This window comes from Streptomyces sp. NPDC007905, from assembly GCF_042959345.1.
Lineage (GTDB): Bacteria > Actinomycetota > Actinomycetes > Streptomycetales > Streptomycetaceae > Streptomyces.
In genome coordinates this window covers 1-55,859 of the sequence record NZ_JBIBKS010000022.1, presented here as the reverse complement: position 1 = coordinate 55,859, position 55,859 = coordinate 1, and the positions used below count along the sequence as shown (strand labels likewise).

At 68.8% G+C, this 55,859-nt stretch carries 53 protein-coding genes and 9 pseudogenes (1 of these 62 running past the window's edge); 26 read left to right on the top strand and 36 right to left on the bottom strand.

Annotated features, from left to right (window positions below):
• A protein-coding gene (locus ACFZDC_RS32185) for an FAD-dependent monooxygenase (protein WP_391329311.1) crosses the window boundary here: on the top strand, window positions 1-914 show its 3' portion. 208 nt of this gene lie to the left of the window's left edge; 914 of the gene's 1,122 nt are visible here — the last part of the coding sequence; its start codon lies off the left edge, out of view; the stop codon is at window positions 912-914.
• A gap of 666 nt (window positions 915-1,580) precedes the next feature.
• Window positions 1,581-2,402 carry a MerR family transcriptional regulator gene (locus ACFZDC_RS32180; RefSeq protein WP_391329310.1) on the top strand — a complete coding sequence of 274 codons (822 nt, stop codon included), beginning with the start codon at window positions 1,581-1,583 and terminating at the stop codon, window positions 2,400-2,402.
• On the opposite strand, the gene ACFZDC_RS32175 is transcribed toward ACFZDC_RS32180, so the two are convergent.
• The 9 genes and pseudogenes from ACFZDC_RS32175 to ACFZDC_RS32135 all read right to left on the bottom strand — a co-directional run bounded on the left by ACFZDC_RS32175 (window position 2,303) and on the right by ACFZDC_RS32135 (window position 13,052).
• Complete coding sequence (locus ACFZDC_RS32175) at window positions 2,303-2,878, bottom strand: transposase (RefSeq protein WP_391329309.1); 576 nt, start codon at window positions 2,876-2,878, stop codon at window positions 2,303-2,305. The two genes, ACFZDC_RS32180 and ACFZDC_RS32175, sit on opposite strands and share 100 nt — an antisense overlap.
• Window positions 2,879-2,966: 88 nt before the next feature.
• Complete coding sequence (locus tag ACFZDC_RS32170) at window positions 2,967-3,305, bottom strand: transposase (RefSeq protein WP_391329308.1); 339 nt, start codon at window positions 3,303-3,305, stop codon at window positions 2,967-2,969.
• Window positions 3,306-3,578: 273 nt separating this feature from the next.
• Window positions 3,579-4,931 (bottom strand): DUF5933 domain-containing protein, encoded by a 1,353-nt coding sequence (locus ACFZDC_RS32165; protein ID WP_391329307.1) that lies wholly within the window; start codon window positions 4,929-4,931, stop codon window positions 3,579-3,581.
• Window positions 4,932-5,208: 277 nt separating this feature from the next.
• Window positions 5,209-5,778, bottom strand: a pseudogene (locus tag ACFZDC_RS32160) (CNNM domain-containing protein); the annotation flags it as partial.
• 301 nt (window positions 5,779-6,079) lie between these two features.
• Window positions 6,080-8,827 carry an alkaline phosphatase family protein gene (locus tag ACFZDC_RS32155; protein ID WP_391329306.1) on the bottom strand — a complete coding sequence of 916 codons (2,748 nt, stop codon included), beginning with the start codon at window positions 8,825-8,827 and terminating at the stop codon, window positions 6,080-6,082.
• A 4-nt stretch (window positions 8,828-8,831) separates the two neighbouring features.
• Window positions 8,832-10,187 (bottom strand): ABC transporter permease, encoded by a 1,356-nt coding sequence (locus ACFZDC_RS32150; protein WP_391329305.1) that lies wholly within the window; start codon window positions 10,185-10,187, stop codon window positions 8,832-8,834.
• On the bottom strand, window positions 10,184-11,125 hold the full coding sequence (locus ACFZDC_RS32145) for an ATP-binding cassette domain-containing protein (protein WP_391329304.1): 942 nt from the start codon (window positions 11,123-11,125) through the stop codon (window positions 10,184-10,186). Before ACFZDC_RS32145 ends, ACFZDC_RS32150 begins: the two co-directional genes overlap by 4 nt.
• An 836-nt stretch (window positions 11,126-11,961) precedes the next feature.
• Window positions 11,962-12,384: a hypothetical protein gene (locus ACFZDC_RS32140; RefSeq protein ID WP_391329303.1), complete on the bottom strand. Its 423-nt coding sequence runs from the start codon at window positions 12,382-12,384 to the stop codon at window positions 11,962-11,964.
• A gap of 218 nt (window positions 12,385-12,602) precedes the next feature.
• Entirely contained in the window at window positions 12,603-13,052 is a 450-nt protein-coding gene (locus ACFZDC_RS32135; protein WP_391329302.1) for a TetR/AcrR family transcriptional regulator, read from the bottom strand.
• Window positions 13,053-13,456: 404 nt separating this feature from the next.
• Between ACFZDC_RS32135 and ACFZDC_RS32130 the strand changes: the two genes are divergently transcribed.
• Window positions 13,457-14,581 carry an FAD-dependent monooxygenase gene (locus ACFZDC_RS32130; protein ID WP_391329301.1) on the top strand — a complete coding sequence of 375 codons (1,125 nt, stop codon included), beginning with the start codon at window positions 13,457-13,459 and terminating at the stop codon, window positions 14,579-14,581.
• 62 nt (window positions 14,582-14,643) lie between these two features.
• Here the strand turns inward: ACFZDC_RS32130 and ACFZDC_RS32125 are convergent, their stop codons facing one another.
• Entirely contained in the window at window positions 14,644-14,928 is a 285-nt protein-coding gene (locus ACFZDC_RS32125) for a hypothetical protein (protein ID WP_391329300.1), read from the bottom strand.
• Window positions 14,929-15,102: 174 nt separating this feature from the next.
• On the opposite strand from ACFZDC_RS32125, the pseudogene ACFZDC_RS32120 reads away from it, so the two are divergent.
• Together ACFZDC_RS32120 and ACFZDC_RS32115 are read left to right on the top strand one after the other, a co-directional pair.
• Window positions 15,103-15,356, top strand: a pseudogene (locus ACFZDC_RS32120) (hypothetical protein); the annotation flags it as partial.
• Between the two features lie 178 nt (window positions 15,357-15,534).
• On the top strand, window positions 15,535-16,098 hold the full coding sequence (locus ACFZDC_RS32115; RefSeq protein WP_391329299.1) for a serine/arginine repetitive matrix protein 2: 564 nt from the start codon (window positions 15,535-15,537) through the stop codon (window positions 16,096-16,098).
• Between the two features lie 1,106 nt (window positions 16,099-17,204).
• Here ACFZDC_RS32115 and ACFZDC_RS32110 read toward each other — a convergent pair.
• The gene (locus tag ACFZDC_RS32110; RefSeq protein ID WP_391329298.1) at window positions 17,205-17,687 is read right to left on the bottom strand and encodes a hypothetical protein; all 483 of its coding nucleotides are present in this window, start codon (window positions 17,685-17,687) and stop codon (window positions 17,205-17,207) included.
• Window positions 17,688-17,980: 293 nt separating this feature from the next.
• Here ACFZDC_RS32110 and ACFZDC_RS32105 point away from each other — a divergent pair.
• From ACFZDC_RS32105 to ACFZDC_RS32095, 3 genes and pseudogenes are all read left to right on the top strand, one after another.
• Window positions 17,981-18,139, top strand: a pseudogene (locus ACFZDC_RS32105) (site-specific integrase); the annotation flags it as partial.
• Window positions 18,140-18,731: 592 nt separating this feature from the next.
• On the top strand, window positions 18,732-18,989 hold the full coding sequence (locus ACFZDC_RS32100) for a TetR family transcriptional regulator (protein WP_391329297.1): 258 nt from the start codon (window positions 18,732-18,734) through the stop codon (window positions 18,987-18,989).
• Window positions 18,990-19,086: 97 nt separating this feature from the next.
• Complete coding sequence (locus ACFZDC_RS32095; RefSeq protein WP_391329394.1) at window positions 19,087-19,449, top strand: transposase; 363 nt, start codon at window positions 19,087-19,089, stop codon at window positions 19,447-19,449.
• Here ACFZDC_RS32095 and ACFZDC_RS32090 read toward each other — a convergent pair.
• From ACFZDC_RS32090 to ACFZDC_RS32080, 3 genes are all read right to left on the bottom strand, one after another.
• The gene (locus ACFZDC_RS32090; protein ID WP_391329296.1) at window positions 19,381-19,623 is read right to left on the bottom strand and encodes a DUF5302 family protein; all 243 of its coding nucleotides are present in this window, start codon (window positions 19,621-19,623) and stop codon (window positions 19,381-19,383) included. The two genes, ACFZDC_RS32095 and ACFZDC_RS32090, sit on opposite strands and share 69 nt — an antisense overlap.
• 908 nt (window positions 19,624-20,531) lie before the next feature.
• The gene (locus tag ACFZDC_RS32085) at window positions 20,532-21,299 is read right to left on the bottom strand and encodes an alpha/beta hydrolase (protein WP_391329295.1); all 768 of its coding nucleotides are present in this window, start codon (window positions 21,297-21,299) and stop codon (window positions 20,532-20,534) included.
• Between the two features lie 270 nt (window positions 21,300-21,569).
• A complete protein-coding gene (locus tag ACFZDC_RS32080) occupies window positions 21,570-22,760 on the bottom strand; it encodes a SpoIIE family protein phosphatase (RefSeq protein WP_391329294.1) in 1,191 nt (396 codons plus the stop codon).
• A 283-nt stretch (window positions 22,761-23,043) separates the two neighbouring features.
• On the opposite strand from ACFZDC_RS32080, the pseudogene ACFZDC_RS32075 reads away from it, so the two are divergent.
• Together ACFZDC_RS32075 and ACFZDC_RS32070 are read left to right on the top strand one after the other, a co-directional pair.
• A pseudogene (locus tag ACFZDC_RS32075) lies at window positions 23,044-23,405 on the top strand (transposase); the annotation flags it as partial.
• A gap of 1 nt (window position 23,406) precedes the next feature.
• On the top strand, window positions 23,407-23,643 hold the full coding sequence (locus ACFZDC_RS32070) for a hypothetical protein (RefSeq protein ID WP_391329402.1): 237 nt from the start codon (window positions 23,407-23,409) through the stop codon (window positions 23,641-23,643).
• Window positions 23,644-23,942: 299 nt separating this feature from the next.
• Here ACFZDC_RS32070 and ACFZDC_RS32065 read toward each other — a convergent pair whose 3' ends face one another.
• Complete coding sequence (locus ACFZDC_RS32065; RefSeq protein WP_391329293.1) at window positions 23,943-24,542, bottom strand: transglycosylase SLT domain-containing protein; 600 nt, start codon at window positions 24,540-24,542, stop codon at window positions 23,943-23,945.
• Window positions 24,543-25,155: 613 nt separating this feature from the next.
• Here ACFZDC_RS32065 and ACFZDC_RS32060 point away from each other — a divergent pair.
• A pseudogene (locus ACFZDC_RS32060) lies at window positions 25,156-25,829 on the top strand (IS30 family transposase); the annotation flags it as partial.
• A 117-nt stretch (window positions 25,830-25,946) separates the two neighbouring features.
• Here ACFZDC_RS32060 and ACFZDC_RS32055 read toward each other — a convergent pair.
• Window positions 25,947-26,117, bottom strand: coding sequence for a hydrophobic protein (locus ACFZDC_RS32055; protein WP_391329292.1), 171 nt, complete (start codon window positions 26,115-26,117; stop codon window positions 25,947-25,949).
• A 1,808-nt stretch (window positions 26,118-27,925) separates the two neighbouring features.
• Window positions 27,926-28,435 (bottom strand): transglycosylase SLT domain-containing protein, encoded by a 510-nt coding sequence (locus tag ACFZDC_RS32050; RefSeq protein ID WP_391329291.1) that lies wholly within the window; start codon window positions 28,433-28,435, stop codon window positions 27,926-27,928.
• A gap of 511 nt (window positions 28,436-28,946) precedes the next feature.
• Between ACFZDC_RS32050 and ACFZDC_RS32045 the strand changes: the two genes are divergently transcribed.
• Window positions 28,947-29,138, top strand: coding sequence for a hypothetical protein (locus tag ACFZDC_RS32045; RefSeq protein WP_391329290.1), 192 nt, complete (start codon window positions 28,947-28,949; stop codon window positions 29,136-29,138).
• Window positions 29,139-29,461: 323 nt separating this feature from the next.
• On the opposite strand, the gene ACFZDC_RS32040 is transcribed toward ACFZDC_RS32045, so the two are convergent.
• From ACFZDC_RS32040 to ACFZDC_RS32015, 6 genes are all read right to left on the bottom strand, one after another.
• Window positions 29,462-30,265 (bottom strand): restriction endonuclease, encoded by an 804-nt coding sequence (locus ACFZDC_RS32040; RefSeq protein WP_391329393.1) that lies wholly within the window; start codon window positions 30,263-30,265, stop codon window positions 29,462-29,464.
• A 178-nt stretch (window positions 30,266-30,443) separates the two neighbouring features.
• Window positions 30,444-30,905, bottom strand: coding sequence for a hypothetical protein (locus ACFZDC_RS32035; RefSeq protein ID WP_391329289.1), 462 nt, complete (start codon window positions 30,903-30,905; stop codon window positions 30,444-30,446).
• 452 nt (window positions 30,906-31,357) lie between these two features.
• Complete coding sequence (locus tag ACFZDC_RS32030; RefSeq protein WP_391329288.1) at window positions 31,358-31,738, bottom strand: hypothetical protein; 381 nt, start codon at window positions 31,736-31,738, stop codon at window positions 31,358-31,360.
• Between the two features lie 168 nt (window positions 31,739-31,906).
• On the bottom strand, window positions 31,907-32,209 hold the full coding sequence (locus ACFZDC_RS32025; protein ID WP_391329287.1) for a hypothetical protein: 303 nt from the start codon (window positions 32,207-32,209) through the stop codon (window positions 31,907-31,909).
• An 881-nt stretch (window positions 32,210-33,090) separates the two neighbouring features.
• Entirely contained in the window at window positions 33,091-33,501 is a 411-nt protein-coding gene (locus tag ACFZDC_RS32020; protein ID WP_391329286.1) for an ATP-binding protein, read from the bottom strand.
• A 233-nt stretch (window positions 33,502-33,734) separates the two neighbouring features.
• The gene (locus tag ACFZDC_RS32015) at window positions 33,735-34,208 is read right to left on the bottom strand and encodes an ATP-binding protein (protein WP_391329285.1); all 474 of its coding nucleotides are present in this window, start codon (window positions 34,206-34,208) and stop codon (window positions 33,735-33,737) included.
• 142 nt (window positions 34,209-34,350) lie between these two features.
• Between ACFZDC_RS32015 and ACFZDC_RS32010 the strand changes: the two genes are divergently transcribed.
• Window positions 34,351-34,746 carry an anti-sigma factor antagonist gene (locus ACFZDC_RS32010; protein WP_391329284.1) on the top strand — a complete coding sequence of 132 codons (396 nt, stop codon included), beginning with the start codon at window positions 34,351-34,353 and terminating at the stop codon, window positions 34,744-34,746.
• A 363-nt stretch (window positions 34,747-35,109) separates the two neighbouring features.
• Here ACFZDC_RS32010 and ACFZDC_RS32005 read toward each other — a convergent pair whose 3' ends face one another.
• Window positions 35,110-36,669, bottom strand: coding sequence for a SpoIIE family protein phosphatase (locus ACFZDC_RS32005; RefSeq protein WP_391329283.1), 1,560 nt, complete (start codon window positions 36,667-36,669; stop codon window positions 35,110-35,112).
• Complete coding sequence (locus tag ACFZDC_RS32000; protein WP_391329282.1) at window positions 36,666-37,220, bottom strand: methanogen output domain 1-containing protein; 555 nt, start codon at window positions 37,218-37,220, stop codon at window positions 36,666-36,668. Before ACFZDC_RS32000 ends, ACFZDC_RS32005 begins: the two co-directional genes overlap by 4 nt.
• A gap of 210 nt (window positions 37,221-37,430) precedes the next feature.
• Between ACFZDC_RS32000 and ACFZDC_RS31995 the strand changes: the two genes are divergently transcribed.
• From ACFZDC_RS31995 to ACFZDC_RS31980, 4 genes and pseudogenes are all read left to right on the top strand, one after another.
• On the top strand, window positions 37,431-37,559 hold the full coding sequence (locus ACFZDC_RS31995) for a hypothetical protein (RefSeq protein ID WP_391329281.1): 129 nt from the start codon (window positions 37,431-37,433) through the stop codon (window positions 37,557-37,559).
• A gap of 260 nt (window positions 37,560-37,819) precedes the next feature.
• Window positions 37,820-38,708, top strand: a pseudogene (locus ACFZDC_RS31990) (GNAT family N-acetyltransferase).
• A 409-nt stretch (window positions 38,709-39,117) separates the two neighbouring features.
• Window positions 39,118-39,582 (top strand): hypothetical protein, encoded by a 465-nt coding sequence (locus ACFZDC_RS31985; RefSeq protein ID WP_391329280.1) that lies wholly within the window; start codon window positions 39,118-39,120, stop codon window positions 39,580-39,582.
• Window positions 39,583-39,592: 10 nt separating this feature from the next.
• Window positions 39,593-41,236, top strand: coding sequence for a DnaJ C-terminal domain-containing protein (locus tag ACFZDC_RS31980; RefSeq protein ID WP_391329279.1), 1,644 nt, complete (start codon window positions 39,593-39,595; stop codon window positions 41,234-41,236).
• A gap of 351 nt (window positions 41,237-41,587) precedes the next feature.
• On the opposite strand, the pseudogene ACFZDC_RS31975 reads toward ACFZDC_RS31980, so the two are convergent.
• Together ACFZDC_RS31975 and ACFZDC_RS31970 are read right to left on the bottom strand one after the other, a co-directional pair.
• Window positions 41,588-41,943 (bottom strand): annotated as a pseudogene (locus ACFZDC_RS31975) (DoxX family protein); the annotation flags it as partial.
• Between the two features lie 79 nt (window positions 41,944-42,022).
• The gene (locus ACFZDC_RS31970) at window positions 42,023-42,775 is read right to left on the bottom strand and encodes a helix-turn-helix domain-containing protein (protein WP_391329278.1); all 753 of its coding nucleotides are present in this window, start codon (window positions 42,773-42,775) and stop codon (window positions 42,023-42,025) included.
• A gap of 121 nt (window positions 42,776-42,896) precedes the next feature.
• Here ACFZDC_RS31970 and ACFZDC_RS31965 point away from each other — a divergent pair, with 121 nt between their 5' ends.
• From ACFZDC_RS31965 to ACFZDC_RS31950, 4 genes are all read left to right on the top strand, one after another.
• Window positions 42,897-43,445: a DUF2231 domain-containing protein gene (locus tag ACFZDC_RS31965; protein WP_391329277.1), complete on the top strand. Its 549-nt coding sequence runs from the start codon at window positions 42,897-42,899 to the stop codon at window positions 43,443-43,445.
• 74 nt (window positions 43,446-43,519) lie between these two features.
• Complete coding sequence (locus tag ACFZDC_RS31960; protein WP_391329276.1) at window positions 43,520-43,978, top strand: hypothetical protein; 459 nt, start codon at window positions 43,520-43,522, stop codon at window positions 43,976-43,978.
• A 2-nt stretch (window positions 43,979-43,980) separates the two neighbouring features.
• Window positions 43,981-44,637, top strand: coding sequence for a GTP cyclohydrolase I FolE (gene folE, locus ACFZDC_RS31955; RefSeq protein ID WP_391329275.1), 657 nt, complete (start codon window positions 43,981-43,983; stop codon window positions 44,635-44,637).
• A gap of 46 nt (window positions 44,638-44,683) precedes the next feature.
• Entirely contained in the window at window positions 44,684-45,040 is a 357-nt protein-coding gene (locus ACFZDC_RS31950; RefSeq protein ID WP_391329274.1) for an ArsC/Spx/MgsR family protein, read from the top strand.
• A gap of 28 nt (window positions 45,041-45,068) precedes the next feature.
• Here the strand turns inward: ACFZDC_RS31950 and ACFZDC_RS31945 are convergent.
• Window positions 45,069-45,176 (bottom strand): annotated as a pseudogene (locus ACFZDC_RS31945) (epimerase); the annotation flags it as partial.
• A 660-nt stretch (window positions 45,177-45,836) separates the two neighbouring features.
• On the opposite strand from ACFZDC_RS31945, the gene ACFZDC_RS31940 reads away from it, so the two are divergent.
• Together ACFZDC_RS31940 and ACFZDC_RS31935 are read left to right on the top strand one after the other, a co-directional pair.
• Window positions 45,837-46,742, top strand: a complete 906-nt coding sequence (locus ACFZDC_RS31940) for an NmrA family NAD(P)-binding protein (RefSeq protein ID WP_391329273.1) — start codon at window positions 45,837-45,839, stop codon at window positions 46,740-46,742.
• A gap of 201 nt (window positions 46,743-46,943) precedes the next feature.
• Window positions 46,944-47,060 (top strand): annotated as a pseudogene (locus tag ACFZDC_RS31935) (glyoxalase); the annotation flags it as partial.
• A 216-nt stretch (window positions 47,061-47,276) separates the two neighbouring features.
• Here the strand turns inward: ACFZDC_RS31935 and ACFZDC_RS31930 are convergent.
• The 4 genes from ACFZDC_RS31930 to ACFZDC_RS31915 form a co-directional block, all read right to left on the bottom strand.
• Window positions 47,277-48,422, bottom strand: coding sequence for a hypothetical protein (locus ACFZDC_RS31930; protein ID WP_391329272.1), 1,146 nt, complete (start codon window positions 48,420-48,422; stop codon window positions 47,277-47,279).
• A 116-nt stretch (window positions 48,423-48,538) separates the two neighbouring features.
• On the bottom strand, window positions 48,539-48,922 hold the full coding sequence (locus tag ACFZDC_RS31925; RefSeq protein ID WP_391329271.1) for a hypothetical protein: 384 nt from the start codon (window positions 48,920-48,922) through the stop codon (window positions 48,539-48,541).
• Window positions 48,919-49,041, bottom strand: coding sequence for a hypothetical protein (locus ACFZDC_RS31920; RefSeq protein WP_391329270.1), 123 nt, complete (start codon window positions 49,039-49,041; stop codon window positions 48,919-48,921). Before ACFZDC_RS31920 ends, ACFZDC_RS31925 begins: the two co-directional genes overlap by 4 nt.
• Window positions 49,042-49,056: 15 nt before the next feature.
• A complete protein-coding gene (locus tag ACFZDC_RS31915) occupies window positions 49,057-49,962 on the bottom strand; it encodes a LysR substrate-binding domain-containing protein (protein WP_391329269.1) in 906 nt (301 codons plus the stop codon).
• 180 nt (window positions 49,963-50,142) lie between these two features.
• Between ACFZDC_RS31915 and ACFZDC_RS31910 the strand changes: the two genes are divergently transcribed.
• From ACFZDC_RS31910 to ACFZDC_RS31900, 3 genes are all read left to right on the top strand, one after another.
• The gene (locus tag ACFZDC_RS31910) at window positions 50,143-50,757 is read left to right on the top strand and encodes a DUF6817 domain-containing protein (RefSeq protein ID WP_391329268.1); all 615 of its coding nucleotides are present in this window, start codon (window positions 50,143-50,145) and stop codon (window positions 50,755-50,757) included.
• A 586-nt stretch (window positions 50,758-51,343) separates the two neighbouring features.
• Complete coding sequence (locus ACFZDC_RS31905; protein WP_391329267.1) at window positions 51,344-51,607, top strand: hypothetical protein; 264 nt, start codon at window positions 51,344-51,346, stop codon at window positions 51,605-51,607.
• Between the two features lie 133 nt (window positions 51,608-51,740).
• On the top strand, window positions 51,741-51,881 hold the full coding sequence (locus tag ACFZDC_RS31900) for a hypothetical protein (RefSeq protein WP_391329266.1): 141 nt from the start codon (window positions 51,741-51,743) through the stop codon (window positions 51,879-51,881).
• A 191-nt stretch (window positions 51,882-52,072) separates the two neighbouring features.
• Here the strand turns inward: ACFZDC_RS31900 and ACFZDC_RS31895 are convergent, their stop codons facing one another.
• The 4 genes from ACFZDC_RS31895 to ACFZDC_RS31880 form a co-directional block, all read right to left on the bottom strand.
• Window positions 52,073-53,041 (bottom strand): alpha/beta fold hydrolase, encoded by a 969-nt coding sequence (locus ACFZDC_RS31895; RefSeq protein WP_391329265.1) that lies wholly within the window; start codon window positions 53,039-53,041, stop codon window positions 52,073-52,075.
• Between the two features lie 259 nt (window positions 53,042-53,300).
• Entirely contained in the window at window positions 53,301-53,774 is a 474-nt protein-coding gene (locus ACFZDC_RS31890) for a hypothetical protein (protein WP_391329264.1), read from the bottom strand.
• Between the two features lie 82 nt (window positions 53,775-53,856).
• Window positions 53,857-54,051, bottom strand: coding sequence for a hypothetical protein (locus ACFZDC_RS31885; protein ID WP_391329263.1), 195 nt, complete (start codon window positions 54,049-54,051; stop codon window positions 53,857-53,859).
• Between the two features lie 161 nt (window positions 54,052-54,212).
• Window positions 54,213-54,788 (bottom strand): DUF3455 domain-containing protein, encoded by a 576-nt coding sequence (locus tag ACFZDC_RS31880; RefSeq protein WP_391329262.1) that lies wholly within the window; start codon window positions 54,786-54,788, stop codon window positions 54,213-54,215.
• Window positions 54,789-55,859: the final 1,071 nt, after the last annotated feature.

Sequence of the window (55,859 nt, the reverse complement as noted above, 5' to 3'; positions counted from 1 at the left end):
GCGAAGGCCAGGACATGCGTCTGCTCGAGCCGGATGGCACCCTGCTGCTCCAGGAGGACACGCCCGAGGACGCCCCGCTCGAGCGACCCGAGGTGGACCGCGCCGATCTGCGCAACCTGCTGCTGGACTCTCTCCCCGAACACGCGGTGCACTGGGGGCTCGCGTTCGAATACGCCGAGCACGGCCTGCTGCACTTCGCCGACGGCAGCAGCGCTACGTATGACCTGCTGGTCGGCGCTGACGGCGCGAACTCCCGGGTCCGCGCACTGCTCACCGACGCCCGTCCAGCGCACACCGGCCAGAACGTCGTCGAACTCGGTATCCCTGACATCGACCGCACATACCCCGGCCTCGCGACGATGGTGGGGCGCGGCAACTACTGGGTGCTCGGCAACGGACAATCCCTGGCTGCGCAGCGCAACGGCGACGGCCGCGTACGCATCTACCTCAGCTTCTACAACACCGCCGAGGACTGGTTCGCCACCAGTGGGATCCCGTTCGACGACCCAGCCGCCGCCCGGACGCGACTGATCGACCTGTTCACCGGCTGGGATTCGCGGTTCACCGCGCTGATCGCTGCCTGCGACGACACGATCCTGCCACGGCCGATCAGCACTCTCCCGGTCGGCCTGACCTGGCCGTCGACGCCAGGCGTCACGCTGCTCGGCGATGCCGCGCACCTGATGCCGCCGGTGGGGCAGGGCGCCAACATGGCGCTGCTCGACGGCGCACTGCTCGGCCTCGCGCTGGCCGCGCACCCGGGCGACTTTTCGGCCGCCGTCAAAGAATACGAACGCGAAATGTTCGAACGCACCAGCGCCGCCGGCCGGCAGTCCGCACACGTCCAGGAAATCCTGACGTCGCCGGACGCCAGTCGGAAAATGCTCGCTTTTTTCCAACCCGACGAAAGCTGAGACCCTTCAAGGTCTGTAGGTTCTCACCTCCCGTGACCTACGTGTCGTGCTGTGACCTGGGACTTCTCGTTTCATCGCACTTCGCGGCAGGACTGGTGAGAGGGTTTCGCAGGATAGCGGGGAGATGGACGGCGAGTTCGGTTGCTCGGACGGCGGCATGGTGGCTTCCTCCTCCGCGGCGACGAGGGGGGATGTTACGGACGCGGGCCCAGCGGGCCATGTTCGTGCGGCTCATGCCTTGTTCGCGGGCCAGGTCAGGCGGGGGCCGTCGGCGGACGACGCGCTGCTCGAAGAGCCAGGCCCGTTCGATGGTCACGCGGGGCTGGCGGCCTTGGAAGCCAGCGATCGGGATGTCGTATTCGCGGGCAAGATCAGTCATCAATCCGCGGGAGAGGCCGGTCATGTCGGCGATCCTCTGCCCCGGGCAGTTCCGACGCCCGCGTCTGTTCCCCGAACATGGAAGCCCTCACTCGTGCGCACGGCGTACGGACCAGCCGCGCGAGTGCCGTCAGGAGTGGCGAATTTAGAGGATGTCTCATGTGGCGATGTCTCTCACGGGCTGCCCGTTTGACTGCGCCGATGACGCCCCCGCGTTCTTGCTGTTCCTCGGCCGCCGAGTAGCTTCTTGACCCTCACACCGTGTCAGGCGGTCAGCTCGGAGACATCATGTTCACCATCGGAGATTTCGCTCGGCACGGCCGCGTCTCAATCCGCATGCTGCGTCACTACGACGCGACCGGACTGCTGTACCCGGCCCACGTCGATCCCGCCAGCGGCTACCGCTACTACACCGCAGCCCAGCTCGCCCGCCTCAACCGGATCATCGCGCTCAAGGACCTCGGCTTCACCCTCCAGCAGGTCCGGGACATCGTGGACGAGAAGGTCGGCGCCGAGGAGCTGCGCGGCATGCTGCGGCTGCGGCGGGCCGAGCTGGAGACCGCAATGGCTGCCGCGGGAGCCCGGATGGTCCAGGTCGAGGCGAGGCTCCGAGCGATCGAGAGTGAGGGGCACATGCCCACGAACGACGTCGTCATCAAGAACGTCCCTGCCGCCCGGGTCGCGGAGCTGACCGCGACCGCCGCGAGTTTCGAGCCCGAGGACATCGGCCCGGTCATCGGGCCGCTCTACGACGAGCTGTGCCGTCGCCTGGAGGTGGCAGGTATCGCCCCCACGGGCCCCGGTGTCGCCTATTACGAGGACGCCCCGGAGGGCGGCGGCAGGATCAGCGTCCACGCCGCCATCCAGGTGTCTGCCCCTCTTCAGGACGGCGCCTTCCGTATCCTCGACCTGCCGTCCCTCGACCAGGCGGCGACCATCGTGCACCGCGGCTCGATGGACACCGTGCTCCCCACCGCCCAGACTCTGGCCCGCTGGATCGACGCCAACGGCTACCAGTCGACCGGATACCCCCGTGAGATCAACCTGGAGTGTCCCGAGAACCGCGACGGCTGGGTGACGGAACTACAGGCACCGGTGACCCGAGCCTGATCAATCGCACCCGATCCTGACCGGTGATCAGGTTTGGGCAGCGGGAGACCGCAACGGTGTCCCGCTGCTCGACCTCGTCTTGAGAGCTTTTTGTAGCAGGTCAGTGCGGCGGCGAGGCCGGGGAAGGCGAGGAAGTGGCTGCCCTTGCGTTCATAACGGACGGTGAGGTGACGATGGCCGAACAGCCAGGAGATGGACCTCTCGATCTTCCAGCGGTGTCTTCCGAGCCGCTCGGAGGCCTCGATGCCCGGAGGGGCGATCCGGGCGGTGATGCCGCGTTTCCGCAGCCAGGCGAGGGCGTCGGCGGAGTGGTACGCCTTGTCGGCACGGAGCTTGCCAGGCGCAGGCGGCGCGGTCCGCGCCGGGACCGCATGGCCGGCATCCCCTTCACGAGAGGCTTGAGGGCCAGGCTGTCGTGGGTGTTCGCCCCCGACACACCGACGACCAGGGGGGATGCCCTGGGCCTCGGACAGCACGTGCAGCTTACTGCCGGACTTGCCGCGGTCGACCGGGTTCGGCCCGGTCAGCGCCCCCCTTTTGCCCGTACCGCGGCGGCATCGACGATCACTGAGGTCCAGTCCAACTCACCGCGGGCACCGATTCGTCCAGCACCGCCCGGTGCAGCCGCCGCCACATACCCCCCTTCGTCCAGGCGGCGAACCGGCGATGTGCGGTGGCCGGCGATACGCCGAACGTCGGCGGCAGGCGCCGCCAGGCACACCCGCTGGTCAGCACATACACCACCGCCGTGAACACCGCCCGCTCATCCAGCGGTGCGGTCCCGCCGCCCTGCGGACGCGAGGCGAACGACGGCAGCGACGGCGTGACCAGAACGCACAAACCGTCAGGGACCAGCCGCTGCGACAGGTCAGCACCCGCAAAGGGCAATAATGCCCAGCTCACATCTTCACCACATGAAACGAGCTCTCAACGCCCCGCTTTGCACAACCTGCAGAGGCAGAGGGACAGGAGGAGGGACGGCTGGCGGTCAGGTGCCGCCGCATGCCGCGCCTTCTCTGCTGCCGCCAGGAAAGCGAGGGGCAGCGGGCCGGTGGCTCCCAGCCTGTGGGCGTCCATGGCGGCGCTCATGAGGACCCGGTCGTGCACACCGGCTCGTCCGGAGGTTTCTCATAGCGGCCGACGAGATCACTCAGCCGCAGCCCGCTGCGACCCGGTTCAGACTGGTTCGAGTTGCGGTTCCGGTTGCCGCGTGGGTGCGGCCGTAGGTTCCCACAGTTTGGTGGTCCGGACGTAACCGTAGACCACTGAGGTCATCGCCAGAATGAGAAGTGGCCCGAACACCCACGGATGTGTGGCCATCTCCATCGGCAGATAGCGGTACAAGACCAAGAGCGCCGCAAAGACCGTCGCGCCGTAGATGACCAGCTGGATTCCCGGCCGGTCCCAGCCACGCTCGAGCGAGCGCAGCGCTGCCTCAATGGTGAGCGCGAACACCACGCCGGCGACGAGATCCGCGCCGTAGTGGTAGCCGAATCCCAGCGTTGCGCCGAGCGTGGCAATCAGCCAGAACGTGCCCGCGAACCGCAGAATTCGAGGGGCCCTGCGGGAATGAATGAAGATCGCGGTAGCCCACGCCGTGTGCAGGCTGGGCATGCAGTTGCGGGGGGTGATCTCGTCGTAAGACATCGTGTGCGGGGTGTTGATCGGCGATGGCGTGTGGGGCCACAGGTTGGCCACCGCCCAGTCCACGCCGCCGGTGCCGGAGGCGCCCGGGCCGTAGGCGAAGACCGGCCCGACCACCGGGAAGAGCATATAGATGGCCGGACCGAGGAGGCCGATCACCAGAAACGTGCGCACCAGATGGTGGCGCGGGAAGCGGCGCTCGACTGCCACGTTGCGCAGCTGGTACAGCGCGACGACGACCGCGGCCACCGCGAGCTGGGCGTAGACCAAGTGGAGAAGATGGGTGCCGATCGGGTCGGTGGCCTTGATGATCCGGCCCGCCAGCCATGACGGGTTGCCCAGCGCGTGATCGGCGGTTGCCACGTACTGGTCGAGCACCGTCGGCCGGGTCTTGGCGGTGATGAGCAGCCAGGTATCGCCGGTCTTGCGGCCGGCCACCAGCAGCAGGCCGAGCCCGACGCCCTTCAGCAGCAGGAGGCGTTCATCGCCGGTGCGGCGCGTCACGGCGATGACCGCGTAGCCCAACATCACCCACAGTGCGCCGTTGCCGAACAAATGGCCGTCGGTCATCTTGGCGTCGACCGCGTACCGCACCAGCACGAATGCGACGTCGATGCCGATGGCGACACTGGCCGCGATGAGCCGTTGCCGCCAGGTGAGCACCACCATCATCAACGCCAGCCCGCCGTACAGCGGTCCCGGCTTCGGGGCCAATATCAGCCCGTTCACCTGGTCGGTGATCGGCCCCGGTTGACCGTAGCGGCGTGCGGCGATCTCCAGGGTGATGAGGAATCCAAGAGCCGCCACACCCACTGCGGCCCACAGCAGGGCTCGCCGTTGACGCCACGCGGCGAACGCGGATCTGCCGTTTTTTCGCGGAAACACCCGCGACACTCTAGATATCAATCGTCTGGCCGATTTGCTCGATGTAGGTGAAATAGACGAAAAGCGATGACGGTAGCCATCGCGCGTTCGAACATGCTAACGGAGCGGCGCGGTGCTTCCGCTGGTCAAGCGGTGGCGTCACCGGTCGTTCAGTGGGCTCCGAGGCGTCTGCCAACGCCGCCTTGCAGCATGACGTGTCGTTGGCAGACCGCCTGCACCCGGAAAACGGCGCGCGGCCTCGCGGTCTGCCGCTGCGTTCTGCCCTCGATGGCGTGGTGGTGTCCTGTTGGGTCAGTTCCGGCACGGGTCGGGAAGAGCGCGGGCGCTGACCGTCCTGCCCTGTTGCGGGTGATCAGCGCGTCGCGGGTGTGGACGGAGCCGATGACGGCGGTGCCGTCGCGCACGAGCAGGCGGTCGCGGTCGTGCTCGGCGGCCGTGGCCAGGATGGTGTCCGCGTCCGCCGCAACGCCCACGGAGGTGATCAGCGCTGTGGGCACCTGAAGGTCACCGACCGGGTTCTGCGGCTCGGTCAGGGAGCTGGTGATCAGCTCCGAATCCTCCTCGCTGATCAGGCCCAGCCGCTCGGACTCGGCCACCAGATGGGTGAGCTGCTCCCGGTTGTAGACGGCGGTCAGCTCGTCGCGCGGACTGACCCTGCGCACAGCCGCACCAGAGCGTTGCTCAGCCGGTTCAGCAGCCAGAGCAACGGGCGCACCGCCCTGACCAGTCCGCGGAAGGGCGGTGCCAGCAGCATGGCGGAGCGCTCGGGATGGGCGATGGCCCAGGGTTTGGGAGCCGTCTCGCCGACCACCATATGCAGGAACACCACGACAACCATGGCCACGGCATCCGGGGGTGGGGCGGGACGAAAGACGCAGCTTCAGTAAGGGCGAGAGGAGCAGGCCGTGCCGTCGTCCGCCGGCCGTTCTGCGGAGTGGACCAACCTCAGTGAGGGGCGGGAGCGGGTACTCACGCTGCCCTCCGCTGCTGGTTGCGAGCAATCGACCAGTTCAGCCCGCTACGGATGGTGGCCATGCAGGACCGCGGGGACAGACCGGCCTGCTCCCCCGCCGACTGACCATGACGCAGCAGGGCCCCTGGCCGGCGGTGATGCCGGCCAGGGGCCCCTGAGAGGCGGTCGGCCTTCGTCAGCCGTCGGACTCCGACGACGGGATGTAGGCGCCCGGCACGTCGTTCGGCGCGTAGATCTTGCTCTCGCCGGGGTACGGCTTGGCCCAGTTGTGCGTCTGGTACCAGGTGAGGTGGTTCAACTGCGCGGGGTTCGCGTAGTCGGGCACGGCGTGGGGCCCGGTCAGCCGCTGCTCGGACTTCCAGGTCTCCCACTTCGCCGCGAGCTGCCGCTTGTCCGCCGGCACCTTCGACGACGGCACGGCCGCCGCCTTGGGGTCCGGCGGGGCGGGGGTGTCCACACCGCAGGAAGGCGGGGTCTTCAGACCGTCGGTCAGCGAGGTGCGGTTGGGCAGCGCCGTGAACGGCGTGTAGTCCGGCTTCCGGGTGAACGCCCCGGCCATCGGGCTGGCCGCGCTGTCCTTCTGGTTCATCGGGTGGACCCCGAGGATCTGCTCGATGGTGCGGATCATCGTGATCTGCGAGTAGTAGTGGCTGTCGACGGTGCCGTGCTGGGCCCAGGGGCTGATGACCTGGATCGGGGCACGGTGGCCGTCGATGTGGTCGAGGCCGGCCTGGGAGTCGTCCTCGACGACGAAGATCGCCGAGTCCTTCCAGTACTTGCTGTGCGAGATCTCGTCGACCATCCTGCCGACCGCGAGGTCGTTGTCCGCGACCTGGGCCGCCGGGCTCGCCGGACCACCGGTGTGGTCGTTGGAGAGCCAGAACATGTTCAGGTTCGCCGGACCGTTCTTCTCGAAGTCCTTCTTCCAGATCTGGTACTTGTAGATGTCCGGGACGCTTGTGTCGAACATCGGGAAGCCCGGCACCGACACGTCGTTGAGCGACGGGATCGCCGAGCCCGTCTGTATCGGGTAGGCGGTGTTCTGCCCGGTCGCGTCCATGTTCTTGGCGTCGCAGTACAGGTTCTGCCAGGACGCGTCGGCGGGCTTGCTCTCGATCGACTGGAACTCGCCGAAGTCCCGCACGGTCTTGTCCACCGCCTGCGCACCGGTCCAGAGGAAGCCGGACTTCTGGTGGCCGAGAGCGTCGTCCTCGGTGTCGTAACTGCGCGCGTACTCACCGGCCGAGGACTCGGTGTACTCCGGGTCGTCGGCCTGCATCAGCCAGTTGTGGCCCTCTGCGGAGTTCGTGCCGATGTCGTAGGTGTTGTCGTACAGCCCGAACTGGTTGGCCAGTGCGTGCTGGTTCGGCGTCACGTTCTCGCCGAACTGTGTCACCGAGGAATCGCCATTGCCCTTAGGGATGTCACCGAAGACCTGGTCGTAGGTCCGGTTCTCCTTGACGATCAGGAAGACGTGCTTGATCGTCGAGGGGTCGCCGAGCCGCTGCGGGACCGGGACCGGCTTGGCGTAGTTCTTGCCCTTGGCCAGCTTGACCGAGCCGGGGGTCCAGCCGTTCTGCTTGAAGACCTTGACCGTCTGCGACCTGATGACGCTGTCGTCCGGCAGCGTGAAGCGCTGCACGCTCGACGTGGTGTCGTGGGTGCCGTGCCCGGCGCTGTTGGTGGGCCGGCGGGCGTCGATACCACGGGTGTTGGAGACCAGCACCTGCTTGCCGACGGTGGTGATCTCCGCGGGGAAGTAGTCCGTCGGGAGCAGGCCGACGTAACTGACCGGCTCCTGCGGGCTCTTGTACCGGTAGACGGCGACCGCGTTGGCTCGGCCGAGCGTCACCAGCAGGCGGCCGTCGTCGGTGAGCGTCACCGCGTTGGGCTCGTAGCCCACCGACGCCTCCGGCCACGGCCGGGTGTCGATGGTCTGTACGACCTTGTCCTTGCCGGTGTCAATGACCGACACGTTGTTGGTGGCGGTGTTGGTGACGAACAGCGCCTTGCCCTTGGCGTACAGGGCCGTCGGGTGCAGACCGACCTCGATGCTCGACGGGGCGGCCTCCGGGTTGGCCAGGTCGATGACGCTGACCGTGCCGGTCGTCGTGGCACCGGTCTTCGGGTTGGCCGGAACCTGGGTGCCGTACGAGTTCATGGTGGTGTCGCCCGGCTTCGCCGGACGCCCGCCCTCGTTGCTGACGTAGAGCTTGTCGCCGACCTGGACCATGTCGCGCGGGGCGTTGCCCACGGCCCAGCTCTGCTTGACGGCGCCGGTCGCCGCGTCGATGGCGACCACCCGGTTCTGGCCGTTGACCGCGGAGTACACGGTGGAGCCGTCGGACGAGAAGACCGCCTCGCCGACCAGCGCGTGCTTGGACCCGTCCGCCGAGATCTTGATCGACGTGGGGTTGGTGACAGAGCCGTCCGGGTTCACCGTGAACCGGGTGTAGCCGTCGGTCTGACCCAGCCAGAGCTGCTTGCCGTCGGGCGAGTACGTGGGGCCTTCCTGTCCCACGCTGTTGCTGCTGATGCGCGGGACCGACGACGCGGCGGTGCCGACGACCTGCTGCACCTTCCAGTTCTGCACGTCGACGATGGCCAGCGCACTCCCGCCGTCGGCGACGGAGGCCGCGAGGTGGGTGCCGTCGGGGCTGACGGAGGACGACATGATCTTGCCGTTGTTGATGACGAGACGGTCACCGTACGGGGCGATGTACTGGTCACTGGAGATGACCTGGCCCTTGTCGGTGGTCTGACCGACCTGATCGGTGCCGAACTGGTGTGTCTGGGCGTAACCGACGCCGGCGGTGACGGCCAGGACGACCGCGGTCGCGGCTGCCGTGAGGGTGCTCCGACGACCGACTCGTCTACCGAGAAGGCCCGTCTCTACAGTGCGGCGGTTGCGAGTTACCTGCATGGAGTCATTCCTTCGAGGTGCGGAGAAGTTCGACGTTGCCGTCGAACTGCCAAAGTGGGTTCGGTGCGTCGCCGGTCGGAGTCCGCACCAGGAAGTAGCCGTTCACTTCCTTCGGTCCATCGCCGTCGGCCATGAACCGCCCGTCTGGGGTGACGTCGAGTTGGTAGATGGCCGTGCCTGCGGCCTCGACGCCGGGGAGGTGCCAGGAGACGACGCAGCGCCAGTCGTTGCCCGGCCCTTCGGCGGCGACCCTGATGCTGCCCTTGTTGCACGTCGCCGTGGCCTTCACCTGGGCTTCGGTGACGTCGGGGCGATTGAGCTGCTTCGTCTGCATGCGATAGAGGTGGGCGAACGCCGTGGCGAGCGAGCGCTGCACCTTGTCCTGTTCGATCCCGGAGCCCGTGGCCCCGGTCGTCGCGGCGACGACCGTGACGCTCACGGCGACCAGCCCGGCCAGCGGCAGGACTCCGGCGGTGACCGCGCGCCGCCCCGAGCCGTCGTAGGTGGCGTTGGTGAAGTCGCGCCGCACGAACAGCAGGTAGGCCAGCACCGTCGCGATCACCGCCCACACCAGGCTGACCACGATGCCGATCAGGAGCGGGCCGAGCTGTGCGGGGCTGGTGAACAGGCCGTTCCAGGCGATGAAGGCGTAGCTGGGCAGGGCGAGTCGTACGGCGGCGGGAAGCGGCATCATCTGGGCGAGTTGCATCGCGAGCGCGACGCCCGCGGGCACCAGCAGGCCCATCGGAGAGCGCCCCAGGGCGACGGACCCGAGCAGTCCGGTCGCGGCGAGCGCCAGAGTCGGGGCGAGTACGCAGGCCCAGGCGAGCAGGACCTTCCCTGCCGCGTCCCCAGGCGTCAGCAGATGGCCGTCGAGGCCGGCCAGAGGTTGGTTGCCGACTGCCAGGAGACCCCCGACCACACTGGAACAGGCCAACCCTGCCACGAGCATTAGGAGGACGCTGAGACTGGCCAGTGCCTTCGCCGCGAAGATCCGTCTGGGCGACCGGACCACCACGAGCAGGTGGCGCCAGGTGCCGAGCCGGTCCTCGGAGGCGAACACGTCACCGGCGACCACCGAGGTCAGCAGCGGAAGTGCCCAGGTGCCCGCGAAACCGAGCATCACCAGCGGTCCGGCCCAGCCGGTGGCGTGCATCCAGCGGCCGAAGAGCGTGTCGACGGGCAGCGTGCTCTGCCGGCTCACCACGGCGACGAAGAGCCCCGGCGCGATCCAGCAGGCGAGGACCAGTAGGCGGATCCGCCATTGGGAGACCAGCTTGAACATCTCGAAGCGGTAGCCGCGCGGAACCGAGACGGGGCGGGCGGTGGCAACGTTGCCGTCGGCGATGGTCGCGGTCATCGGCCCGCTTCCTGCGGCTCGGTGAGGGCGAGGAACGCGGCTTCGAGCGGCGACACCACGGGGGCGAGTTCGCGCAACGCGATGCCCGCGCGGACGAGTTGCACCACGAGTTCGTCCAGGGCGGGCACCAGGGCGCGCACGATCAGCGCCTCCGCGTCGTGCCGTGCCCCGGTGTCTTCGACGATCCGGATCCCGGCCGCGTCGGCAGCCAGCCGCCGGGCGGCCTGCGGGTCGGAGGTGAGCAGCCGGTAGTCGAGTTCACGGTTCTCGGCGGCCAGCTTGCTCAACGGGCCGGAGAAGACGACCCGTCCGTTGGCGATGATGGTGACTTCGGAGCACAGCGCCTGGAGGTCGTCCATGCGGTGGCTGGAGAGCACGACGCTGGTTCCTTCCGCAGCGAGCCGGTTGAGGACACCGTGCACGTGTTTCTTGCCGGCCGGGTCGAGACCGTTGGAGGGCTCGTCCAGTACGAGCAGCCGGGGCTTGGTGAGCAGGGCCGCGGCGAGCCCGAGCCGCTGACGCATACCGAGGGAGAAGCCGCGGGCCTGGTCGTCGGCGACATCGGTGAGCCCGACCTGGTCGAGCACGTCGTCGACCCCCGCTGTCCTCGCGTCGTGTCCGCGGAGAGCGGCCAGCGCGGTGAGGTTCTGCCGGGCGGTGAGCGAAGGGTAGAGACCGGGCCCGTCCACGAAGCCTGCGACACCGTCGGGAGCGGAGAGCGCCCGCTGGACCGGCGTACCCAGGATCTCGAGGCGGCCGCCGTCGGCGACGGCCAGGCCCAGCAGGAGACCGAGCAACGTCGTCTTGCCGGCTCCGTTCGGTCCGGCCAAGCCGTGGATCTGTCCCTGCGCCACATCCAGATCGACGCCGTGGAGCGCGACGACGTCGCCGAAACACTTGGTGATCCCGCGAGCCCGGACTGCGAGGAGTGTGTCCATGAGTCCCTTCTTCCGAAGCCTTCAGGGACCTTAGGGACGGCACACAACGCGGGCACAGGCGGCCGGTTGAACGCTCATGGAACGGATCGTCAAGGCGTTGTAAGCCCAGGGGTGAACAAAACGGCCAGCACCGAGCCAGACTTGGGCATCCGTGACCGTCATACACGCGGACCAGCGGGCGAAGGCACGCTCCACCCGGCTGTCCGCTCGCGAGCGTTCGAATGCGTCGTAGTTGACCCGGTCGGCGATCGGTGCGTCGCCACCGGCTTCGGGGCCAAGGCGTAGCTTGCTGGCCGCTTCCCCCACACGGCCGCCGTTCGGTACCCGGTGCCCCGCCACCCCGCTGCCCACCCATGGCCGACATGGAACCGGGGTCGACACCCGGCTGGTCCGTGCCGGTCAGTACCAGGGACGTACGTGGAGGCAACGGTGCCTGCCGGGGCGCGGCGTGCGGAATCCGCGTGCTGTCGCGCGGGGCGTAGCCGGAGACGGTGGTGGCGCCGACGTCGGTGACCCCGTACCGGGACTCGGTCCGGGTCCTCGGCCTGAACTCCTGAGTCACGGACGGAGGCCGGTAGCGCAGAGGGAATCGTGCCACGGCCTGCGTGACAGGGATTTTCCGCGCGTTGTCGAGGCGATCGCTCTGGGCATTGCTGAAACGCGGCCAACCCCACCAGCAACGCCCTCTACCAGCGCATCGGATACCGCCGGGTCACCGACTTCGCCGCGTACGCCTTCGCGTCTCCGCAGGCGGAAGCCAGTTGGGAACTCGCCGGGCGACAGCCGACTCCACGCCATAAGAGGACTTCGCCACCGCTGGGCCTCGGTCGCACACCTCAGGAACTGCCGGCCGGCGCCCACGGTTTGTCCGGAGGCGGCGGGCCGTCCAGGGCGCTGCGCAGCTTCTCCTTCAGACTTTTCGGCGGGGCCTCCTTCTCCTCTTTGGAGTGCATGAGCCGCGCCGTGGTCACCCGTATATGGCACTCGCGGTGCCGCTGCCTGACGAGCACCACCCACGCACCGTCGCGGGTGAGGAGCGCATGTCTCGCCGGCTCGTCTCCCGGCCGGGCATGCCGGGCGAGAACTTGTGGCATGTAGTGCAGAGCCGCGTCCTCGGCCGCCGCGAGGGCCTGCGCCTCCTCCCCCTCGATGTGGTGAGTGCCCACCAGCGTCCAGCGGTGCAGTTTCAGTTCCACGCCGTCAACGCGCTCCGTCGCCCGAGTGTCCTCCTCGATGAGGACGTACCACTCAGCAGTCATGGCCGCTGCCTATCTGTCTTCCGGGGCCTGGTTGGGCCAACGAGCTGTCACACGAGCGTCAGCGGGGGTCTCAGCGCCGGCACTCTTCGATCCACACAGAATCGTGCTTCTTGTGGAGCCCCGGGAATCCTGCCATGTAGATCATCAACAGCGCAGGCCGAGGCCCCGGCCCGCCCCTCCCCAGCGGCGTGAGGCCGGCCGGCGCGAACCGCCGGTGCTCAGGCCCGGGCGAGCGTGCTCCAGCCGTTGTCCAGGAGATGGAAGGCGCGGGTGATGGCCTGGCCGGGGTCTTCGTGGGTGTGAACCGCGCGGGTGGCTTCAAGCGCCAAGTGGGCCAGGGCTGTGCAGGCGGGGTCGTTCACGGCGAGGCCGCTTTCCTCTGCGATGACCTTGGCGAGTGCGGATGTGTGGCGCAGCCACATGGCCTGGCGGCAGCCGCGCAGGGCGGGGGTGCTGTTCACCAGGTTGGTGAAGGCCGTGAAGCGGGCCTCGCTGTCCGGGGCGGCCAGACGGGTACCCAAAGCGTGTTCGCGCGGGGCGGCGGGGAAGGACTGGCCCTCGGGCCGTTCGCGGACAGCGGCGAGCAGGCCATCTTCCTGGTCGGCGTCCTCGTCGAAGACGAGGGCCTCCTTGACCGGGAAGTGCTTGAAGAGCGTGGTGGTGGACACGTCCGCGGCGTCCGCGATCTCGCGGATGCCGCGTCGTCGTATCCCCGCTCCAGGAACAGGCGCAGGGCCGCGTCGGCGACGGCCTGGCGGTTGGCGGCCTCTTGTGCTCGCGACGCCATACCGGTGCGGGGCGGGGTCTGTCGCGGTGTCGGGGATATCGGGAGTTGTCACCTTGGTTGCCCAGCTTCAAAAGTTGAGCTGTTGCACTTATTAACTCGGTGTGCTTTTGTGGAGAAGTGGCCGTGAGGCACCACCCGGCCCGCGTTCCTCTTCGCTCTCGAAAGTCGGTCCGCCCACCACAGCGCTCTACGACAAAGCCCGTGCGACCACAGCGAACTGACCCACACACACCCCATCAGCACGACAGTCGCAGCACTGCGACGCAGCCCGAACGGAGCACCGCCATGAACCACACCCCCGCATCCCGCATCGCCATCATCGGCGCCGGCCCCGGCGGTCTGACCTGCGCCCGCATCCTCCAGCAGCACGGCATCACCGCAACCATCCACGACCGTGACGCCGGCCCCGACGTCCGCAACCAGGGCGGAACCCTCGACTTGCACGCCGACAACGGCCAGATCGCCCTGCGCGAAGCCGGCCTGCTGGACGAGTTCTTCCAACTGGCCCGCCCTGAAGGGCAGGAGATGCGTCAGATGGACCCGGCCGGCACGATCCTCTTCCACCACGTCCCCGAGGAGGGCGAGCGCTTCAAACCGGAAATCGACCGCGGCCAACTGCGCGCCCTGCTGCTCAACTCCCTCAAGCCCGGCACCGTGCGCTGGGGCCACACTCTGCAGACGATCAGCGGTCCCTCCGAAGGCCCACGGCAGTTGCACTTCACCGACGGCACCACCACCGAAGCCGACCTCGTCATCGGCGCCGACGGCGCCTGGTCCAAGGTGCGCCGCGCCCTTTCCCCGGCCGTTCCCCAGTACAGCGGCGTGAGCTTCCTGGAAGCCTGGTTCGACGACGTCGACAGCCGGCACCCCGACATCGCCGACCTGGTCGGCCAGGGCGGCGCCGCGGCAGCCGACGGCGACCGCGGCCTGTTCGCCCAGCGCAACAGCGGCGACCACATCCGCGTCTACGTCATCCAGCGCGTCCCGGCCGACTGGATCGCCGCCAGTGGCCTGAGCCCCGAGGACACCGACGGCATCCGCGCCCTCCTCCTGGAGCGCTACGGCCACTGGTCGCCCCGCATGCGGAAGCTGATCGCCGACAACGACGGCCTCTACGTAGACCGCCCGATCTTCGCTCTACCTGTCCCGCACACCTGGGAGCACAACCCCACGATGACCCTGCTCGGCGACGCCGCACACCTCATGCCCCCGCTTGGCGTCGGCGTCAACCTCGCCATGCTCGACGCCTGCGAACTCGCCCTCGCCATCGCGCAGCACGGCACCGTCCTGGATGCCATTCACGCCTATGAGAAGACCTTGCTGCCGCGCTCGACAGAGATGGCCCGGCTCCTCGACTGTGCCGCCGAAGAGCTACTGTCCACCGAGCTGCCCGACTTCGCCAACCACTGACGGCCTCGCGGCTGGACAGGCCGGTGGGGAGTGATACCGAGTGCTCGCTGATCGGGGTCGCGTCAGTGTCCCGGCGGCGGTGTGCAGGGACTCGTGCAAGCCGCGGGGAGCCAGGCCGTAGCGCCCTCCGGCAGGCCGGACGCGGAGCGGTAACGCAGCCGCAACCGCACCCAGCCGTCGACCTCGCGCATTTTGATCCCCCGGTCGAGGTAGAGGAGTTGCCCGATCGGCGCGAAACCGAGGCCGGGACCTGAGCGTGCGGAACCGCCGTCGCGGTTCATGCACCGCGCGAGGTAGCTGACAGCGGCTGGCGGGGCCGTGGGCTTCTCTTCGGGCGGCGCGCTCACACCCTCACCTTCGTCACCTTAGGCACGATCGAGGCGACGAACTGACCTATGAGCTCAGCAGCCCGGTCCACTCCTCCTTCGCTGAGCGCCCGGACCAGCGGCGACCCGATCACTACACCGTCTACGTCGCACTGGGCAACAACGGCTTTAGCTAGCAATGGACTTGAGACGCCGATGCCGGTCAGCACTGAAGTAGCAGGTGCGGCTGGACGAATCGCGTCGACGAAGATGGCCAGCGCGGGAAGGCCGATCCCGGCCGCAGCCTGGAGACTGGAGGACGGCCCGGCGCGGGATGCCCCGCGCGATGAACTGGTCAGCGCGTGGCTGCCGATGGCCCACCGGATCGCTGGCCGGTTCCGCGACCGCGGGGAGTCCGTGGAGGACCTGCGCAAGGTGGCGGCCTCGGGCTCGTGAAGGCCATGGACCGGCCTCCATGGTGTGCCAGGTGCTGTTCACGATGAGCCGCTACGTGCGATTGCCGTACCATGCGACGTTGTGGCAATACAGACACCCTGGGGAGCACCGTACGGCGGTCCGCCGCCTCCACCGCGGAACATCCCCGCAAAGGACTTGCGGCCTCGGCGCATCTGGTACGCGGTAGCAGCCTTGCTGGGGCTCGTACTGGCCGGTGTCGGTATCACCATCATCGTGGTGACGGTGAAGAACACAGTGGACTCGATAGACACCGCCCGGAGCTTCTCCAGCGGCGAATCCCAGACGTTCAGCTTCGTCCAAGGGAAAACCAAGGCGATCTACGTATCCCCGTCCGGGAAGGGCCACGTCGACTGCCGGATCCCAGGGATGCGACCGGGGTCGATGACCCAGCCGGACAGCACCTTCCAGATCACCCTCGGATCTCGCACCTGGGAGCGCGTCTTCGAGGTGAGGCCCGACAACAGCGGAAATTACACTCTTACGTGCACATCGGAGCTGCCTGCCGAGTTCGCGCTGGGCGACAAGCCTCAGGTAGGGAACATGATCGGCGGTATCGCTGCGGCGATCGGGTGCTTCATCGCCGCGTTCGCCGGAGCCGCGACCATCGTCGTCGTCACCGCTGTGCGTCGTAGCCGCCACCGTCGACGGCTCGTCACGACGTGGGCCCCTCCGCCGCAGTGGGGCCCACCGCCCTCTGGTCCCGCCACAGGGCCCCCGCCCGGCCCGGTGTCCTAGTCCTCAGCGGCTGACGAAACCCCCTGCTCGTACAGCGGGGGGTTCCTCCGTGCCCGGAACACGATCGCGCAACGGCGCTCGTCCGCGGCGAGGTTCGCTTCATTTCCATGGCGCGGCCAGCTCCAAGGGCGTGTCGGGTGCCGGTATGGACGCTCTGCGGACCGGGGCGGTTCAGGCCTGGCCGTGACGGGCAGCGTCGCCGTCGAGTCCCGCCGCTGCCGTGTGTGCAGCTCGGTAGCTGGCCGTCGAGCCAGCAGCAACACTGAGGGCCGAGGAAAGTGGTGCCGCCGTGCTCCTGTCCATAGCCGGAACCGGCCTGGCTCTCGACGTCCCCACATCACCCTGACGAACCGAAGCCAGTAAACAGTCACGAACCGCCCTCTGAGGACGGAGCCGGTGTCCCAGCAGGTGTTTCGGTGCTTGCACCCTGGATGAGCACGGCACGGCCGCCCGTGGGTCGCACTGCCCGTTTACTGCGGCCCGTTGTGTGCTGTGCCCGAGCCCGCCTCGGGGAACTCGTCACTCACTCGCATGGGTGCCCCAGGCCGCTACCGATAAGGGTGCCGGTAGCGGCCTGGGGCCGAAAAGCCCGCAGCCTTGACCATCGCCACAGGTCAGAAGCAGCGGTGGTGTGACCGGGCCCAGACTGCTACCGGGCTGGTCCGAGGGCGAGGCGAGCGATCCCGGGGGGCGCAGACCGGGCGTAACGCTGCGGACTCCGCTAACGACACTGTCCTGCTCCGCCCGGCGATCGGTTCTGGCAGACGGAAAGCTCTGAGACTCGATCGATTGCCCTGTCAGGGCAATACACCTAGGCCTCCCACCGCCCACAGTCCCCGCCCGATGCCGGTATCAGCGCCAGGGGTGCCCTCCGCCTGAAGGGGGGCAACGACCGCCGCGCAAGTGCTTCGGCAACCCCGATGAGAGCTCGGCGGCCACCTGTCCCAGGTCTCTCGGAGAATCCCGCTGCGCTACAACGGTGCCAGCGGGTGCCACGAAAGCGTTGGGTTCGACGGTTCGGAACCGTCGAACCCAACGCCATCCGATCAGGCGCCCGAGTCAGGCGTGTCGGTGAGTGCCCCGACACAGTGCTCGGCGAAGGCTGGTCACCGGCAGGCGCTGTTGAGCTGCGCAGTGGTGGCCACCACAGCCTGCAGCGCTGCGCTGATGGCGGCAGGGTTCTGCGGAACGGCTGCCAGGGCGGAGGCCAGGACGTTCAGCTGTGCCTGCAGCTGAGCCGCGAGGGAGGCACAGGTCGGAGGCGTGGACGGTGCCGCCGGGAGGCACCCGTGGGCTCGGAGCTCTGCGACCGTGGCCTGGGCCGCGGCGATCGCCGTCTGGACCGCGGAAACGTTGGGCGGCGTGGCGGCCAGAGCGCTGGCGGCGGCCTGGAGCTGCGTGGAGAGCTGCGCGCTCAGATTGGCGCAAGTCGTGGACGTTGGGGGCTTGGGGGTCCTGGCCTCCTGGACGACGGACATGTTGCGGTGCGGGGCCGTGACGGCGATGGCGGCCGGAGCGATAGCCATAGAGAGGGACGTCAGGGCGGCGGCCGACGCGACCGCGGCCCCGAAACGCTTGAGCTGGAACATTCCGCGCCTTTCTTCGAGCATGAACGAGGGGTTCCGGGGAGATCTCCCCTGGGCCAAGCAAGCCCCGTGGCGTGGCCGACGGCAACTCAACATGCCCTGCCAACTCCCGGACGTAGCAGCTGCCCGGGCCCTCGCGCGCCACAAAACCCCTGGTCGGAGGCGAGTGAAGAGAGACAATTCGAATAGAGCTGCCCTTGCTATGGATGAGTGACGACTGTGCTCCGTCAGTGACCTGCGACCGCACGTCAGTTGGTCACGTGCCTGGGCCTGGTCAGAGCCAGGGGCGGCAGCAGGTCGGCGAGGCGCTCGAATTGATGTGAAGCACAGCCGCGGTCGATACCTGGAACGCCCGCAGGGCCGGGGTGCTGCCCTGGCTTGGCTGGTGCCGGGAGCGCGGCCATGACGGGCCCGCTGTTCCCGTCTGGGCGAAGCGGCCGGCGGTGCCGGATTCCGTCCAACAGCCGCTTGTCAGCTGCTGAAGCAGCCGCCCTCGCCGGTCGGCTGCAGGCCCCCAGCCTGCGCCCGGACCACCAGATCATCGACCAGCCGGTCGTCCACGGACTTGGCCGACACCGACTCAGCTGTCCCCGGGCTCGTTCACGTTGCCACTGGCCGTCGATGCATCTTCCATGATCGGGAGTCACACCGAACGATTTTGCAGTCCCACGGACAGCCCTCAGGGCCTGTCCGGGTGATCTTGGTGCGGAGCATGTTGGCTGCGTGCTGATCAGGTGGGAGGACACATGACTGGGAGCAGATTCTGACCTGGCTCGATGACTACGAAGCAGGTCGTGTGGGTCTCGATCGTCCGGCAGCGGCGATCGACGGTTCGGTGGCTGCAGCAGAATCGGATCGCACTCCGCGGCGCGACGTGGGTTATGGGCTCGCCGCGGACTTGGAGATGGAGCATGAGTTGCGGCACGGGCTCTGGACGCTGCCCCCGGGTGCGAGCCAAGGCGGCGCGGATCGGCCGGAACAGCAGTGGCAGAAGACGGCGTGCCGCCGAGCATGTTCTTGAATGGTCGCTCATGTATTTTGTTTGCCATGCCCCGACCTCGAGAGTTCGAGCCCGACACCGTCCTGGCTCAGGCCATGCTGCGGTTCTGGTGGCGGGGCTGTCGAGCCACGTCCATCGAGGATCTGGTAAAGGCGACCGGCGTGAAACCCGGCAGTCTCTACAGCGCGTTCCCGGGCGGCAAGCGCACCCTGTTCCTGAAGTCACTGGAGTGGCACTCCGCGCTGGTCGTTCCCCAGAAGCTGGGCGAACTGGAGGCGCCGGGCGCCTCACTGGCGGAGCTGTGAGGGTACTTCGACGGGCTGGTGCGCGACCTGCTTATGCGGCCCGGAGATCACGCTGTGACACCGTCGGCGGCAGCACTCACGCCGCTACGCGAGGAACCTGCTGAGCCAGGTCCCCAAGTCCGCCCAGCCCTGGGTGGCCACGCTGCTGCGAACGGTCTTCGAACAGCCCGACGCCGAGGCTGTGAAAGCCCGGATGCGGCACGTTCTGGATGCCTTGGAGACGAAGTTCCCCAAGGCCGCCGAGCACCTTGACGCCGCCCAGCACGACCTTTGGCCTTCACCGCAGGGGCGCCGTCCGGGACATCACCCGAGTGATGTCCCGGACGGCGCCCTGTACCTGCCCATTGCTCCCAACCAACCGGCAAGGGCTGCTTTGGCGGGCGTTGTGGACTCAGCCGCCGCTCTTGCGACGGAACGACCGCTGGTTCGCAGCCGGGCCGTGCGCGGCGCGGACCTTTGACGCATCGGTGTTCGCAGCGATGTCGGCGGCGTCCGCCTGCACACCGCGCTTGCGCGCGAGGGCCTCCCGAAACTTGCGCTTCAGGTCGTACTTGCCGTCGTCGTCGGGCGAGAGGACAGGATTCGCGGCGTCAGCCGATTCCGAACCTTCTTGTGATGGAGACTCTGCGGTCATGGTGACCTCCTGGGTTCAGGCAGTGGAGAGCACAGCTTGTCATGCCGGGCACCCCATGAGGCGCCCGCGGTCGGCATCGCCGGCCGCGGGTGCGCGTGACTATCACCCTGGCGGCGAGGCGGGCCGTCCCGGCACCGGCCTCGGGGAACAGCCACCGGCGCACATCCGGCAGGCACGGTGAGGGGCTCCAGCCAAAGCTGGCGCCCTTCACGGACTCCGCTGCCGTGGCTGCGTGTGCAGGCGCGCCTTCAGTCGATGAGCCAGCCGGACCGGGCGGATACCGTATTCGCGCAGGACAGCCGCCTGACGGCCGCCGATGCCATGCAGGGCCGGGGTGGGAGCGTTCCTTCGCCGGCCCATCACCTGGGACAACGCCATCCGGGAGATCGCCGCCCGGCTGGAGACCGTGCGACGACGCCCATGGCGGCGAATCGTGGTGGGCGGCCGCCATGTGATCCGCGCCGTTCGCGGTGGCCTGGCCTGTCGGACGGCTCCGGGGTCACGGCCTTGATACCTCGTCGGCGCAGGTGATTGCGGAACACTTCCCCGCGGGGGCGTCACTTCGGTGTGCCGTGCGGCTACTGCCGGGTGAGCCCGGCCGGGTTGATGTCGACGGGGAACGGGGCCTCGAGGCGGGTCGTTCCGCCCGCTGGCGCGGTGTGCTTTTTCGACGTATTAGCCGTTCTCCAGCTCGCTGATGATGAGCCGCGGGGCGGGGCGAACTCGCGGCGCCAGAAGTACGGGATGGCGGCCTCCGCGGCCTGGCCACTCGCTGCGACCGGACGCCTCGAGGCACTGGGCGGGATTCCGATCCCCACTACGCGGATCCATCAGCTGGATGCGGAGCCTCGATCCGGGGCCGCGGTAGCGGCGCCCAGCCGGCAAGCCGGACGCCGCAACCGCGCACGTCAGGCCGGCGAGGTAATCGGTCGGCCGAGGTGCCGGGCGAAGAACCGGGCCGCGCTGTCGGCCTCGAACCGGGGCAGCTCCTTGTGCTTGCCCGAGTTCACGTGCAACGACTTCTCCTTCGAGGCGAAGGCGTCGAACAGCGCGAGACCCTCCTCGCGGGAGATGTGCTCGTCGTCCCACTGCATGTCGAACTCGATCGGTATGGTGATCTGCTCCGCCTTTTCGGCCAGGACATCGGGCCAGTGCTGACCGAAGACCGCGGCGGTGATCCTGGGCTCTGTCGCTACAAACGGTACGCCGATCGCGGTGCCCATGTTGATGCCCCAGAAGCCGACCGGCCCGTCGGTGCCGATTTCCGGGAGTTCCTGGAGGGCGTCCAGGCTCGCCTGGTACTCGGGTACGGCGAGTTCCGCCAAGTGGTCGTTGTAGCGGACGACGATCGGGCCCTCCGGCTCGCCCGCCGCCCTCGCCCGGAACAGCTCGGCGATTTCCGCCTCGTCGTGTGCCGTGCGCGGCCGGTCGCCGTGACCGGGCGCGTCGATGACGGCGACGTGGAAGCCGCAGCCGGTCACGAGGAGGCGGGCGCGGCCGGACATCGCCGGATGCTTCTTGTGGTTGCCGCCGCCGTGGGCCATCAGGATCAGGGGCGCGCGATCGGCCGCATGGGAGGCCGGCGACCACAGGACGCCGGGGACGTCGCCCACGGTGAAGTCGCATTCGAGCATGCCGTTCGACGACGACTCGGCGGTGAACTGCAGAGAGTGCATAGGTATTGCCCTTCGGGAGTGCATTGTTGGCGAGGCACTCCCGGCGACCCCTACATCAATCGCCGGCCGTGACGGGAGGGGGGAGCACCCACGTCGATACAGCGTTCATGGGTCTCACCTCCTCGGGCGGTATCACGGTCGACTGGAAGCTACCAGCCCGATGATCATCCCTCCAACCCTTTTTCGCGCCACATCATCACGACTCCGGACAGGCCCTGGATCGGCAGCCCCGCTCCGAGGCAGGCGTTCTCAGGAGTGGGCCGCTGCGGCTCACCACTGTGGGTTCCGTCTGGTCTCGGCCGATCGGCGACGATTGCCGTGCCAGTCCACTATGAGGACCGTGGCGTCGTCCTTGAGGTTGCCGTGGCAGGCATCGAGCACCGCGGCGGTCAGGCTGCGGACGGCTTCTCTTGGATGCAGCGCGCCAGTGTCGTGGATAACCGAAACCAGGTCGACGGCTGCGGCACCGCGCTCCTGCATTCCGTCGGTGAGCAGGATCAGGCGGTCTCCGGGACGCAGTTGCAGTTCCTGTGCTCGGTACGAGGTGGGTGCCGCCACGCCGAACGGCAGGTTCACGGCGAGTTTGACCTCCTCGACGGTGCCGTCGCGCAGCCGCAGGGGCCAGGGATGGCCGGCGTTGACCAATTCACAGAGGCCTGTTTCGAGGTCGATGCACAGCAACTGTCCGGTGGCCAGGCCGCGGCTGTGGCTCAGTAGGGCCTGGTGGGCGTGGTGGGCTTGCTTGAGGGCGTCACAGCCGCTGCGGCGTGCCCGCCGCAGCGCGCCGACCAGCAAAGTGGCCAGCAGAGCGGAGTTCGTGTCGTGGCCCATGGCATCGGTGATGGACAGGTGCAGGGTGTCGCGGTCGAGGGTGTAGTCGTAAGTGTCACCCCCGATGTCGTCGGCCGGGATCAGCCCTGCGGCGAGGGTGAACTGGGGCGCCTCGCAGCAGGCGGCTGAGGGAAGCAGTTGGTGCTGGATCTCGGCGGCCAGGCTGGTCTTGGTGGTGCGCCGGCCCAGGTGGTACAGATCGGTGAAGCGGCGGTCCGTAACGATGATGTAGGCCAGCGCGTGTGCCGCATCGCGGACCTGCCGGAGCACGGTGTCGTCGGTGAACGGCAGAGTCACCTCCAGAACACCGATGCAGTCGCCGCGGTTGGTGACCGGCGTGATGACGCGCCGTCCGCCCTGGCCGTCCGGTTCCACATGCTGGCGCTGGCTCTGCAGAACGTTGTCGTAGACGCTGCCCTGCAGGTCGATCGGCTCGTGGTCCGCGACATCGCCCCCGGTCGCGGCGAGCCGTACCAGCCGCTGACCGATGAGGTCGGCGAACAGGAAGGACACACGCTCCGCACCGAGTCGCTTCTGCAGGTCGTGCGCTACCACGTTGACGGACTCACCGGGCGGCGCCTCCTCCGCAGCGGCCAGCAACTGGCTCAGTTCCAGATCTCCGCACTCCACGGCAACCTCCCATCGGCTGCCGCTCTTTTTCCCCGAGCTTCCGCTACATCACCTCAATGTGCCTGTCCTGCCTGGTCGGGACAGCCGACCAGGTCGGTGCGGGGCGGTCCCGGGTACTTCAGGTGGTGCCCGGGCGTCGTCGGCCGGGGGATGCAGGGCAAGCAGCATCCACGCACGACGAGCGGTCCGGGTACGGGCCGATGCCAGTGCGTGCATGATGGTTGTCGACCCTCCTTCGCTATGCCGCCGTCATCCACTTTCACTCCGCCCATCGGGCCTTCCGCGCGGCAAGGACCAGCACATCCCCGTCCCTGGCCGGTCATACTCGGTGATCTGCGCGTTGGAAGCAGGTTGCAGCTCGTGGGCCGTGCTGTTGGACGCGTTGCGTCTGGTGCCGGGCGACGACGCCGCCACGTCACCGCCCGGCAGATGCGTGAGCTGGTCGAGCGGCTGGTGGAGGCCGGGCAGTGGAAGGGCGGCGACCCGGACATCCTCATCGTGGTGGATGCCGGACACGACGTGCCCCGGCTGGCCTTCCCGCTGGGCTACCTGCCAGTGCAGGTGCTGGGCCGGATGCGCTCGGACCGGGTCCTTCGCCGGTCGGCACCGCCCCACGAGCCGGGCACCCTTGGCCTGGAGGCCCGCGGTGCGCTGGCCGGCCGAGCCGGGTGCCGTCGTACGCCAGGGCGAGGATCTGGGGCGCTGGGGTGCGGTCGGTCCGGCTCAGCTGGGCTCGGCTGGTCTCGGCTCGGCTGGGCTCGGCTGGGACAAGCTCACCATCGTGCAGCAGTGGATGTGCGAACACATCATCAGCATCCAAGCCGCCGATCGAGGACGAGAGACCGAAGCCGCGCCGCACACGGGCCGACAAGTGGGCGCCTGAACTACGCCGCCGCCACGGCAGTACTACCAAAGGGAAGGTCACTTCCGCGTACCACGCAAGCACGTCGAGCGGATCGTCGGCGAGGAGCGGGAGCTGCGGCTGGGGGCATGGGTCAGCAACCACTCAGCAGGGCCGCGACACTGTCTCCCGAGCACGTGGCACAGCTCTCCGCATCGCGGCATGCGCTGGATGGGACGTCCCGATGAGCATCGGGCCCGGCAGGATGATGGGGGTCGGCCCCGATGGTTCGACGCTGGTGGGCCCCAGTTACGGGGGCGACCATCGACGACCGCGGCGGCTCAGCCGGCCAAGGCGTCGCGCGGCCCGCCACGGTCCGCCAAGACCTCGGCGGCCCGGCTTCGGTATGCACGGAAACGGCGCAAGTACGACCGCGCCATGGGACCCGGCGGGACGCCCCGGGCGAAGGCGCGCATATTGCGTTCGCCCGCGTTGTAGCCCAGGGCGAGGAGTTCGTCGCGGGTGTAGCGGCGCACGTGCCGCTTGGGGAGGCTCCGGTCCAGGTCCTTCAGATGCAAGGCCGCCACATGGATGGCGAGAGCGGGATCGTCGCGAAGGTCTTGCCACCGCTCCGACAGGCCGTGCGTTCGCCGAACCCGCTCGAACGTCGCACGGTGCATGTTGGCCACTCCGAAGGCCGCCCCGGGCTTCCACCACTGCCACAGCCGCTCCAGCAGCGGATGGTGCGGCTTGTACGCCTCATTGTGCAGCACGGTCATCACGAGCAGGGGTGACACTTTGGCCTTTCCGGCGCTGCGCACCACATACGCGACGTAGTCAGCCGGATCGTAGCCGCCGGGCCGCAGCGGTGGCGTCGGGACGCCACCGCGTTCCAATGGTTGGGACCGTTGTTTCGACGCCGCCGTCGATCGGCTGGCCATCCTCACTCACCTCTCCCCTGTCGGCCACCCCCGCCTGGTTGGCGGGGCATCCACCACCCCGAGGTGCGCGTGCCCGCGCGCACCGGCCTCAATCCAGCGCAAGTGACGCACCGTGCTTCATCCGCCAGCCCAAGGCGCGCCGCCACGTCCTGTCCCCGGCACCGGCAGCTCGTCCGCTGCCACACTCGACCGGTTCACTGTCGTGCATCTCCCACCGGTCCTCTGCAGGAGTCAGAGAGACGGGCTGAGCCGGTGGCGACGTGGGCCGAGTTCACCGGATCGCCGGTCTTCGTCGTCTGTGTGTCACGAGCTGTCGTGCCGGCGAATCTACTCAGCGTCAACAAGGAGGCCGTCGCAGCGTGGAAGCGATGTGGGCGGCGAGAGCGGCGCTCATCTGCGGGGCCGGTACACCGGCCCCGCAGAGATCGGAGGCGCAGGGTTCCACTGCTGATTCTGCCGGGCCGGTGCATTGCTCACGTACCCTCCGGTGCGTCCGATAAGCCCGATCTCTCCCTGCCACCTGAACCCCAGGGTGTCTTCTCGCATGCGTGGGGCCCGGCCGTTCCCTTGAGTTCTGGTGGTCGTCGCAACACCTCAGCTCAAGGGTGCGATGGACTTCGAGATGCACGTGGTCCAAGAGACCGTCTACCAGGCGCTCTACGTCCAGGGCAGAGGCCGGCTGCGGCGCGAGCTCGCCGGCGCTCTGCGCAGCGGGCGGGCCCGTAGTAGGCCCCAGCGCAAGGCCAACTGCCGCCGACCCCGCTTCACCACACCGATGATCGTGACCAGCGACCCTCCCGCCGAAGCCGAGGGCCGGGGCCGTGCCCGGCCACTGGGAGGGCGACCTGACCATCGGCAAGGACGGCAAGTCCGCCATCGGCATCTGGTCGAACGCGCAACCCGCTACGTCAGGCACCTGCACCTGCACCTGCACCTGCACCTGCACGGCGGCTACAGCGCCGAAGCCGTCCTCACCACCCTGGCAGCCACCCTCCAGACCCTGCCCCCCAGCCGATGCAGTCCCTGACCTGGGACCAGGGCACCGAGACGGCCCGGCACGGCGAGTTCACCCCCGCCACCACCATCCCGGTCTACTTCTGCGACCCGGCCAGCCCCTGGCAGGGCGGCTCGAACGAGAGCACCAACGGCTTGCTGCGCCAGTACTTTCCCCATGGCACCGATCTGTCCGTGGACGCCCCCGAGCACCTGGCCGCTGTCGCCGACCAGCTCAACCGCCGTCCACGCAAAACGCTCGGCTGGGAAACCCCAGCCGAGCGCCTGCCATAAACTGCTCGCGGCCTGATCAACACGACCACGTGTTGCGACGATCCCTAGAAACCGCCGTCCGGCCGGGACCCCCGTCATTGCACGCCTGGCATCCCTCTCGTGCCGAGACGCCCTTGTCTACCAGCGATACCAGCGACCCTTGCGGCCACCGCTACCGGCGGGCCGGACCACGAAGCCCAGCAGCCACACGGCGAGCACGATCACCGCGATCCACCACAGCGCCTTCAGCGCGAAGCCCGCACCGAAGAGGATCAGAGCCAGAAGAAGAACCAGAAGCAGGGGAACCATTGTCATCAACCTCCTGGCCATCGAATGCCCTTACTTCACCCCTACAAGCACACAAAATGCGAGTTAATTCCAGGCGACGACGGGCACGCGCGCGCCCTGTGACGTTCCCCCTCCCCCCCCACATCTCACGCCTCGGAGCTACGTCATGGAGGACGCACTGTGTCGCTCTGCCCCCTGGTTTACCAGCACCGCTGAAGGGTCATGCGCACAGCCAACACCCGATATCGGCATTCGAGGAACGTGAGCAGCATGGCCGCCGGCGAGAAGGCCCGCGCCAGCCGAACAGACAATCGGCAAGGCCGCCCAGGCAGCCGGATGCGCCACGGGCAACGAGATCCTGGTCGCCAAGGGTCGCACGGCCGGGGCAGCGGGCAACGCCCGCCAGGCCGAGGAATCGGTCAAGGACACTGGTCTGCCCTGATGGGAAGAAGTCACTGGTGTGGGGGGAGGTACCGTGACCGGGGCCGCCCCCGACGCGTGTCACACCCCCACGCCCCGCCCGCATACGCAAGATCAGCCCGCGCGGGGACACGCCCGGCCCAGCAGCAGGACCGCAATCGTCGGACCGCTGCCCGCGCACGCTCAAGGAGGCAGCCGACCTGCCCCTCACCACCTCGCCCCCCAGCACCTACACGGATCGGCGCGCGTACCAGCGCCTCTTGGAGAGGCGCCCCCCAGCGCCAGGGTGGCCCACCAGTGAAGCCCGTTCACCGGCCGGCGCGTCTGCCGCCGGTTCTCGAGGCGACCGTCGACCGGCAGCGGTTCCGCTCTGGACTGACCGCACGCGCACCGTTGCTCTGGCCCAGCCGGAACGACCTGGAACTGATCGAGGACTGAGCCCGCGCATGCCTCGCTGCCACTCGATCGGCCGAGCACGGCTCACGGTGAAGCAGCGTTGGACCGTCGGGAAGTGCGCCGCCCTATCCCTATCCCTATCCCTATCCCTTGCCGAAGGCGATCAGGGCGCCTTCGGCGCCGGGCACGAAGAGCCGGACCCTGGACGTGGCGATGCCGGGTGTCGCTGTCGCTGCTGCGCATCCAGACCGCGCCGGCGCCCAGCACGACCGGGTCACCGTAGGCGCCTGAGACGCCGGGCACCTCGAAGCGCTGCAGTTCGGCGGCGGTCTTGAGGGTGCGGTAGTGCCAGGCGATGCCTGCGAAGCCGATCGACACCCCGGAGGCGTCGACGACGGTCGGGGCCGGGAGTACTCCGAGGGTGGGCCGTCCACACGTGGCCGCTGGTGTCGGCGCGCAGCGCCAGCGCCGAGCCTCGGCCGTCCTGCAGGTAGAGCAGCCGTCGGCGCAGTCAGCCCCGATCCCGACCTCTGTCCCTCGCTGACCTCGGGACTGTCGCAGTGTCGCCGGGGTAGCCGGGGTGAGCGCTCTACTGGTGACTGCCGCTGCATGTCTTGCACTTCGACGACCGTCACACCGCCGCCATCATCGGATGCCCAGGCCTTCGCCCGGTCGGAGAACGCCTGCAGATTCCTCCCGGTCGTCAACCTCGACCGCATCTTCAACTCGGCGCAGGCCTACCACTGCTGGATCGGCGGCTCATTGCCGCGCTCAGGAGCCCGCCGGCCTTCGCCGGCACCATGCCGTCGAGCGCTTCCTGCCAGCGAGCGGACGTGCTGCGGCCGCCTGGGCGGAGTGAGGAGGTCGGCGTCGGATCGGTCGCCACGCGAACTTTCCGCAAGGGGGCCGGCACCTGGAGAGTGCTCGATCGCGGGCGCGGCCGACAAGGCCCATTGCGGTGGCGTCGGGCGCGCATCGTCCGCGCCCGGCACACCGGGCTACAGGGGGGTGGCTCAGTAGGCGGAGTTGACGTTGTCGATGGAGCCGTAGCGGTGCGCGGCGTAGTTGGCGGCCGCGGTGATGTTCGCGACCGGGTCGGTGACGCTGTGGGCGGTTCCGGCAACGTGGTAGGCGTTGAAGGTGGGGTCGATCACCTGCAGCAGCCCCTTGGACGGGATCCCCTTCTGCGCGTTGACGTCCCAGTTGTTCTGAGCGTTGGGATTGCCGCCGGACTCGCGCATGATGTTGCGCCGCAGGCCTTCGTAGCTGCCGGGGATGCCCTTGTCCTTCATGATGGCCAGGGACTTCTTGATCCAGCCGTCGAGGTTGCCCGCACCGCCGGGGTCGGTGTGGCTGTCGTGCGAGGGAGCCGTGACGCTGTGGGCGGTCTGCGGTGCTTCGGCAGCGTGCGCAGAGGTCGGCATCAGGGTGAGGGCGGCGGCCGCGGCGCCGGTCGTGGCGATGCCGGTCAGAGCGAGGGTGCGCAGGCGGGCAAGGCGGCGGGGTGCGGTGATCGCGGTCATGCGGAAGGGACTCTCCTGTAAAACGTCTTCGAGGCGCCGGCCGAATATCGGTCGCGGCCTGCAGGGCGTCGGGTGAAGCCCCTGTGTTGCACGGCGCAGCGGGCGCGTCCGGCGATCAATGCCCGGCCTGGCCTCGCGGCTTGTAGCAACAACCAACATGGTTAGCGGCCCGCCGACACCGAAGCAAGAATGTGACGTACTACCTAAGCTAGGAGAAACTCTTCTAAATCGGTCATTTAGGGATCGATCTGCCTGGTTTGCCGCAGGTGCCTCCTACGATCCTCGATAGGACGTGATATGGGCCCTATGGGCCGCATCACCCCCTTTTTCCTGAAAAACCGACCCCTCCCACCCCCCAAACCAGGTCAGGCGGAAACCCGGGGGCATCACGGCCCGCCACGACACCGCCACCGACCGCCATAACAGCGCGCCGTCTTCACCACCGGGCTCATCGCCGGCGAACGCGTCCACAACGCGGTCCGCCACGGCACCCCGGCCCCTCCGGCTGCGCTTGATCCACGACCAAGCCCTGGCCTGCGACGTCAGCAACGCCCCCACCAGCACACCCCACGTGTGGCACACCCGCACCATCGACGAGTCCGGACGAGGGCTGCTCATCGCCACGCTCACCAACAGCCGGGGCGTCCGCTACTCCACCGGAGGACAGACCGTCTGGGCACAACAGACCATCTACGCAACGTGAAGATCAGCCGCTGTACCCTGCCGACCGATCAACACAGCGCAGCGGCGGTGCGCCCTTGCTCGCCCACCCCGAACGGCGACAGCGTCTGACTCGCCACCCATGCAGGCCCCCTCACGACACCTGCAGTCATGGCAGGTCGTCGCCCCCTGGCAAGTGCGGGCAGGCGGAGCAGAGAACGCGGAGCGGCCCCGATCAGCCTCTCCGGACGGCGACAACCGCTTCCGAGCGCGTGCGCGGGGGCAGGGGCGGGGCGGGGCGGGGCAGGTTTCCGGGCTTGCCTTCCGTTTTCGCAACGGGCCCCGGACCACGGCCACCTCGCGGGGTCAGCCCTCGCCCGGTAGCTCCCACGGGCGGGGCCCCGTACCGAAGTGCCACGCCCGTAGCCCCTCGGCGTCCACACACACGATCCCGCACTGCCGCGCGTACTCGACGGCCGGTGCCGTGAACTCACCCGTGGTGACCAGGACAGCGACGTCGGCCCGGTGGACGGTGAAGCAGGTGCCGCCGAAGCGCTGGAGATCCTGGGAACCGACCTTATTGCCGTCGCCGTACCGCTTGCACTGGACGACAAGGCGGTATCCGTTCGGCGCCACCGCCGTGACGTCTGCACCCAAGTCGCCCGCGCCGCCCACCACTTCGACGTCCGCACAACCGTCACGGACACACAGATCGGCTATCGCCTGCTCGAATTCGTCCGGATCCAGGACCGCGTAGTCCATGATCTCCGGGGCAAAAGCCGTTTCCAGGACGAGCGTCTCCTCCACCGCAGCAACACCGGACGCCCCCGGCGGGCCGGCGACCCCCGCCGGGCCGGCAACAGGCGTCTCTTCAAGCGCATCGGCCGCTCTCTCAGCCGCCTCCTCAAGCGCCTCGGTGGCACGCCACAGGAGTCTGCCTGCCGACCAGCGACGTCGGCCGCGGTAGCAGGCAACCACGCCGGCGGCACCGAGAAGAAGCAGAATCACCGCCCAGACGGGGCGGCGCTCCACCGCGGCCACAGCAGTACGGGCCACCAGTCCCGCCAGACCCAACAATAGGGCGAGAAGGATGAAGAAAAAGGCCGTCGTACGCAGATCAAAACGACGACGACCGGGCACGGGCCGTAGCGGGCGGACGGGCACAGACACGGTGATGATTCCTCCTAAGCGCTCTTCGACGAAGATCACTTAGGGCGTGTGCCCCCGCAGGGGCGGTTCATCGTGGCACCGACCCGAGCAGTTGTTCAGGAGGGGTCGTGGGACCGACCGCTGGCCCTCGCGCGGGCTCCGCGCGGTGGGCCCGCCGGCCCACCGCCCGTGTGAGACGTCAAATCCTGCCGCCGGTGAGCCTGGTGATCGGGCCAAGGGCACGTCGGCCAGAGCGGCGGCCCGCCGCATACGACGCGGCCGTCAGCGCCGTCACGCTCGCTCCGACACCGGCGGCGAGCAGCTTCTGGTGAGCAATCACCGCCCAGGCCGTCTTCACCGTGGTCGCGACATGTCCCGTAGCCACCCTGGCCGTAGCCGCGACCTGACCGGTCGCCGTGACGAGTGTCCGGCGACCCGCCTCGGCGGCACCGGCCACGCCGTGCACCGCCCCGGCGACCGCCCCGGCGGAGCGCTCGGCCTCGGACTTGGCAGCCGACGCGGCGTCAGACCCCGTGTCCGCGGCAGCCTTTGCGGCCCGTGCAGGGGGGGCGGTCGCCTTGTCCGCCGCGCGCCGGGTCTTGGATGCGGTCGCACGCCCGGCGGCGCGCTCTTCGTGCGTCTCCTTCTTCGGTTCAGTCATGGACTTCGCGTTGCCCCTCCCCCGTGCCGCAAACACGTTCGGTCGCACGACGTACACGCCCTCTTCCTCCGTTCCGCCACTCGATGGTGGGCCGGATTCGGCACAGGGCCCACGCTCTCCGGCTCGAGGGCTGCTGGTTCGAGGCGGGCGTGAACGTCTGTGGAGCGTCGGCCCAGTCGCATGCGATGGTCGGCGGCCGAGTGCAGGGTGCGGACGCCGGTTTGCCCGTCATCCCTGCCCCCACCTCCTCCCACGATCTCGTCGAGCCGGTCCAGCGTGTCCGGCTTGATCCGCACGAAAGCGTGTCCGGGTTGATCCGCACGAAGGGGCAGCGGATGCAGGCACCTGACCGAACTGATCTTGATGGCGTGGGCTCCGGATCAATCTGCTCTGCGGTCAGACTGAAGCTGAAGTGCTGTCTGATTCGGCTGGGTTCGGCGTGTCGTGGTGGATCATCTACGGAACTCAAAGGCCTTGAACAGCGCCAGGAGGTCTTGGGCGCGTCGGCTGTCGGCTTTGAAGCCGACGAGCTCGCGTCGCTGGTGAGGGGCGGGCTGGAAGATGAGTGCGTTGTGGCATTGGAAGCAGAAGGCGATCTCGAAGAGGACCTGATCGGCGTCGTGGGCTCGGATGCCGTATCCGGGCATGAAGCAGCGCATGACGTCGCCCATCGGCAGGTCGGCCACGAGGTCGAGGATCTCCAGGGCTTCCTTGTCGAACCACGTTCCGGTGGTCGTTCCCGCAATGCCCGTCCACTGGTGGGACCCCCTGGGGTCTGCGATGCGGACGCACTCAAGTCGCCGGGTCTGCGGGGAACTGGAGGGCAGGAGCACACGGCAAGGATGTCACCTCGACAGATCTTCCTGTCGCGCGGCGGATGTCGAGCATGCCAAGGCTGATGGTAATGCTGTGGTTTGCTGCAAGACGCTTCGCTGTGTACAAGAATCGCTCGGCAGCCGGAGGGCGACCACCGGCCGCTCGGTGGTGAGCCGCGTCGGCGTTCAGCGATGTGAGGCCTTCCTACCGGTGTCGGCCTGCGTGCAGGGACTGCCGTCCGAAGAGGGCGAGCAGTCGGTCGGTCGGATGGTCGGGGCGGGGCGGGGCGGCGGGAGGGGAGCCGCGAACAGGCCGGTACGCTCCACGCCCTCTGTGACCAGCGGGGCGAAGGTGAGCAGTGCCTCCACCAGCGTCGGTGGCAGGGGGCCGTCGCACCCGGTGGACTGGTTCACGTCCCAGGCGTGCAGAGTCAGTTCGTAGCTTCCCAGCAGAGCTCCCCAGCGCACCCGGGCCGTCTCACGGGGCATGCCCGCCCCAGCGGCCTGGAGCCGGCGCAGCTCGTGCCGGGCCGGCGCGCAGCCGGGCTCCGACGGCCCCCAGGAGCCATGCCGGTCAGAATCTCCCGGGTCGAGGCGGTGGAGTCGGTGAAGTGCCGCACCAGCATGGCGAGGTTCCATGGGGTGCAGGGAGTGGGCGCGTCCGGGGCGGCGAGAGCGGCGCGGTCGAGGCTGTCCAGCGCCGTCTCGGATGCCTGGACGAGCAGGTCCAGCGGGTGCGGCCGGCGCGGCGGGCTCATGCGACCGCTCCCGACAACATGCGCGGGACGCCGAAGTGGGGAAACAGCTCTGGGTTCAGGAAGACCACCACTCGGGAGATCAGGCCGCGTCGGATCTCCAGCACCTCGATTTTGTCACTATTCGAAGCGGTATGAATTTCGTGGATGTGATCGGGCGGCTCGCCGCCGTAAAGGCATCGCGCGTGCCCCGGACACTGCCGCAGCCGATGGACGTCTCATCCCCACAGACTGGTCGGCCAGGAGACGGTGACCCTCGCCGACACCAACGACGAACACCTCGGCGGCGGCCTTCTTTTGCGGCGCAACCATCGGTCCCCCTCGGGAGTCTCTTCTTCGCTGCCCATGACGTGATCAAGCAAAGTGGTCCGCTGATCCGTTGTTCATGGGCCACCGAGTGTGGGGCGGGTCGGTCGTGGCGCTCAGGGAGTTTCGCTACGGCCAGACCCTGGTCCTCATGCCGGACACGTCGGCGCGAGGGGCACCAGGCCGCGGCCCTGGGTGCACGAGCAGGTCTGCGCCTGTCGCGGAAGCGATGGGCCGGTGGCGCGGGGGAGGCGGCACCGCACGGGTATCGGATCACGGGCAACTCGGTGCGGCCCGCCTGTCGTCGTGTCAGCCGGAGGCGGGCGGGCGGAAGCAGGCGTGAACCATCTTGCCCTCCGGGCAGGGGCGCGCCTGCCAGGTGTGGGCCAGCGCGTCGACGAGGAGCATGCCCCGGCCGCCCGAACGCTCTGTGTCCGGGGGGCGCGGGGTCGGCAGGCGGGGCGAGCTGTCGTGGACGGTCACGTGCAGACAGGTGCTGTCCCACGTCAGCACCAGGTCGGCCGCGCTGTGCGCGTGTACGTGGGCGTTGGTGACCAGTTCCGAAACGGTCAGCAGGACGGCGTCCACGGTCTCCGGCGCGGACTCCGTCCAGCCCAGCGAACGGAGATGATCGCGTGTCCAGTCACGCGCCGCCTTGATGCTGGAGTCCAGCGGCAGCGAACGAGCCCAGCCCACCGCCCTCAATGATGAATCGCTCACGTCGTCTCCTCCTGCCGCGGCCGTCCGTCTCGCCGCGCTAGTACCCGCCCACGGGTGGCCAACGCCGCCCGGGCCACGACTCGGCCGAGAAGGTTCACCGAGTGGCAGGCGCAGGGAGCCCGAAAGCGGTCCTGGCGACAAGGCGTACTCCCCCGCGCCATCCGTACCCCGTCGGCGGCAGCACCGTCAGGGCCGCGGACTGTGCTCGCCCACCGCTGACTTCGCTGTCGGCTTCAGATCGCTGTTCGGCGGGTGTCGTGCGCGGAAGGGGGATCCAGGAGGATCCTTGCGGTGATGCGTTTGCCCACGCCTTCCCGCACGACGGTGAGCTCCTCCGTGACGGCCTTCACGATCTCCAGACCATGCTGGCCCACTCGGTGCGGGTCTGCGGCCCATGCGGCCGGCACAAACGGATCCCTGTCCCAGACCGTCACCTTCACCTCCCTGCCGACCAGGTGCAGCTGCACACGGATGGGTCCGGGTGCGTGCTTGCAGGCGTTGGTGACGAGCTCGCTGACCACCAGCTGAGTCAGATCCACGATGCGTGCCGGCACCCTGAAGCGGTCTTCGACGTCGTCCTGTGTGAGAAAGGCGGTGGCTCGGTGGCGTGCTTCGGCGATGCAACTTCCGTCACCGGACAGGGCGATCGTCGTCTCTATGCCTGAGGCGCCCAGGCCCCCACGACACTCGCCTTCGGGCCTGTCCATCCGACCTGACACTTGTCACCCCGTCCCTGTGCGTCGTGTACCCGGGCGGAGACCACGCACGCGGAGCATGTACCTGTGACAGGACCATCCGGGTGCATTACCAGTACCATGCGCGAGCAGCTCTTCGCTGAGGAGGTGCTGCTTGACGGCGTCACCGACGGGTTTTGAGGAGAGTGTGGAAGACATCGATAGGCAAGCAGGGAGCAACCGATTGTCGATCACCCAGACCTGCAACGAGGGCGTCAACGTGGTGACTGTGGGCGGTGAAATCGACCACGACAGCGCCCCGCAGCTCCTCCAAGCCCTGACCTCGCACGACACTGCCGCGCAGCGAACGGTGCTGGATGTCAGCGGTGTCACGTTCATGGACTCCAGCGGCATCAACGCCCTCATCACCGCTCATCAGGCCGCGGAAAGCCTCGGCGGCTGGCTGCGGCTGGCGGGTCCAAGCCCCTCGGTCTCGCGGCTCATCGAGATCGTCGGTCTCCGACCGGTCATCGCCTGCCATTCCACGGTCGTCGACGCTCTGCGCGCCTGATCTTCAGCACCTGGCGGCGGCCACTTCGAGCACTGGCCCGGCTGTGCGCTCCAGTGGCCGGCGCGGACAGCGGCCGGGCCGGACGGCTGTGGTTCAAGCGCCTGGACGAATCCTGCCGGCCGGCGCGGTCGTGGCTCAGGTGCAGGTCACCAGCCCAGCGCACGGCACTCCAGTGGTGCAATGTTCGCTTCGGTCGCGGGGAGAGGCCGACCGCATTCGAGCCGGCTGCGGCTGAGCAGGATGGGCCACTGCCGCGCGACAACCCGGTTCAGGTTTACCCCGCCGGTGGTAGCGCCGGTTGCGATGGCCTTGCGGCGCCACCGTTCGGCGGTGGCACCAGACGATGCCCCCGTGGTCGACGTCTTACTCCGGCCGGACGAGAAGCAGGGCACGGTCGTCGAGATAGGTGGCGTCGGGCTGGTGGTTGAGGAACAGCCGGCACAGGTCGTGCACGTTCATGCCGACGCCCTGGCGGGCCGTTTCGGTGAGCCGGGCCAGGCCTGTGTCCAGGGGCTCCGCTCGGCGTTCGATCAGGCCGTCGGTGTAGAGCAGGACCGCCTCGCCCTCGGTCAGGGTGGTTTCACCCTGGTGGTAGCGGGCGCCGGGTATGGGTCCCACCGGGGGTGAGACAGGGCCGTCCAGGTAGCGGCTGGAGCCGTCGGAGCAGACGGCGAGCGGCGGAGGATGACCGGCCTTGACGTAGGTCAGGGTGCGTGCGCGCCGGTCGTAGAGCAGATAGCAGGCGGTGGCCATCTGGCCGCGGTGATAGCGGTGCAGGTACGCGTTCAGTTCGGACATCACCACGGACGGCCGGTCGCCGCAGCGCACGACGATTCCGCGCAGGGCGGCGATGACCTGTGCCATGACGGCCGCCTGGGGCAGGCCGTGGCCGGCCACGTCGCCGATCGACAGGCCGATGCGGTCGTCGTCGAGGGTATAGAGGTCGTACCAGTCACCGCCGACCAGAACCATGTCGCTGCCGGGTGCGTAGCAGGTCGCCACCTTCAGACCCGGCACATCCGGCAGTTGGGGCAGGAGGCTGAGCTGAAGGCGCTCGGCGACACGGTGTTCGTGCTCGTACAGCCCGGCGCGGCGTACCGCCTGGGCGATCTGCTGGCCCACTGCGGTCAGGTGCTCCGCCTCCGGCGCCCCCGCATCCCCGGGCCGTACCGCGAGGGCGCCCAGCACCACACCGTCGGCTTCCAGCGCAACCCGCAGTGCTCCATCGGCCTCGGGCCGCGCGCTGTCCTGTCCCTGGTCGAGGTCCCTCCAGGCCGTGTTCGACAGGACGCGCAGATCCTCGCCCGGCTCCAGGGCGGGCACCAGGCGCCGGGAATGCAGCTCCAGGGTCACGCCCTCGGCGTCCAGCACCCGCGCTGCGGTGCGGGCCACGGCCTCGGCGACCTGGGCCAGGGTTGCCGATGACGCCAGCGCCGCCGTCAGCTGATACAGGCGTTGCAGGCGGGCACGGGCGGCCTGCTCGGCCCGCAGCAGCTGCTCACGCTGGGCTTCCGCGGTGCGCCGGATGACGACTTCCCGGTTGAGTGCGGCAACTTCCCGGCTGAGAACGGCGAACCGGTCGGCCTGGTCCAGGCGGTGCAGATGCAGTTGCACCACCGCTCCGGGCCCCTGCCACCAGGTGGCGCGGGCGCCGTGGCAGCGGAAACGCACCCCGTTGCCGTCGCTGTCCTTCAGGACGAGCGCGCCGGGCAGCGGACTGCCGCTGCGCAGCCAGTTGCCCAGGTGTGTCCGCAGGACACCGGCATCGTCCTGGACGAGGGCATACAGACTGGCGCCTGTGCACAGCTGCGAGACCGAGGTGGTAGCAGCAGGATTGGCCGCCAGGATCGTGCCGTCCCCGGCGCACAGGACGACCGGGTGCGGCAGGGTTCTGGTGATGGCCTCGAACAGGCCAGGGTTCACGCAGGCACCATACCGGTGCTCGCGCCGCCGTCGGGCAACTCCGCGTCAGCGAAGTACTCACGCCGGGTCATCGGACCCGCGCCGGGCACCAGATGAACCACGACCCGGCAGCCGGCATCACCGCGGGCGATGGTCTCCTGCAACTCGACGCCGGCATAGCCGAGATTGCGGGCGGCGATCGTCCCGAACACGTTCGACGTCATCATGCACATCGACTCACGGCCCAGTACCTTCTCCGCGAACGGACAGGCCCGGTTGCCGAGCACGATCTTCGTGTCGTCCTGCTCGATGACGAAGAAATCGCCGTTGATGCGCCGCTTGAGATCCACCAGCGCCTCCGCAACCTGCTCCACCGACAGCCGGTCCACGCCAAGCGCCTTGAGATACATCTCGTCGATCTGCGTTCCCACCGCCTGGCCCACCAGGCTGATGTAGCCGGATGCCTCTTCCAGGCCGATCACCGACTCCAACGACGTCGCCAGCTCCCGCACCAGCGTCCGCAGGAACACATCACGGTCCAGATCGATCTTCACATCCACCGGATGTCCCATACCGCTCTCTCCTCAAGACCGCGGGCACCCGCACACTGTGAGACCGCCCCATGGACCCCAAAGCCTAGAGGCATTGCCACACCAGGAACCTTTTCTCGGGGAACCCCGCTCTCGCCTCGGCGGAATCTGCTCCCTCCGCCCGACAGCAAGCAAGGTCACCGGCCGCCGAAAGCCCCGGAGCCGGCGCCGGCGGCCCGGCCGGATCAGCTCGTGGACCTTGTGGGCGCGCTGCAGGAGTCGGTCGACAAGGCCCGCGCGACGCGCGGTGGGACGGGCACTGCAGACGTGCGCGAAGCCCTGGCCGAGCCCGCGAAGAAGTTCCGCACCACAGCCCGCTGACGATGTCGACGGCCTCCTCGGGGGTGGCCGCGAACTCCAGCCCGGTGTACACCGGCGCGCGCGGCCCAGAAGGCACCGAAGGAGGCATCCGCCATAAGCGCCCCGAGGAAACCCGGACGCACAGACGCCGACGCGGTACGGCGGCACGCACACCTGCCATGGGTCACGTCGCGTGGCTGAAAGGCGCTGGACGAGTCGCGGCGTCGGTGCCTGTCCGAGCACGTGCTCCCCCGAATCGAGTACACCCGGGATCATGAAGCATGCTCCCGGACGACTGGCACCTCACTGAAGACGTCGACGACTTCCTCGCCCGAGCGGGAGACTTCCTGCGCTCGCGGCCCGCCCTGCACAACACACCACTGACGGACATCGAGAAACTGCGAACACGGGGGCGGACGCACACGGTGCCGAATCCGCCGTCTTCGGCCGACTGGAGTCAGGAGGCGAGGTCCGCGCCATCCTTTATCGCACTCCGCGCGGCCGCCTGAGCCTCACCCCCCTCTCTCTGCCGAGCAGGCCGGCACCCTCGCCGCCCACCTGGCCGGCCTCGGCCACTCCCCCTCCGACGTCATCGCGGACCACGACACCGCCACCGCTTTCGCCGAGATATGGCAGCGGCAGACGGGGGCAGCGCCGATACCCTTCTGGCGGACTCATCTTTACCGTCTCGGCACGCTCACCCCACCACAGCCGCGCCCCGATGGCCGGGGCCGCGTCGCGGGAGCGAAGGACCATGCGCACGTCGTGCGCTGGTGCCGTGAGTTCTGCGTCGATGTCGGAGAGAACGTCTCCATAGGCGCCATTGACGCCGGCTCCTGGGCCGATACACGTTTCGCGGACAAGCACTTCACCTTCTGGGAGACACCGGACGGCATTCCCGTGCCCATGGCGGGCTCGACGTCGATGGTGGGCGGCGTGGTCCGGGTGGACCCCGTCTACACCCCGGCCCACCTCCGGGGTCGCGGCTACGCGGGTGCCGTGACCGTCGAGGTGAGCAGGGCCGCGCTGACCGCGGGCGCGACGGACGTCGTCCTGTTCGCAGACCCGACCAGCCCCACGAGCAACGCCCTCTACCAGCGCATCGGATACGTCCACGTCACCGACTTCACCGGGTACAAGTTCTCCTACGACGCACCGGAAGCCGGTTAGTGTCCCACCGTGGTGCCGTCGTGGTCCGGTTTGACGGGGCGGCGTTGCTTCCATCGTGTGTCTGTCTCTCCTGGGTGAAGCCGGTGAAACAGGGAGTTTGCGCGGTGCCCGGCGCCGGCCCGCCGTTTCTGGCCAAGGGTGCAGGGAAGGTCATGCCGGTGCCGGGTGGCTAGGCGGACTCCCGTGCGAGGGTGCCACGACCGGCATGGCCGGTTCGCTCTGTCTCGGGTCGCGCAGGGGATGGCGGTGAAGCCGTTGGCGGCGCGCCGCCCGGGGGCGGGGGCGCCGGCAGGAGGACGGTCCGTTACGGCAGGCCCGCGGCGGTGGTGTGAGCGCACCGCTTCAACTGGCGGGTCTGAGACTGGCCTTCCCCCCTACACTGAGAACCGCTGTTGCACAGGAGGACTACATGGGGGCAGCCAGCAGTATGCGTCTGACGGTGTCGGGTGCGGCAGATGTGGACCGGGAGGAGCTCGACGAGCTCACCAGGCAGCTGCGGCGACGGCTGCTCGAACTAGACGTGGATGACGTCCAGGTGGGACGCGCCGAGGGAAACGTCCCCGATGGCGCCAAGCCAGGCGAGCTCCTCGCGGCCGGCGCCCTGGTCGTCAGTCTCGCGCCCGCCGTGCTCCGGGCCGCGCTGCGCGTGGTGGAGACGTGGATGCAAAACCGCCCCGTGCGTACCGTCACGGTCGACATCGACGGCCGTACCATCGAACTCCGCCACGCCTCGACCGAGCAGCAAGAGCGCCTGGTGAACGCCTACTTGGAGGGCGTCGCACCTCGCACCGCACCCGTCGAGGACTCCCCGGCTCCCGGCGCTCCCACGGGGGCGACGGGCGAAAGGGTCGAGCCGCCCGCTGTTCGAGAGTAGGCCGGACGCCATGGCCGACTCTCCCTTGGGCACGGGTCGCAGGGACGCTCTCCTCATCGCAACCGGTACGTACGACGACCGGACCCTCAGCGGGCTGCGCTCCCCCGGCCAGGACTGTGCCGGCCTCGCCGGCGTACTCTCCGATCCCCGCGTCGGCGGCTTTCGCACCGAGCAGTTGAAGGATGCCCGGGCCCACGAGGTTATGCGCGCGCTGGAGCGGTTCTTCCGGGACCGCAGTCGCGACGATCTGCTCCTCCTGCACGTGTCCTGCCACGGCATCAAAGATGATGAGGGCCACCTGTACCTGGCCGCGCGCGACACGGATCGCGACCTGCCGGCCTCCACCGCTGTCCCGGCCGCCTTCCTGCGCGAACGCATGGAACGCTGCCGGGCCCGCACGATCGTCGTTCTGCTCGACTGCTGCTACAGCGGAGCGTTCCTTCCCGGTGCGAAGGGCGACGACCAAGTCCACGTGCGCGACGCACTCTGCGGCCACGGCAGAGCTGTTCTGACCGCGACGAGTCGGACCGAGTACGCATGGGAGGGCGAGCGCGTCGAGAGCAAGGTGCCGCAGCCGTCACGCTTCACAGGCGCGCTGATAGAGGGGCTGGCCACGGGAGCGGCCGACCTGAACCGTGACGGCCGGATCACGGTCACCGAGCTGTACGACTACGTCTACGAGTCGCTGCACCGCGCCGGAGTGAAACAGCGGCCTCGCATGTGGGCCGACTTGGAATACCAAGTGACCATCGCGCGGGCGGTCGGCGGCCCGGGGCGCGCGCGTGACGTCTGGGGGCCGCCCGGGCGGAACGGTCACGTCCCGCCTCGGGACGCCTCCTACGCGGGGCGACGGAATGGCGCCGCTGCAGGAAACACGGCAACCGGCGAAGACGGACGACGCTCCGCCGCCGAGCCTTCAGCGGCATCCCCCGAGACCGGAGCTGACACCGGGCAGCGGCCGGAGCAGCAGTACCCCCTGCCCCGTGTCCGCTCCGGCCTGGACGCCGTCATCAGCCTCGAAGTCGACTTGGCGGAAGCGGCGTTCGGCACCACGAGAAAGATTCAGGTCGACACCGCGATCGTGTGCCCGACCTGTACGGGTGCAGGGACAGCGACGGGGACGCAGCCGCAGCCGTGTGAGACCTGTCAAGGACGCGGTCAAAGGACGAGAAGCCGGGACTTCACCGGCCAGACCCTTGTCTCGAAGCCTTGCCGAAGGTGCAAAGGGTTCGGCACTCTGCTGCCCCACCCTTGCCCCGAATGCGCCGGCGACGGGCGTGTGCGCGCCCGTCGGACCCTCACATTCGAGATTCCCGCGGGTGTCGAAGACGGCACGAGGATCCAGCTCGCCGGGGAAGGCGAGGTCGGCCCCGGCGGCGGTAAGGCAGCCGACCTGTACATCGACATCGTGGAACGTGCGCACCCCGTCTTCCAGCGGAAGGGCGATGACCTGCACCGCAGTCTGACCGTACCGCGAGCCTTGGCGACGACGGGCGGCACCCTGTCCTTGGACACACTCGACGGTTCCCACACCATTCGCATCCCCCCGGGGATCCGCGGTGGCAAACTGCTGCGCCTGGCCGGCTTCGGCGTGACCCACTTGAGAGGGGGCGGCCGGGGCGACCTTTTCGCACGCATCGAGATAGGCAGCTGAAGCCTGGCAGGCGGATCCCGGCCGTGGACGATCGGCTCGAGCGCATCAACCAGTCGTCCCTTTCAGATGGCCTCGCGGCGGCAGTGCTTCGTGGCGGCGGTCCGCCCCCGCCTGTGGCCTCGGAACCGGTAGCCGGGACCGAACTCCCCTCCGCGTCTTGACCCCGGTTCAGCGGCCCGCAGTGAACTCCCGCAGCCGGGCGACCGGCTGGCGATCGGACCAGGCGACGCACGCAGGCCGTCCCGGGCCAGGCCGGGGAAGTCCGCGTGCCGTCGGCCGCGGCGAGCGCGAACCCGTCGCGGAGGACCCCGGCGAACCACAGCGGCATCACGACAGCGGACACGCCGATCTCTGCCCCGAACGGAAGAAGCGGTCGACAGCCAGCCGTCCCGGACCGATGGCTGCGACGGCCAGGGCGACGACAGCGATACAGACGCTGTACTCCACGCCGCCGTCCGATTCCCACAGGCCGTGGGCGCCCGTGACAGTGGCCATCGCATTGCTCATGACGCCGATCAGGGCGGGGGCCGCAAGCGGCGTCAGCAGACCGGGGGCCAGGCCGAGGCCGCCGAACAACTCCGACAGGCCCCCGATCACTGCGAAGAGCTTTCCCGTGCGGTAGCCGAGGGCCGCGAACCCCTGCCGGTCGCCCTCAGGCCGTGGCCCCCGAAGAGGGCGCAGACCTTCTGGGCACCGTGTGCGGCCATCAGCAGACCGAAGGATTCCGCCGCGGGCAGGGTGGTGGGTCTGGGCGGTGGCCCGCGGGGACGGGCGACCAGCGCCGGGTCAGTGGTCTTGGGCCATCTCGTCATCACGCTCGGTGTCGCTCGGGCACAGTCGCACGCAGCACTCCCCGGGCTCGGGGGCCAGGACGGCCTCTACTCCGCTGACCTCAAGGCCGTTGAGGTAGCCGCTGAGGAAAGCCCGGTTCATGCCGCACACCAGGTCGGGGGCCTTCGCGGCCATCGGGTGGAACGGGCAGTTGCGCAGCCGGAGCTGGGTGGGGGTTTCCCGGACGGGCTCGTAGCCGAACCTGTCCAGCAGGCGCTCGCAGGCGGTCAGCCCCCGCTCTGGGCCCAGGCGGCCCGGGCGGGTCTCATCCCGCACGGCCTCGCCCATCTGCCGGCCACGCTTCTCGGCGGTCCGCATAGCTGCCTGCGCGGCGGTTTCGTCGGCACCCTCGCTCAGGACGGCATCCACGAGAAGATCCGCCAGGAGTTCGTGGCGCCGGTCGGGGATGCTCACCGTGATCTGGCCGTCGGTGGGCTCGTACACCTTCGGCCTCCTGCCGACCTTGCGGATCCCGCCGGGCGTTTCGTAGCGCGCCCGCAGGAGGCCGGCGTCGACGAGCTTGTCGAGGTGGAAGGCGGCGAGCTTGCGGGATATGCCGACGCTGGCGGCGGCCTCGTCCCGGGTGACGGCGCGGCGCGCACGCCGGATGAAGGTGTACATGCGCCGCCGTGAGTCCTCGCTCAGGACGCTGACGGAGTCGATGGCGGTGTTGGCCGCCTCGGCGGGCGGAGTCGGGTCGGAAGCCACCAGTCCACGGTATCTCCCATCTGTGTGTGCGCAACCGTGCATTTGGCACGCTGTGCTGGGCATCTTGACGTCCTCTCGCAATAAGACCAATATTTGTTGGTGAAATCAGGAGGAGGTTGCGATGGCCACTGAGTCACAGCTTCAGGCGAAGCGCCCGGTCAGCGCCTCGCTCGCCGGCCCGTACGGCCACCCGTTCCATCCGATCCTGGTGACCGTGCCGATCGGTGCCTGGGTGACCAGCCTGGTGTTCGACATCGCTTCTCAGGTCGTCAGGCATCCGGGATTCCTGACCCAGGGCTCGGAGTGGCTGATCGCCGTCGGCGTGATCGGAGCCCTGCTGGCGGCGATCGTCGGATTCCTCGACCTGTTCGCGATTCCCACCGGCACCCGGGCCTATCGCACCGCCCTGGTCCACATGACGCTGAACCTGCTGGTGACCGCCGCCTACGCCGTCAACTTCCTGTGGCGCTACAGCACCTATACCGACGGCGGAAGTGTCGGCCTCGGCAGGCTCGTCCTCTCCGTGGTCAGCCTGGCGGTCCTGGGCGTCTCGGGATTTCTCGGCGGCAAACTCGCCTACCGCTACGGCGTGCGAGTCGCCGACGAGAGCACCCAGGCCGAGGGATACGAACCCGACCGCAACGCCGGCAACGCCCGCTCCGCCATGTGACCTGCCCGCGCACCCTTCACGGCGGCCGGCGCGGTCCAGCCGCCTTCGACATCGTCATCACTCGGGAGTTCCCCATGGACATCGCCGCACTGATCGCCTGGGTGGTCACCGCCCTCGGCGGCTTCTACATGCTCGGCACCTGGATACAACGCGGCGGAATCCAGCAGCAGCGCTCCGGCACCAGCCGCCTACCCGCACCGGTCGTCTTCGGGCACTTCGCCCTGGCCGCGATAGGACTGGTGGTGTGGATCATCTATGTGGTGGCCGACAAGACCGCTCTGGCCTGGACTGCGTTCAGCTTGCTCCTGCCGGTGGCTCTGCTCGGAATCGTGATGCTGGCCCGCTGGATCCCCGTATACCGCGATCGCGCCACAGCCGGCGTGACACCAGCGGCCGCTACGGCTGACGGAGCCGACGACGCCGTCCCTGCCGAACGGAACTTCCCGCTGCCGGTGGTCATGGCACACGGTCTGTTCGCCGTGCTCACCCTCGTCCTGGTCCTGCTCACTGCGCTGGGCATCGGGGGCAGCTGAACATGACCGAGCGCCCGCACCGCACCACCGCCCGCACGGACGGATACGACGAGGACGCAACGGCACCCGCACGACCCGCCTTGCGGGTGCTCCACGCGCCCGGCGGCATCGACCTGGCCGCCGCCGAAGACGCAGCCGGCCAGTTCCTCAACGCCCTCGGCATTTCCACCGCCTCGGAGAGCTTGCGCGGCACACCCGGCCGGATGGCCCGCGCCTACGCGGAACTGTTCAGCCCGCGCCCCTTCGACCTGACGACCTTCCCCAACGACGAGGGCTACGACGAACTCGTCCTGGCCCGTCGCATACCCGTCCGCTCCGTGTGCGAGCACCATCTGCTCCCGTTCGTCGGCACCGCCCACGTCGGCTACCTGCCGGGCGCCCGCATCCTGGGTCTGTCCAAGCTGGCCCGCGTCGTCGAGCACTTCGCCTGCCGCCCACAGGTCCAGGAACGCCTGACGAAACAGGTCGCGGACTGGCTGCAGACCCACCTGGAACCCAAGGGCGTCGGGGTCGTGATCGAGGCCGAGCACTTCTGCATGACCTTGCGCGGCGTCCAGGCCACCGGTTCCAGCACCATGACCTCCACCCTGCTCGGCCTGCTGCGCTCCGATGCCCGCTCCCGCAGCGAATTCCTCGCCCTGACCGGCGCGGCGTCCTGATCCAGCAACGCCGCACACAGCCAGGCCGATCGAAAGACCACAACGCATGGAAATCTGGATCGATCAAGCCTGCTCCAAGTGCAGTTCCGCCCTGTCCCTGCTGGACGCCGCGGGCTCCCAGTCCACAGTTCGGCGCTACCTGGAACAGCCGCCCACCGCTGAAGAGCTCGAGCGCGTGCTGGACCGGCTGCAACTGGAGCCCTGGGACATCACCCGGCTCGGAGAACCGGCCGCGGCCGATCTGCGCATGGAGACATGGAAGCGGGACGCCGCGCATCGCGACCGCTGGATCAAGGCCCTGGCCACCCAGCCGACCCTCATCCAACGCCCGATCATCACCGCGGACGACGGCACAGCTGTAGTCGGCCGATCAGCTGACGCCGTACGGTCAATCCTTCGCTGACTCGGCGTAACGGACGCATGTCGTGCGCCCGCACGGGATGCCGGGTCACTACCGTGACCTCGTGGTCGGCCGCCGTCAGCGCACGGTCGAGAATCGTGCCCACCTGTCCGGTTCCCCCGGGCAGCACCACCTTCATCGGACCCCCTCGGCTTCGCTCGGTATCAGCGTAACCCCTCTTTTTGAACGTGTTCAACTCGGGAGTCCGGTGCTCGTCCAACCGAGGCGGCCGACACAGCCGGGCGGATTGGCGTTCACTTCTTTCAGGGCCGGGACACTCGGTCACGCCAACTGGACTTGCCGGCGGAGAAGGAGGGCAGCGAACCGCTCGCCGCCCAGCGCCTGCATCCATGCGAGTGCGAGCCACTGGCACAGCGTGTGACCGGCACCCCGCCGGTCGGCCGCTACGAGCGTTCCGCCGGGGCGTACGCTCGAAAGGCACCGAGAGTCGCCGGGGGTGGCAGCCAGGCCGCCACAGGCGCGGAGATCACGTCCCGCGGAGCCAACTGCCGGTCCCGGCGTCCGCGGCCCCAGGGCCGAAGCAGACGATAGGGGTAATGCTCGTAACGGCGCCATGAAGTCGTGGCGTCCGCTGTCGACCCGCGGCAAGAGGACAGGAAGCTCTTACACCTCCAGATTAGGAGTATGCGCTCTTAATCTGGTGAGGCTCTGCGAGTCCCTCCCTGCCTTCCCGCGGCACCCGCGGAAGCGCCGCCGAACGGCCGCGCTCCCTATCCGGAGCGCGAATGCGACGTGCGAATGCGATCTTGCCTAGCCACAAAGTTGAGGAGACAGACCTATGGCTGCCAGTCACCTCGCCCTCATCACAGGCGCGGGCGACGTGGGCCGCACGGTCCTCGAGAAGCTGCGCTCGCAGGACGTGCCGGTGCGCGTCATGGTCCGTCGGGACGACGACCGTGCCGCGCAGCTGAGTGCGCTGGGGGCGGACGTCGTCCTCGGTGACCTCACGCGACCCGAGACCGTCGCGGCCGCCCTGGAGGGCGTCCGGACCATGTACTTCGCCATGCCTGTGTCGCCAGACCACCTCCTCGCCGCGACCGTCGTGGCGAGCGTCGCGCGGGAGTACGGCAAGCTGGACGCCCTCATCGACCTGTCGCAGATGACCGTGTCGCAGATGACCGCCACCAGCACCGCGGAGTCCCACCAGCAGCGGCTGCACTGGCTGGCGGAGCAGGTCTTCAACTGGTCAGGCCTGCCGGTGGTCCACATCCGCCCTACGTCGTTCCTGGACAACCCGCTGTTCACCACGCTGCCGGCACAGACGATCCGCAAGAACGGCACCATCGAGCTGCCCTTCGGAGCCGGACGCACCTCACCGATCGCCGTGGACGACGTTGCCAGGGTGATCGCCACCGTGTTGCGCGACCCCGCCCCCCACGTCGGGCACGTCTACGAACTTACCGGCCCACGAACGCTCGACATGACGGAGATGGCCGACGCCTTCTCCAAGGCGCTCGGCCGGCCGGTCTCGTACGTGGACGTCCCTCTCGAACGCTGGCGCGCGGAGGTGCTCTCCACGATCGGCCTGCCGCCACACGTCGAGCAGCACATCGTCACCATGTGCCGCCTGCACCAGCAGAACCGGTACGACCGGGCCTCGGACGACGTCGAGCGCCTGACCGGGGCCCCCGCCCAGACGATCGAAGAGTTCGTGGCCGCACGCAAGGACTTCTACCTGGGCTGACAGTTCCCTGACGGCCTGCCGCTCAGGGCAGCAGGCCCCTTGGCCCCCTTTCACGGTTCCTGGCACCACTCGCACCCGCTCGCCGAGCCAACAGCCGCGCCAGGCCCTCTCCCCCTTGTGTCCCGCACCCCGTACGGGACACGGACAACGAAGGTGATCACAGCAATGAAAGGTGTCGTGCACAACGGCTCAGGCCAGGAGCGGATCACCGGCCCGCACCCCGAGCGGGCCGGCTACGGCTCCTATGCCACTTTCAGCGACCCGGACGGCAACGGCTGGGTACTCCAGGGGGTCACGCAGCGGTTCCCCGGCCGCTGACCGCGCCCTCCGGGGGCTCAGCACGGTGATCGTGGAAAGTGAACTCATCGGCGGCGAGAGCTCGTACCGGGCCGTGAACCGAGCAAGTTGCCGCTGAGGTACTGGCTCACGCGGATGCGTCCCGCCCGCGCAAAAAGGGGCGTTGGACGGCATCAACCACCGCTCCTCACGGCCGGATTGCGGTCCAGATCACCACGCGGCGCACCGCCCGTTCCCTCACCGGGAGGACTCGCCGGTGTCACGGCCCCCGGCCAGCCGCAGCGTCGCAAGGGCCACCATCCCCGCCGTGACGCCGAAGGTGAGAGCGGCCGGGACGCCGTCGCCGAGCTTCGAGAACAGGTACACAGGCCCCCACACGGGGACAGTGCCGTCCATCGCCATGTGCAGTACTTGGCTCGCCAGCAGGCCCAGTACGGTTGCGCAGACCGCGCCAACCGCCATCGCCGGCACCGTGGTCCGGGTGAGCAAGCCAGGCAGCAGACGCAGCGCCCACCACACCACCGCCAGCATGGCCACGTCGGCGGCCCGGTACAGCAGCCAGTCGCCGAGCGGCGTGGTCGCGGGGCCCGTCCAGCCGCCGAGCAGCAGCCACTCGCGCAGCAGGTCGCCGGGCTCGGACAGCAACCCTCGGCCGCCGAACGAGGTCTGGATCCAGGCCGCCACCGAATCGTACGAGAGGAGCACCAGCGACACCGCGATCACCGCGGTCCCGGCGCTCGCGGCAAGGCGAGCGGCGCGCGGCGGCACACTCTGCCGCGGCAGCGGGTCCACACCCTTGCCCGTAACACGCGCCACGAACACCGTGAGTAGGGCGGTCAACAGCGCCGCGAACACCACGACCGGCCCGCTCGACGCGATCACCCCCGCCAGCTGCGGCAGCACCCGGTAGCTGCCATGCCCCCGGGACGCGATCAGCCACGGCGCGGAGACCGTCACGGCCAGCGTTCCGGCCACCGGGCCCCAGGCCCACAGCGCCAGCAACGTGGCCGGCGTACGACCCTGCGCCGGCGGAATCCTGCGGATCAGGAGCAGTGCGCCGGCCAGGAAGAACACGAAGACCGCCACGAATCTGATCTGCATCGCGGTGCTGTACAGATCGGCGTACTGGGTGCTTCCGCTCAGGGCCGTGCCCCCGCCCGCGCCCGTGCCCGCGTCCGCAGACCCCTCGGACAGCAGCGCCATCGGGGAGTCGTACGACCACGGCACGAGCCATCGCTGGAGTTCGCTCGCGGACTGAACGTCCAACACGCTCGTGGTGCCGCGCAGTTGCAGTGCCTGTGCGCTCGCTCCGGCCCACCACAGCAACAGCGTGATCAGCAGGGCTCCGGCCAACCCCGGTATCACCGCGCGCCGATATGTCATGTGTCGACCCCCGTTTCGGCTCTGCATCCGTGAGTGTCGATCAGCCGAAGAATAAAGGGTGATGATCGCTTGCGGCATGCGTCCGGCCGCACGGCGAACTGCTCCCCGATCTTCACTCAGCGATCTTGATTTCCGGTCCGTGCAGAGCAGTCGTGCCCGTCGCCGGGCAGACCCATGACGTTCAGCACGGGTTCTTCGCCCTCGGGGATCTCGAAGGTGAAGTGCGCTCCTGACGGGATCGCCACGAGCGAGCTCTGGCCGCCGAAGGTCAGCGGAGGACAGGACTCCCAGGAACAGCCGGCCTTGTCCAGGGCGCGAACGACGTCCGCGTGCTTGAGCCCTGCCGGGAAAGTGCCTGTCCTCCCGGCAACCGACGGAGGGAGTTCGACGACGTCACGCCAGGTCTGGACGCAGATGAGAGAGACCTTACGGCAGCAGCAGACACTCAGCTCAAGGTCTCCGTAGGCGAAGAGCCGTGGCCACTTTCTGTTCCGGCTCATGTCTCCATGTCCCACGGCTCGCCGAGAGCTGCGGTCACATCGTTCCAGTCGGCTCCGCTGAATACCGGGCCCAGGCGGCCCGTCTTCGCCATGTCGGCCAGGACATCGAGAATGTGCACGACTGTGGATCGTACTCACGCGGTGCTGCGCGTCTTCGTGCAACTCGCGGCGACCGTGTCGGCAAAGGTCCGAGCGAGCGGGGAGAGGGCGTCCCAGCGGCGTACGGCCCAGCCGACGGACAGCGGCGGCAGCGCCGGAATGGGGACGAGACGCAGCGGGCCGCCGTCACCAGGTGCCGGGAGACCCGGCACGGCGGGGATGACGGCGTGGCCCAGGCCGAGTTCTGCGAGGAGCAGGGCTGTGTCCCAGTCGGCGACACTCGTGTCCGAGCCGGTCCGGATGCCCAGTTCGGCGAAGACGGCGTCCAAGTGGGCACCAGAGGTGGAGTTCGGCGGCAGTCGGACGAGGCGGATGCCCGTGAGGTCGGAGGCGTCGATGCGCGGCCTGGCCGCGAGCGGATCGTCGGACCTGACGGCGAGCACCCAGGGCAGGTCGACGACGGGTCGCTGCTCGATGCCCCGCCCTGAGCCGCCGACGGTGACCCAGGCCAGGTCGAGGTTGCCGGCCACGAGAGCGTCGAAGCACCCGCGGCTGGAGGTCTCGGTCTGGAACTCCAGGCTCACCTTCGGATAGCGCCGGCGGAAGGAGACAATCGCTGCGGCCATGAAGTGCCGGACGGTCGTTCCGCCGGTCGCGATCCGCACGGAACCGCTTTCCCCGTTCACGAGGTCTCCGAGGCGGCGCAACGCAAGATCCAGCCCGGCGATCCCGTCGGCGGCCGCATCGCACAGAATGCGCCCGGCCGCTGTGGGAACGACCCCGCGCGGCTGGCGTTCCACCAAGCTCATGCCCGTCTCCCGCTCCAGGCGCCTGACGTGCTGGCTCACCGCAGACTGCGTACAGGACAGGTCACGGGCCACGGCGCTGAGGCTTCCCGCCCGACACACGGCCACGAACACGCGCAGGTCATCAAGAGTCACCACACCCAAGCTATACCTAGGGTGCCTGGAGCAATCCCCAGGATTGACTGGGGTGCCGCGGTGCCAGAAGATCATTGCAGGGCCCAGGCGGCAACCCGCACAGCGACTTGGTACGGATCCGGACCGACGAAGACGCTGTGCGGGTGCCGACCACCCCCTCACCGAAAGGACACGGATCCCGTGCCCGACCCCGTGCCTGCTCTCCCTGCCACGACCACCCAGGCCGTCACCCTCCTGCGTGAGTTGGGTGCCGAAAGCATCGCCCACCCCGGCGGCACCCTCCTTGCCCACCTGCAGCGCGTACAGGCGCTGCTCGCGACATGGAAAGCCCGCCCGGCTCTCCAACTCGCCGGCCTGTGCCACGCGTTCTACGGCACGGACGGCTTTCCCACAGCCTTGCTGCCGCTGGACCGCCGCAAGGACCTTGCAGCGGTGATCGGCGCCGAGGCCGAGGCCCTCGTGTACCTGTATGCCTCATGCGACCGGCAGGCCACTTACCCGGCTCTCAACCAGGCCGATGCCGCCTTCCGCGACAGGTTCACCGGCCGCTCCCGCATTCCTGAGCCGCAGACGCGCCGCGACTTCGCCGAACTGTCGGCCGCCAACGAACTCGATCTCGCCCACCTTGACCCTGTCTTCCGCGACACGTGGGGACCTGAGCTGCTCGCCCTGTTCACCAGGCTCCAGTACTTGCTGAGCGCTGACGCCTGGCTTGCGTGCCGCACGGTACTCACCGCGCCTCCTCCCAGCCGACGAACCGAGGCGCCGGTTGGCTCTCGTCAGCCTGGAAGCTGACCAGCGCTGACACGAGGACGACCGACCGCCGCCGTGGCCTTGCTTTGCCGGCGGGTCAGCTCGGCCAGCCGGGCGATGACCGTGATGGGGTTGCGGGGAGACCCATGCGGTTGAAGGCCGGCAGCGGTGCGTGCGGCTCATCGCCGTCTCGGCCGTTGGGTACCCCACCCACGGGTGCGCCCCATCGGCCGCTCCGGGCCGTCGGCGGCCGCCACCTTCGGCTGGTAGAACCGCAAGTACTTGTCGATCTTCCCGACGCTCGGAGGGCATCTTCGTGATGGTGGGCCGGTAGGTCATGTGCGACGCGGTGATCCGCTGGATCGGGCCGACGGTCCCGATCTTGAGCACACCGAGCACGCGCAGCACGTCGCCGTGGTGGTTGCTCATCCATCCCGCCCGGTTCCGGTCCCCCATCACGCCCGTCCCTCCATCCGTCGTGTGCGGCCCCCGGCCATGGCAGACCTCCACAGCGCGCCCTCCGAGCGCTCTCACGAACACAATGTGGCGAATACATACATATGGGGCGAATGAGATGAAAGGTAATGGTTACTCCGTCAGGGATCCCTCTCAGAACGGAGACCGCCCAATGATCATCAAAAAGATGCACGACATGGGCATCCGCAGCGAACACGCCTACCTCGCAGGCATCGCTTCTATCGGCCTCAGCGTCGCCTCGTGGGTCGCCAGCCTCAAAGCCGAGCAGGCCGGAGTCGAGCGCGCCGACCGCTGGGGAATCTTCGTCGGCGAATGGGCACCCACCTTCATCGGCCTCGGCCTCGCGCTCTCCCACTACGAACAGCAGGAAGGCACCCTCAGCGGCGCCCTCCACGCGGTGCGGCAGGCCGGCTGAACTCCCCGGGGCGCGCCGGTGCGGCGCGCCCCGGGACGCACTGCGCCGAGAATGCAGCCGCCGCGTACGCCGCCCCGACCAGCCTGCGCCCCGGTCGTCCTGCTATCGCCCGTATCTCGTACCGCATGAGGCCATGGCGCAGGAAGTGCGCGCCGCGCAGGGCGGTGCTCTACTGGCCGCGCGCAGCTCAAGGATCAGCAGCGTCGCTTCCAGCAGTTCGCCGCGCTGGACAGGTGTGGCGATCCAGCCTGAGCGCGGCAAGCACTGCTCGTGACGCCGTCGGCGGTCAAGAGGCCCTCGCGAACGATGGACGTCTGCCGGACGCCGGGGCCGGTCTCGACGTCTTCGGCCCCGCCCCCGCGCCCCGAGCTCGGGCGTCGGTGCAGCTACTGCTCGACGACCTGGACGCGGCGCATTCGAGCGTGGCCATCCTCTGGGACCGATAGCGGCTGACTCAGCCTTCGCTCAGTCGAGTTGGACCAGGAAGTCCAGCAGCGCGGCGGTCACCTCGTCGGGCCGCTCCTGTTGGGTCCAGTGGCCGCATCCGGGAAGCGTCACGATCCCGCGCAGGTCTGGCAGCAACTTCGGCAGTGCGTCGATCAATTGCGCTGCACCGGGTGTGGCGGGGACCAGGTCCCGGTCCCCCTTGACGTAGAGCGCGGGGACGTGCGGCAGGGCGCCGGTCCACGCGGCGGTCAGCTCCCAGTTGCGGTCGAGGTTGCGGTACCAGTTCAGCGGCCCAGTGAATCCGGACGCAGAGAACTCGGCGGTGTATGCGTCCAGATCCGCCTCGGTCAGCCAGCCGGGCAGGTTCTCGGGTTCCGGCATCAGATCCAGGAAGCCCTGCCCGGGTCGCACGACCGGCAGAGTGGCGCCGGCGGCGTCGCGGTCGCCCGACGCGCCGTACATCATGCGGCGAATCGTGGCTCGGACGTCCCGTGACAGTTCCTCCTCGGCCACGCCGGGAGTCTGAAAGTACAGCTGGTAGTAGCCCTCGCCGAAGCGAGTACGCATGCTCCCCGACGGCGGCCGGGAGCCGCGAGGGGTCGGCGGCACGCTCAGCCCGGCCACGCCTCGCACCAGGTCCGGGCGCAGGAGGGAGGTCGTCCAGGCGACCGGTGCGCCCCAGTCGTGGCCGACGACGACGGCCCGGTCCTCGCCAAGGGCGCCCATCAACTGAACGACATCGCCCACGAGGTGGAGGATGGAGTACGCCTCCACGTCGTCCGGCTGATCGCTGCGCCCGTAGCCGCGCTGGTCCGGCGCCACCACGCGAAATCCGGCCCGGCTCAGCGGCTCGAACTGGTGGCGCCAGGAGTACCAGCACTCCGGGAAGCAGTGCAGCAGCATCACGAGCGGGCCCTCACCCTGCTCTGCGATGTGCAGCCGCACGCCATTGACGTCGATGTATCGGTGCTGGAGTTCGGTGGTCATGGTCTGCACGCCTTCCTGACGGAGGACCGCCGGCCGACCCGGGACCGCGGCCCGTATTCATCCGGGGATTCGATCACCGCTTCATCCTGAGATTCGATCACGGCAGAGATCACACCAGGCGAGGCCGATCCAGGCCGAGCGGCTGCCGGCGGCACCTCCGGTCTCCGAGTCACCACGGGTGCCACACCGCACGGCGGGCTCGATGAGCGGTGCGACCCCGCATGCGGACCGCGGGACCACGTGGCTGCGAGGTGTGCCGTCACGCACCCGGGAGATCGTCCACGGCGTCCCGTCCGAGCACCGCGGAGGCCGCGACGGCACCTCCCACGATCGCTCCGCTGACGCCGGCGGCGACCACGTCCTGGCCGCTGAGGTAGAGGTCGGGTACCCCGGTGTGGGCACTGAGCGCCCGCTGGGAGAACCGCTCCGGCGTGTGGGCGAGTGACTCCCTGCCGAGGAAGTGGTTGAAGCTGAGCGGTGTGGCCGGCTCCGCATGGTCGATCCTGCCCTCGAGCTGCGGGCAAAAAGGGTGGACCCGTTCCAGCAGTTCCTCGGTCAGACGCCGTTTGAGCTTGTCGTACTCCGCACCGCGCCGCATCCACTTGCTGCCGGCGAACGGCTCGAACAGGGACCAGCGGGTCAGACCGCAGATGTCGACGGTGGCGCGGCCCGGGTAGTAGTCCTGCCGGGACGGGTCCTTCGCCGAGGGGAAGGAGAGGAAGTAGAGCGGCATCGGTCGGTGCTCCGGGTCGGCCTGGAAGGCGGCGACCTCGGCGTCGGTGTCGGGCCCGCTGTGGGCCCAGATGTTCGTGCCTTCAGGCCGATTCCTCGTCCGTTGCCCGGATGCCGAGGTTGAGGGCGACCCAGGTGAGCGAGGCCCCGACGGCACAGCGGGCGTCGACCAGGCCGGTGTCGACGCGGGCCTGCTCGGGAACCATTCGCGTCATGGTGGTGAGGGCGCCGGCGTCGCTGACGACGGCGGGTGCGCGGAGGACACATCCGTCCGCCATGGGTGACTCCGGCCACCTGACCCTGTTCATCCAGCAGGACCGACGCGGTCCGCGCCACGGACCGTTCAGCGTCTGCCGGCGTGGCGGCGGCGCGCTGCCCACCTCGGTCGGTGCGCGTCATGACGCAGGCGCCGGCGGCACTGACAGTGCACGGGCCAGGTTCAGTCAGCGGGTGCGTAGAAGAGGTACGTGGCCGAGTACGGAACGCTCGTCTGGGCTCCCTGGGTGCAGGTTCCAGAGGGGGCCACGCCGCCTGCGGTGTTCAGACGCTGTACGTAGGACACGGCGCCGAAGATGCCGTCGCCGCGGGTCGCCGTGGCTTTCAGCAGCAGTTCCGGAACCGAGTGGTCTCGCGGGACGCTCGCGCCCGGCACCGCCGAGGCGTTCACGGCGCTGCCGTCCCGGGTCGAGATCCATACCGGTCCGCGAGTGTGCAGGGCCACAGGCCGATGCCGTGGGTCGTGCCGGTTCCACAGGGTCGCGGCGGGCTCCAGGAGCGTCCATGCACCGCTTGCGCAGGTATAGGTCTGCACACCTCGTGCGTCGAGCGTGGCAATCCTCTGGTTGCCGTCCGGCACCTGCAACTGCGGGGGAATCGGCAGGGCGTGAGAGGCCGAGCCCGAGGGATGGTTCTGGGGGCGGTCGGAGGCATGCCCCGCCGCTGCCGCCCCCACGACAGCGGCGACGGCTGCCAGGAGGCCACCCGTTGTGAGCGCGACACGTTTGGTCATCAGCATGTGCGAACTCCAGGTTTCGGAAATGGGAGATACCGAGGGCCGACGCGATCACCGGCTGCTCGTTGCGGCTTGGCCCTGCCCGGAACGGGCCGACGCGGCGCTGCCGTACGGCTGACAGTACGGCCGGGCACGAGTCGGAGGTTCAACTGACGTTCACGCGTAATGAGTTCGCAAGAAGTGGGAGTCCGCAAGGCATGGCGGCAGGCCGGCCCTTCGACGTGTTCGGCAACGCGCAAATGCACCTGCTCATCCCCTTGCCGACTGGTCGCCTCCTACCCGTCGACGATCAAGCTTCTTCCCTGCCTCGGCGGCCAACTTCTGCCGGGCCCGTCTGGGTAGCGCACCGGCCCGAAGCTTGTCTGCCCGGTGATGACCTCGGCCGAGCAGGCGACGGCGAGGGCATAGCTCAGCCCGCCTTTCACCGAAGAGGCCCGCAGTTTCGGGCATGTGAATGAGCCAGCCGTTCCAGTACCTGTCTCCTGGCCTCGTCCCACGTCACCGTGTACAAGCTGTGCACCGGCACGGCCCCGCCCCCTCGACTCCGCGAACGCGGTGATCATTGTTGTGGGAGCGGAGGGCACACATCCGGCCGGGGCCGGTGGGACGGGATGGAACTGACGCGGTTGCCGCTCGCCCCGCCGGCCGGTTCACGGCTGACGGCGACCACAGACCCGCGGACGATCAGTGCGGCGCTGCGCCAGCGCCGCGGCAGTCAATGATCGTGCCGCCGTTGCCGCGCTCAGGCTTTCGCACAGCTGCTTCTGAGTGAACGTCGGTGGCCCGGCGTGCCGCGGACGTGGCCACGAGAGCCGACAAGTGACGATTCAGGTCATGTGTTCCGCTACGGCAACACGGAATCAGCGCGCAGAGAGGTCCCGTGTCCACTGAGAAGCTGTGTCTGAGGCCTGCATGACAATGCGAACGCCCTTCCGATGAGCCATCTATGCTGGTCCGCAGCATCACTGGGGGAGGGGATTGAACCGCCCCGTGTCAGGTAGAGACTCGATTCCGTGAAAGGATTGAGTCATGGCACGACCCTCCCGTTACCCGCTTGAGCTGCGCCGTCGCGCG

Coding starts and splice junctions, on each gene's coding strand:
- ACFZDC_RS31880 (WP_391329262.1), bottom strand. CDS start 54,788: ATGCTGATGACCAAACGTGTCGCGCTCACAACGGGTGGCCTCCTGGCA.
- ACFZDC_RS32155 (WP_391329306.1), bottom strand. CDS start 8,827: ATGCAGGTAACTCGCAACCGCCGCACTGTAGAGACGGGCCTTCTCGGT.
- ACFZDC_RS32150 (WP_391329305.1), bottom strand. CDS start 10,187: ATGACCGCGACCATCGCCGACGGCAACGTTGCCACCGCCCGCCCCGTC.
- ACFZDC_RS31965 (WP_391329277.1), top strand. CDS start 42,897: ATGGCCACTGAGTCACAGCTTCAGGCGAAGCGCCCGGTCAGCGCCTCG.
- ACFZDC_RS32180 (WP_391329310.1), top strand. CDS start 1,581: ATGTTCACCATCGGAGATTTCGCTCGGCACGGCCGCGTCTCAATCCGC.
- ACFZDC_RS32050 (WP_391329291.1), bottom strand. CDS start 28,435: ATGACCGCGATCACCGCACCCCGCCGCCTTGCCCGCCTGCGCACCCTC.
- ACFZDC_RS31905 (WP_391329267.1), top strand. CDS start 51,344: ATGATCATCAAAAAGATGCACGACATGGGCATCCGCAGCGAACACGCC.
- ACFZDC_RS32055 (WP_391329292.1), bottom strand. CDS start 26,117: ATGGTTCCCCTGCTTCTGGTTCTTCTTCTGGCTCTGATCCTCTTCGGT.
- ACFZDC_RS31960 (WP_391329276.1), top strand. CDS start 43,520: ATGGACATCGCCGCACTGATCGCCTGGGTGGTCACCGCCCTCGGCGGC.
- ACFZDC_RS31980 (WP_391329279.1), top strand. CDS start 39,593: ATGGCCGACTCTCCCTTGGGCACGGGTCGCAGGGACGCTCTCCTCATC.
- ACFZDC_RS32035 (WP_391329289.1), bottom strand. CDS start 30,905: ATGACTGAACCGAAGAAGGAGACGCACGAAGAGCGCGCCGCCGGGCGT.
- ACFZDC_RS32085 (WP_391329295.1), bottom strand. CDS start 21,299: ATGCACTCTCTGCAGTTCACCGCCGAGTCGTCGTCGAACGGCATGCTC.
- ACFZDC_RS32110 (WP_391329298.1), bottom strand. CDS start 17,687: ATGTTCCAGCTCAAGCGTTTCGGGGCCGCGGTCGCGTCGGCCGCCGCC.
- ACFZDC_RS31985 (WP_391329280.1), top strand. CDS start 39,118: ATGGGGGCAGCCAGCAGTATGCGTCTGACGGTGTCGGGTGCGGCAGAT.
- ACFZDC_RS32130 (WP_391329301.1), top strand. CDS start 13,457: ATGAACCACACCCCCGCATCCCGCATCGCCATCATCGGCGCCGGCCCC.
- ACFZDC_RS31925 (WP_391329271.1), bottom strand. CDS start 48,922: ATGAGCCGGAACAGAAAGTGGCCACGGCTCTTCGCCTACGGAGACCTT.
- ACFZDC_RS32140 (WP_391329303.1), bottom strand. CDS start 12,384: ATGACTGCTGAGTGGTACGTCCTCATCGAGGAGGACACTCGGGCGACG.
- ACFZDC_RS32090 (WP_391329296.1), bottom strand. CDS start 19,623: ATGACCGCAGAGTCTCCATCACAAGAAGGTTCGGAATCGGCTGACGCC.
- ACFZDC_RS31900 (WP_391329266.1), top strand. CDS start 51,741: ATGGCGCAGGAAGTGCGCGCCGCGCAGGGCGGTGCTCTACTGGCCGCG.
- ACFZDC_RS31885 (WP_391329263.1), bottom strand. CDS start 54,051: ATGGCGGACGGATGTGTCCTCCGCGCACCCGCCGTCGTCAGCGACGCC.
- ACFZDC_RS32065 (WP_391329293.1), bottom strand. CDS start 24,542: ATGGCCAGCCGATCGACGGCGGCGTCGAAACAACGGTCCCAACCATTG.
- ACFZDC_RS32015 (WP_391329285.1), bottom strand. CDS start 34,208: ATGGACAGGCCCGAAGGCGAGTGTCGTGGGGGCCTGGGCGCCTCAGGC.
- ACFZDC_RS31940 (WP_391329273.1), top strand. CDS start 45,837: ATGGCTGCCAGTCACCTCGCCCTCATCACAGGCGCGGGCGACGTGGGC.
- ACFZDC_RS32145 (WP_391329304.1), bottom strand. CDS start 11,125: ATGGACACACTCCTCGCAGTCCGGGCTCGCGGGATCACCAAGTGTTTC.
- ACFZDC_RS31890 (WP_391329264.1), bottom strand. CDS start 53,774: ATGCCGCTCTACTTCCTCTCCTTCCCCTCGGCGAAGGACCCGTCCCGG.
- folE (WP_391329275.1), top strand. CDS start 43,981: ATGACCGAGCGCCCGCACCGCACCACCGCCCGCACGGACGGATACGAC.
- ACFZDC_RS32100 (WP_391329297.1), top strand. CDS start 18,732: ATGCCCCGACCTCGAGAGTTCGAGCCCGACACCGTCCTGGCTCAGGCC.
- ACFZDC_RS32025 (WP_391329287.1), bottom strand. CDS start 32,209: ATGCCCCGTGAGACGGCCCGGGTGCGCTGGGGAGCTCTGCTGGGAAGC.
- ACFZDC_RS31950 (WP_391329274.1), top strand. CDS start 44,684: ATGGAAATCTGGATCGATCAAGCCTGCTCCAAGTGCAGTTCCGCCCTG.
- ACFZDC_RS31895 (WP_391329265.1), bottom strand. CDS start 53,041: ATGACCACCGAACTCCAGCACCGATACATCGACGTCAATGGCGTGCGG.
- ACFZDC_RS32000 (WP_391329282.1), bottom strand. CDS start 37,220: ATGGGACATCCGGTGGATGTGAAGATCGATCTGGACCGTGATGTGTTC.
- ACFZDC_RS31930 (WP_391329272.1), bottom strand. CDS start 48,422: ATGACATATCGGCGCGCGGTGATACCGGGGTTGGCCGGAGCCCTGCTG.